At 70.8% G+C, this 55,265-nt stretch carries 56 protein-coding genes and 1 tRNA gene (2 of these 57 only partly in view); 35 read left to right on the top strand and 22 right to left on the bottom strand.

The window, feature by feature from the left end; translation table 11 throughout:
- A protein-coding gene (locus CJZ86_RS01465) for a tandem-95 repeat protein (RefSeq protein WP_158219478.1) crosses the window boundary here: on the top strand, positions 1-3,850 show its end. Its footprint begins 6,191 nt before the window's first position; the window shows 3,850 of its 10,041 coding nt (coding positions 6,192-10,041); the start codon falls outside the window, past its left edge; its stop codon occupies positions 3,848-3,850.
- 60 nt (positions 3,851-3,910) lie between these two features.
- Complete coding sequence (locus CJZ86_RS01460; protein ID WP_094584175.1) at positions 3,911-4,429, top strand: hypothetical protein; 519 nt, start codon at positions 3,911-3,913, stop codon at positions 4,427-4,429.
- A 24-nt stretch (positions 4,430-4,453) separates the two neighbouring features.
- Here the strand turns inward: CJZ86_RS01460 and CJZ86_RS16885 are convergent, their stop codons facing one another.
- From CJZ86_RS16885 to CJZ86_RS01445, 3 genes are all read right to left on the bottom strand, one after another.
- Positions 4,454-5,485: a YcgJ family protein gene (locus CJZ86_RS16885; protein WP_094584174.1), complete on the bottom strand. Its 1,032-nt coding sequence runs from the start codon at positions 5,483-5,485 to the stop codon at positions 4,454-4,456.
- Between the two features lie 173 nt (positions 5,486-5,658).
- Complete coding sequence (locus tag CJZ86_RS01450) at positions 5,659-6,081, bottom strand: cupredoxin domain-containing protein (RefSeq protein ID WP_094584173.1); 423 nt, start codon at positions 6,079-6,081, stop codon at positions 5,659-5,661.
- Positions 6,078-8,180, bottom strand: coding sequence for a copper-translocating P-type ATPase (locus CJZ86_RS01445; RefSeq protein ID WP_094584172.1), 2,103 nt, complete (start codon positions 8,178-8,180; stop codon positions 6,078-6,080). Before CJZ86_RS01445 ends, CJZ86_RS01450 begins: the two co-directional genes overlap by 4 nt.
- Positions 8,181-8,267: 87 nt before the next feature.
- Between CJZ86_RS01445 and CJZ86_RS01440 the strand changes: the two genes are divergently transcribed.
- On the top strand, positions 8,268-10,469 hold the full coding sequence (locus CJZ86_RS01440; RefSeq protein WP_094584171.1) for a beta-glucosidase family protein: 2,202 nt from the start codon (positions 8,268-8,270) through the stop codon (positions 10,467-10,469).
- 8 nt (positions 10,470-10,477) lie between these two features.
- Here the strand turns inward: CJZ86_RS01440 and CJZ86_RS01435 are convergent, their stop codons facing one another.
- The 8 genes from CJZ86_RS01435 to CJZ86_RS16415 all read right to left on the bottom strand — a co-directional run bounded on the left by CJZ86_RS01435 (position 10,478) and on the right by CJZ86_RS16415 (position 17,134).
- Positions 10,478-10,978: a glycosyl-4,4'-diaponeurosporenoate acyltransferase CrtO family protein gene (locus tag CJZ86_RS01435; RefSeq protein WP_094584170.1), complete on the bottom strand. Its 501-nt coding sequence runs from the start codon at positions 10,976-10,978 to the stop codon at positions 10,478-10,480.
- Positions 10,948-12,030 carry a glycosyltransferase family 2 protein gene (locus CJZ86_RS01430; protein WP_094584217.1) on the bottom strand — a complete coding sequence of 361 codons (1,083 nt, stop codon included), beginning with the start codon at positions 12,028-12,030 and terminating at the stop codon, positions 10,948-10,950. The genes CJZ86_RS01435 and CJZ86_RS01430 overlap by 31 nt, the downstream gene beginning before the upstream one ends.
- Positions 12,031-12,057: 27 nt before the next feature.
- Positions 12,058-12,675 carry an esterase/lipase family protein gene (locus CJZ86_RS01425; RefSeq protein WP_094584215.1) on the bottom strand — a complete coding sequence of 206 codons (618 nt, stop codon included), beginning with the start codon at positions 12,673-12,675 and terminating at the stop codon, positions 12,058-12,060.
- Complete coding sequence (locus CJZ86_RS01420) at positions 12,669-13,397, bottom strand: proteasome-type protease (RefSeq protein ID WP_094584216.1); 729 nt, start codon at positions 13,395-13,397, stop codon at positions 12,669-12,671. The genes CJZ86_RS01425 and CJZ86_RS01420 overlap by 7 nt, the downstream gene beginning before the upstream one ends.
- The gene (locus tag CJZ86_RS01415) at positions 13,394-14,242 is read right to left on the bottom strand and encodes a transglutaminase-like domain-containing protein (RefSeq protein WP_198960045.1); all 849 of its coding nucleotides are present in this window, start codon (positions 14,240-14,242) and stop codon (positions 13,394-13,396) included. The genes CJZ86_RS01420 and CJZ86_RS01415 overlap by 4 nt, the downstream gene beginning before the upstream one ends.
- A 3-nt stretch (positions 14,243-14,245) precedes the next feature.
- Positions 14,246-15,049: an N-formylglutamate amidohydrolase gene (locus CJZ86_RS01410; RefSeq protein ID WP_094584169.1), complete on the bottom strand. Its 804-nt coding sequence runs from the start codon at positions 15,047-15,049 to the stop codon at positions 14,246-14,248.
- A gap of 74 nt (positions 15,050-15,123) precedes the next feature.
- Positions 15,124-16,881 carry an alpha-amylase family glycosyl hydrolase gene (locus CJZ86_RS01405; RefSeq protein ID WP_094584168.1) on the bottom strand — a complete coding sequence of 586 codons (1,758 nt, stop codon included), beginning with the start codon at positions 16,879-16,881 and terminating at the stop codon, positions 15,124-15,126.
- A 46-nt stretch (positions 16,882-16,927) separates the two neighbouring features.
- Positions 16,928-17,134, bottom strand: a complete 207-nt coding sequence (locus CJZ86_RS16415) for a hypothetical protein (RefSeq protein WP_143594003.1) — start codon at positions 17,132-17,134, stop codon at positions 16,928-16,930.
- Positions 17,135-17,320: 186 nt separating this feature from the next.
- Here CJZ86_RS16415 and CJZ86_RS01400 point away from each other — a divergent pair, with 186 nt between their 5' ends.
- From CJZ86_RS01400 to CJZ86_RS01380, 5 genes are all read left to right on the top strand, one after another.
- Entirely contained in the window at positions 17,321-17,539 is a 219-nt protein-coding gene (locus CJZ86_RS01400) for a CsbD family protein (protein WP_094584167.1), read from the top strand.
- A 58-nt stretch (positions 17,540-17,597) separates the two neighbouring features.
- A complete protein-coding gene (locus CJZ86_RS01395) occupies positions 17,598-18,026 on the top strand; it encodes a heavy metal-responsive transcriptional regulator (protein ID WP_094584166.1) in 429 nt (142 codons plus the stop codon).
- 114 nt (positions 18,027-18,140) lie between these two features.
- Complete coding sequence (locus tag CJZ86_RS01390) at positions 18,141-18,797, top strand: DUF305 domain-containing protein (protein WP_094584165.1); 657 nt, start codon at positions 18,141-18,143, stop codon at positions 18,795-18,797.
- Positions 18,798-18,815: 18 nt separating this feature from the next.
- Positions 18,816-19,208 (top strand): DUF302 domain-containing protein, encoded by a 393-nt coding sequence (locus tag CJZ86_RS01385; protein ID WP_094584164.1) that lies wholly within the window; start codon positions 18,816-18,818, stop codon positions 19,206-19,208.
- A gap of 85 nt (positions 19,209-19,293) precedes the next feature.
- Entirely contained in the window at positions 19,294-20,043 is a 750-nt protein-coding gene (locus tag CJZ86_RS01380; RefSeq protein WP_094584163.1) for a DUF305 domain-containing protein, read from the top strand.
- Positions 20,044-20,046: 3 nt separating this feature from the next.
- Here CJZ86_RS01380 and CJZ86_RS01375 read toward each other — a convergent pair whose 3' ends face one another.
- Together CJZ86_RS01375 and CJZ86_RS01370 are read right to left on the bottom strand one after the other, a co-directional pair.
- On the bottom strand, positions 20,047-21,324 hold the full coding sequence (locus CJZ86_RS01375) for a di-heme oxidoredictase family protein (protein ID WP_094584162.1): 1,278 nt from the start codon (positions 21,322-21,324) through the stop codon (positions 20,047-20,049).
- Positions 21,324-22,376, bottom strand: a complete 1,053-nt coding sequence (locus CJZ86_RS01370; RefSeq protein ID WP_158219477.1) for an imelysin family protein — start codon at positions 22,374-22,376, stop codon at positions 21,324-21,326. The genes CJZ86_RS01375 and CJZ86_RS01370 overlap by 1 nt, the downstream gene beginning before the upstream one ends.
- A gap of 164 nt (positions 22,377-22,540) precedes the next feature.
- Between CJZ86_RS01370 and CJZ86_RS17475 the strand changes: the two genes are divergently transcribed.
- From CJZ86_RS17475 to CJZ86_RS01350, 5 genes are all read left to right on the top strand, one after another.
- Positions 22,541-22,669, top strand: coding sequence for a hypothetical protein (locus tag CJZ86_RS17475; protein WP_286145680.1), 129 nt, complete (start codon positions 22,541-22,543; stop codon positions 22,667-22,669).
- A 99-nt stretch (positions 22,670-22,768) separates the two neighbouring features.
- The gene (locus CJZ86_RS01365) at positions 22,769-24,358 is read left to right on the top strand and encodes an iron uptake porin (RefSeq protein WP_094584160.1); all 1,590 of its coding nucleotides are present in this window, start codon (positions 22,769-22,771) and stop codon (positions 24,356-24,358) included.
- A 51-nt stretch (positions 24,359-24,409) separates the two neighbouring features.
- Complete coding sequence (locus tag CJZ86_RS01360) at positions 24,410-25,099, top strand: response regulator transcription factor (RefSeq protein WP_094584159.1); 690 nt, start codon at positions 24,410-24,412, stop codon at positions 25,097-25,099.
- Between the two features lie 22 nt (positions 25,100-25,121).
- The gene (relB, locus tag CJZ86_RS01355) at positions 25,122-25,358 is read left to right on the top strand and encodes a type II toxin-antitoxin system RelB family antitoxin (protein ID WP_094584158.1); all 237 of its coding nucleotides are present in this window, start codon (positions 25,122-25,124) and stop codon (positions 25,356-25,358) included.
- Positions 25,333-25,599, top strand: coding sequence for a type II toxin-antitoxin system RelE family toxin (locus CJZ86_RS01350; RefSeq protein WP_094584157.1), 267 nt, complete (start codon positions 25,333-25,335; stop codon positions 25,597-25,599). Before relB ends, CJZ86_RS01350 begins: the two co-directional genes overlap by 26 nt.
- Before the next feature lie 55 nt (positions 25,600-25,654).
- On the opposite strand, the gene CJZ86_RS01345 is transcribed toward CJZ86_RS01350, so the two are convergent.
- Positions 25,655-25,726: transfer RNA gene (locus CJZ86_RS01345), tRNA-Lys, on the bottom strand.
- Positions 25,727-25,811: 85 nt separating this feature from the next.
- Between CJZ86_RS01345 and CJZ86_RS01340 the strand changes: the two genes are divergently transcribed.
- The 7 genes from CJZ86_RS01340 to CJZ86_RS01310 all read left to right on the top strand — a co-directional run bounded on the left by CJZ86_RS01340 (position 25,812) and on the right by CJZ86_RS01310 (position 31,355).
- Positions 25,812-26,327 carry a gamma carbonic anhydrase family protein gene (locus CJZ86_RS01340; protein ID WP_094584156.1) on the top strand — a complete coding sequence of 172 codons (516 nt, stop codon included), beginning with the start codon at positions 25,812-25,814 and terminating at the stop codon, positions 26,325-26,327.
- Positions 26,328-26,357: 30 nt separating this feature from the next.
- Positions 26,358-26,480, top strand: a complete 123-nt coding sequence (locus CJZ86_RS01335; RefSeq protein ID WP_015108528.1) for a photosystem II protein Y — start codon at positions 26,358-26,360, stop codon at positions 26,478-26,480.
- A complete protein-coding gene (trmFO, locus tag CJZ86_RS01330) occupies positions 26,480-27,871 on the top strand; it encodes an FADH(2)-oxidizing methylenetetrahydrofolate--tRNA-(uracil(54)-C(5))-methyltransferase TrmFO (RefSeq protein ID WP_094584155.1) in 1,392 nt (463 codons plus the stop codon). The genes CJZ86_RS01335 and trmFO overlap by 1 nt, the downstream gene beginning before the upstream one ends.
- A 65-nt stretch (positions 27,872-27,936) precedes the next feature.
- A complete protein-coding gene (gene crtH / locus CJZ86_RS01325) occupies positions 27,937-29,514 on the top strand; it encodes a carotenoid isomerase (RefSeq protein ID WP_094584154.1) in 1,578 nt (525 codons plus the stop codon).
- Between the two features lie 8 nt (positions 29,515-29,522).
- Positions 29,523-30,458: a carbon-nitrogen hydrolase family protein gene (locus tag CJZ86_RS01320; RefSeq protein ID WP_094584153.1), complete on the top strand. Its 936-nt coding sequence runs from the start codon at positions 29,523-29,525 to the stop codon at positions 30,456-30,458.
- A 70-nt stretch (positions 30,459-30,528) separates the two neighbouring features.
- Entirely contained in the window at positions 30,529-30,810 is a 282-nt protein-coding gene (locus CJZ86_RS01315) for a hypothetical protein (protein WP_094584152.1), read from the top strand.
- Positions 30,807-31,355 (top strand): hypothetical protein, encoded by a 549-nt coding sequence (locus CJZ86_RS01310; RefSeq protein WP_094584151.1) that lies wholly within the window; start codon positions 30,807-30,809, stop codon positions 31,353-31,355. The genes CJZ86_RS01315 and CJZ86_RS01310 overlap by 4 nt, the downstream gene beginning before the upstream one ends.
- Positions 31,356-31,385: 30 nt before the next feature.
- Here the strand turns inward: CJZ86_RS01310 and CJZ86_RS01305 are convergent, their stop codons facing one another.
- A complete protein-coding gene (locus CJZ86_RS01305) occupies positions 31,386-32,177 on the bottom strand; it encodes a response regulator transcription factor (protein ID WP_094584150.1) in 792 nt (263 codons plus the stop codon).
- A gap of 203 nt (positions 32,178-32,380) precedes the next feature.
- On the opposite strand from CJZ86_RS01305, the gene CJZ86_RS01300 reads away from it, so the two are divergent.
- Positions 32,381-32,647: a DUF6761 family protein gene (locus CJZ86_RS01300; RefSeq protein WP_094584149.1), complete on the top strand. Its 267-nt coding sequence runs from the start codon at positions 32,381-32,383 to the stop codon at positions 32,645-32,647.
- 46 nt (positions 32,648-32,693) lie between these two features.
- On the opposite strand, the gene grxD is transcribed toward CJZ86_RS01300, so the two are convergent.
- The 4 genes from grxD to CJZ86_RS01280 are packed head-to-tail and all read right to left on the bottom strand — an operon-like array spanning position 32,694 to position 34,616.
- The gene (gene grxD / locus CJZ86_RS01295; protein ID WP_094584148.1) at positions 32,694-33,017 is read right to left on the bottom strand and encodes a Grx4 family monothiol glutaredoxin; all 324 of its coding nucleotides are present in this window, start codon (positions 33,015-33,017) and stop codon (positions 32,694-32,696) included.
- 23 nt (positions 33,018-33,040) lie between these two features.
- Entirely contained in the window at positions 33,041-33,274 is a 234-nt protein-coding gene (locus tag CJZ86_RS01290; RefSeq protein WP_094584147.1) for a BolA family protein, read from the bottom strand.
- A gap of 47 nt (positions 33,275-33,321) precedes the next feature.
- Positions 33,322-33,897 (bottom strand): hypothetical protein, encoded by a 576-nt coding sequence (locus CJZ86_RS01285; protein ID WP_094584146.1) that lies wholly within the window; start codon positions 33,895-33,897, stop codon positions 33,322-33,324.
- Between the two features lie 29 nt (positions 33,898-33,926).
- Positions 33,927-34,616: a lysophospholipid acyltransferase family protein gene (locus CJZ86_RS01280; protein ID WP_094584145.1), complete on the bottom strand. Its 690-nt coding sequence runs from the start codon at positions 34,614-34,616 to the stop codon at positions 33,927-33,929.
- 182 nt (positions 34,617-34,798) lie between these two features.
- Between CJZ86_RS01280 and CJZ86_RS01275 the strand changes: the two genes are divergently transcribed.
- Positions 34,799-35,548: a pyridoxine 5'-phosphate synthase gene (locus tag CJZ86_RS01275; protein WP_094584144.1), complete on the top strand. Its 750-nt coding sequence runs from the start codon at positions 34,799-34,801 to the stop codon at positions 35,546-35,548.
- 13 nt (positions 35,549-35,561) lie between these two features.
- Positions 35,562-35,882 carry an MgPME-cyclase complex family protein gene (locus CJZ86_RS01270; protein ID WP_094584143.1) on the top strand — a complete coding sequence of 107 codons (321 nt, stop codon included), beginning with the start codon at positions 35,562-35,564 and terminating at the stop codon, positions 35,880-35,882.
- Between the two features lie 39 nt (positions 35,883-35,921).
- Here the strand turns inward: CJZ86_RS01270 and CJZ86_RS01265 are convergent, their stop codons facing one another.
- Entirely contained in the window at positions 35,922-36,275 is a 354-nt protein-coding gene (locus tag CJZ86_RS01265; protein ID WP_094584142.1) for a hypothetical protein, read from the bottom strand.
- Positions 36,276-36,396: 121 nt separating this feature from the next.
- Here CJZ86_RS01265 and CJZ86_RS01260 point away from each other — a divergent pair, with 121 nt between their 5' ends.
- The 7 genes from CJZ86_RS01260 to CJZ86_RS01230 all read left to right on the top strand — a co-directional run bounded on the left by CJZ86_RS01260 (position 36,397) and on the right by CJZ86_RS01230 (position 49,071).
- Positions 36,397-37,083, top strand: a complete 687-nt coding sequence (locus tag CJZ86_RS01260; protein WP_094584141.1) for a metallophosphoesterase — start codon at positions 36,397-36,399, stop codon at positions 37,081-37,083.
- A gap of 10 nt (positions 37,084-37,093) precedes the next feature.
- On the top strand, positions 37,094-40,369 hold the full coding sequence (locus CJZ86_RS01255) for an exodeoxyribonuclease V subunit gamma (protein WP_094584140.1): 3,276 nt from the start codon (positions 37,094-37,096) through the stop codon (positions 40,367-40,369).
- Positions 40,366-44,190, top strand: a complete 3,825-nt coding sequence (locus tag CJZ86_RS01250) for a UvrD-helicase domain-containing protein (protein ID WP_094584139.1) — start codon at positions 40,366-40,368, stop codon at positions 44,188-44,190. Before CJZ86_RS01255 ends, CJZ86_RS01250 begins: the two co-directional genes overlap by 4 nt.
- On the top strand, positions 44,187-45,854 hold the full coding sequence (locus CJZ86_RS01245; RefSeq protein ID WP_094584138.1) for an ATP-dependent DNA helicase: 1,668 nt from the start codon (positions 44,187-44,189) through the stop codon (positions 45,852-45,854). Before CJZ86_RS01250 ends, CJZ86_RS01245 begins: the two co-directional genes overlap by 4 nt.
- A 438-nt stretch (positions 45,855-46,292) precedes the next feature.
- Positions 46,293-46,655, top strand: coding sequence for a phosphomannose isomerase type II C-terminal cupin domain (locus tag CJZ86_RS01240; RefSeq protein ID WP_094584137.1), 363 nt, complete (start codon positions 46,293-46,295; stop codon positions 46,653-46,655).
- 92 nt (positions 46,656-46,747) lie between these two features.
- Positions 46,748-48,706, top strand: coding sequence for a DEAD/DEAH box helicase (locus CJZ86_RS01235; protein ID WP_094584136.1), 1,959 nt, complete (start codon positions 46,748-46,750; stop codon positions 48,704-48,706).
- A 59-nt stretch (positions 48,707-48,765) separates the two neighbouring features.
- Positions 48,766-49,071, top strand: coding sequence for a hypothetical protein (locus CJZ86_RS01230; RefSeq protein ID WP_094584135.1), 306 nt, complete (start codon positions 48,766-48,768; stop codon positions 49,069-49,071).
- 27 nt (positions 49,072-49,098) lie between these two features.
- Here CJZ86_RS01230 and CJZ86_RS01225 read toward each other — a convergent pair whose 3' ends face one another.
- A complete protein-coding gene (locus CJZ86_RS01225) occupies positions 49,099-49,302 on the bottom strand; it encodes a DUF8633 family putative protein (protein WP_094584134.1) in 204 nt (67 codons plus the stop codon).
- A 285-nt stretch (positions 49,303-49,587) separates the two neighbouring features.
- On the opposite strand from CJZ86_RS01225, the gene rbp reads away from it, so the two are divergent.
- The 3 genes from rbp (at position 49,588) to CJZ86_RS01210 (ending at position 52,755) form a co-directional block, all read left to right on the top strand.
- Positions 49,588-49,935 carry an RNA-binding regulator gene (rbp, locus tag CJZ86_RS01220; protein WP_094584133.1) on the top strand — a complete coding sequence of 116 codons (348 nt, stop codon included), beginning with the start codon at positions 49,588-49,590 and terminating at the stop codon, positions 49,933-49,935.
- Entirely contained in the window at positions 49,932-51,761 is a 1,830-nt protein-coding gene (locus CJZ86_RS01215; RefSeq protein ID WP_094584132.1) for an ABC transporter ATP-binding protein, read from the top strand. The genes rbp and CJZ86_RS01215 overlap by 4 nt, the downstream gene beginning before the upstream one ends.
- A gap of 115 nt (positions 51,762-51,876) precedes the next feature.
- Positions 51,877-52,755, top strand: coding sequence for an LCP family protein (locus tag CJZ86_RS01210; RefSeq protein ID WP_094584131.1), 879 nt, complete (start codon positions 51,877-51,879; stop codon positions 52,753-52,755).
- Here the strand turns inward: CJZ86_RS01210 and CJZ86_RS01205 are convergent.
- A complete protein-coding gene (locus CJZ86_RS01205; protein ID WP_094584130.1) occupies positions 52,724-53,227 on the bottom strand; it encodes an MgtC/SapB family protein in 504 nt (167 codons plus the stop codon). The two genes, CJZ86_RS01210 and CJZ86_RS01205, sit on opposite strands and share 32 nt — an antisense overlap.
- A 104-nt stretch (positions 53,228-53,331) precedes the next feature.
- Here CJZ86_RS01205 and CJZ86_RS01200 point away from each other — a divergent pair, with 104 nt between their 5' ends.
- Complete coding sequence (locus tag CJZ86_RS01200; protein WP_094584129.1) at positions 53,332-54,297, top strand: FUSC family protein; 966 nt, start codon at positions 53,332-53,334, stop codon at positions 54,295-54,297.
- Positions 54,291-55,265, top strand: the 5' portion of a protein-coding gene (locus tag CJZ86_RS01195; protein ID WP_094584128.1) for an FUSC family protein. 108 nt of this gene lie beyond the right edge of the window; 975 of the gene's 1,083 nt are visible here — the first part of the coding sequence; its start codon is at positions 54,291-54,293; its stop codon lies off the right edge, out of view. Before CJZ86_RS01200 ends, CJZ86_RS01195 begins: the two co-directional genes overlap by 7 nt.

The following is a 55,265-nucleotide window of genomic DNA, read 5'->3' as shown; positions in this document are numbered from 1 at the left end:
CACCCCGGCGACCAATGCCACCGGCACGGCCACCGTTTCGGTGCGCGTTCGCGACAGCGGCGGCACCGCCAACGGCGGCATCGACACCAGTGCCATCCAGACGTTCCTGATCTCGGTGACGCCGGCCAACGACGACTTCACCGACGCCAACGAAACCCGCTCCATCGCCGAGGACAGCGGCACCACCACCGGCAGTCTCCTGAGCGGCACCTCCAGTCCCGATGGTCCGGTTTCGATCGCCTCCTTCTCCATCGCCGGCCAGAGCGGTCCCTTCCCCCTCGGCAGTCCCGTCACCATCGCCGGGGTCGGCAGCCTCACCATCGCCGCCAACGGCTCCTATGCCTTCACGCCGGCCGCCAACTACAACGGCCCGGTTCCGCTGATCTCCTACGCCGTCACCGACGGCTCTGGTGCCAACGACACCTCCACCCTCACCATCACCGTCACGCCGGTCAACAACGACTTCAGCGACGCCAACGAAACTCTCTCCATCGCCGAGGACAGCGGCACCACAACGGGCAATCTCCTCGCCGGCACCACCAGTCCCGATGGCCCGGTCGCGATCGCTTCCTTCTCCATCGCCGGCCAGAGCGGTCCCTTCCCCCTCGGCAGTCCCGTCACCATCGCCGGGGTCGGCAGCCTCACCATCGCCGCCAACGGCTCCTATTCGTTCACGCCGGCCGCCAACTACAACGGCACCGTTCCCCTGATCTCCTACGTCGTCACCGACGGCTCAGGGCCCAACGATTCCTCCTCCCTCGCCATCACCGTCACGCCGGTCAACGACGACGTCAGCGACGCCAACGAAACCCTCTCCATCGCCGAGGACAGCGGCACCACCACCGGCAATCTCCTCGCCGGCACCACCAGTCCCGATGGCCCGGTCTCGATCGCGTCCTTTTCCATCTCCGGCCAGAGCGGTCCCTTCACCCTCGGCAGTCCCGTCACCATCGCCGGGGTCGGCAGCCTCACCATCGCCGCCAACGGCTCCTATTCCTTCACGCCGGCCGCCAACTACAACGGCCCGGTTCCCCTGATCTCCTACGTCGTCACCGACGGCTCCGGTCTCAACGACTCCTCCACCCTTTCGATCACCGTCACGCCGGTCAACGACGATTTCAGCGACGCCAACGAAACCCTCTCCATCGCCGAGGACAGCGGCACCACCACCGGCAATCTCCTCGCCGGCACCTCCAGTCCCGATGGCCCGGTTTCGATCGCTTCCTTCTCCATCGCCGGCCAGAGCGGTCCCTTCCCCCTCGGCAGCCCCTTCACCATCGCTGGCGTCGGCAGCCTCACCATCGCCGCCAACGGCTCCTATTCCTTCACGCCGGCCGCCAACTACAACGGCCCGGTTCCCCTGATCTCCTACGTCGTCACCGACGGTTCCGGCCTCAACGATTCCTCCACCCTTTCGATCACGGTCACACCGACGAACGACCCGCCCGTCAACACCGTCCCAGCGGGCCAGAGCATCGATGAAGAGACCTCCCTTCTCTTTACCGGGGCGAATGTCATTTCCGTCAATGATGTCGATGGCAATCTCGCCAGCACGCGATTAACGGTTGCCAACGGCATCCTGACCATTGGCGCCCTCAACGGTGCCACCATCAGCAATGGGGGCAATGGCACCAGCAGCCTCACCCTCAGTGGCAGCCAGGCCCAGATCAATGCCGCTCTCGCCACCCTCTCTTATCTGCCCAACCCCAACTTCAACGGCGCCGATACCCTCACCGTTCTCTCCACCGACAGTGGCGCCACACCCCTCTCGGACGCCGACACCGTCGCCATCACCGTGACGCCGGTCAACGACGACTTCAGCGACGCCAACGAAACCATCTCCATCGCCGAGGACAGTGGCACCACCACCGGCAATCTCCTCGCCGGCACCACCAGTCCCGATGGCCCGGTTTCGATCGCTTCCTTCTCCGTCGCCGGACTGAGCGGTCCCTTCACCCTCGGCAGCCCCGTCACCATCGCCGGGGTCGGCAGCCTCAGCATCGCCGCCAACGGCTCCTATTCCTTCACGACGGCCGCCAACTACAACGGCCCGGTTCCGCTGGTCACCTACGCCGTCACCGACGGTTCCGGTGCCAACGACGCCTCCACCCTTTCGATCACCGTCACGCCGGTCAACGACGACTTCAGCGACGCCAACGAAACCATCTCCATCGCCGAGGACAGCGGCACCACAACGGGCAATCTCCTCGCCGGCACCACCAGTCTCGATGGCCCGGTTTCGATCGCGTCCTTCTCCATCGTCGGCCAGAGCGGTCCCTTCCCCCTCGGCAGCCCCATCACCATCGCCGGGGCCGGCAGCCTCACCATCGCCACCGACGGCTCCTATTCCTTCACGCCTGCCGCCAACTACAACGGCCCTTTCCCCCTGATCTCCTACGCCGTCACCGACGGCTCCGGTGCCAACGACGCCTCCACCCTCGCCATCACCGTCACGCCGATCAACGATCCGCCGGTGGCCACCGACGACGTCTTCGGCGGACCGATCCGACCCGCAGCCGGCACCACCGCGTCGGTCAACGTCACCGACAACGACAGCGACCTCGATTCCCCCCTGGATCCCGCTTCGATCACGATCGTGGGAAGTGCAGGGCCCGGCCAGTCGCTCCTGGTGGCCGGGGAAGGCACCTGGAGCGTCAACACCGCCACCCAGGAGATCAGCTTCACCCCAGCGAGCGGCTTCGTCGGCGATCCCACCCCGATCCAGTACACGATCAGGGACCTGCAGGGAGCCATCAGCAATCCGGCCACGGTGACCATCGACTACGACAACCTGGCCATCTCGCCCAACCCTCCGGTTCCGGCACCACGGCACGTCGACTTCTACCTGCTGCTCGACAGCTCCACCTCAATGAAGGGCAGCGACCCCAGCGGCGTCTCCCGGATCGAGGCCCAGAACCGGCTGGCCTTCGAAACCCTCAAATCGGCCCTGGCCGCTGCCGGCTACGGCTACACCCTCAAGGGCAGCAACACCTTCCAGCCCTTCCTCGATGACACCAATCTGACGAGCAGCCAGACCCTGGCCACCGACATCCTCAACTACGAACTGGTGGACGACCCCACCGATGGCAGCAGCACCAACGCCAGGTCGATCACGATCCACACCATCGATTTCGGCTATCTGGTCAGCCACAGCGAGGTCACCTTCACCGGCAGCAATCCCAACTTCGGCGAACTGCTGGCCCGGGATGTGCTCCTCACCCAGACCCCCGACATCACCTACGGGGCCACCACCAGCCCCGACTGGATCGCCCGCGGTCTGCCGGCGCCCAACTCCCTGGATGCTTACACCGCCCCCGGCACCAACGGCAACCGCTACAGCGGCACCGAGATGCTCGGGGCCCTGGTGGCCCTCGACCGGCTGCTCGTGAAGGAACTGCCCAACGTCGCCCTCGACACGATCGTGTCGGTGGCGATGATCACCGACGGCCGCCCCGAACGGCGCCCCTGGTGGGACAACCGGCCCGACTTCGGCCAGGGCTGGACCGGCACCAACGTTCCCCTGCCCACCAGCTCGTGGCTCGACGGCGATCCGATCCTCAGCTCGGGCCTGCGCTACACCAGCAGCGGCACCCCGATCCGGGTGCCGACGGCCGCCGGCGTCGACATCTGGGGCCAGGCCCAGACCTCCCTCAACAACACCCTCGACACCGTGGCCGCCAGGGCCGGCGCCAGCAACGTGAACGTGCTGGCGATCGGCATGGGCGACGGGGGGATCTCCAACTGGAACGCCATCTATACCGACCTGTTCACCAACCAGACCTTCGATGCCAGCCGCAGCTGGAACTACCAGTTCTCCACCTCCGGCCAGCTGCCGCAGCTGTCGGGGTGAGCCGCCATTGCGCCCATCCCCCCGGTGACGGCAGGCTGGAAGCCATTCGTCCCGATGGCCATGACCCGCGAGCACGATCCCTTCCGCATTCCTCGCGCCGGCTGGGAGGCCGCCCCCCTGGCGGGGCTGGCCTCGGTGGATCTCAACCGCAACGGCGGCGCCTTCAGCGGCGGTGAATTCGTCTCGGAATCCACCGTCGGCGGCGTGCTGCTCTACGCGACCTACCAGGCCCTGCTCAGCGCCCTGCGCACCGAGGCCCTGCGCAAGCGGGGCGAGATCGACCGACTGACCCAGGTGCGGCTGGTGCTGGCCACGAGCCTGGAATCCGCCAAAACCGGTGTGGCGGTGGGGGCCGTGCTCTCGGTGGTGCTGCTGGTGTTCCCCTGGCTGGCGGCGCCGATGGCCCTGGTGGGGGTGGTCGGGACGGCCAAGGCCTCCCTCGACCTGTTCCATGCCTTCTGGGATGGCCTCGACGCCGAGCAGAAGCTGCAGGTCACCATCGCCGCCCACGAGGCGGGTGTGAACCTGCGCCGCTTCTTCAGCAACGCCGGCGAGGGTCTGGGGCCGGTGGCGGGCTGAGCGAGGCCCCCTTAGCGCCCCCCCTCAACGCCCACCCCCGAACAGCTGCTGCAGCAGCCCGCCCAGGGCCTGGCCCAGGGCTTCGCTGTCGCTGCCCTGCACCATCTGGCCATTGGCATCCACGGGCTGGAGGGCCTGGTTGAGCTGGGTCGTGGTCGCCGTCGTCGTGCTGCGGAAGCCCAGGTTGAAGACGCTGGCCCAGCCCAGCTGGATGTCGGAGCGGTACTGGTCGGCGTTGACCCTCGACTGCACGGCGGCCGCCGAGCCGTTGGGCATCTGGATGCTCCAGGGCCCGTTGCCCTGGGCGGTGAAGCGGAGCGTGCGCAGCGGGTTCGAGGCCGGCAGCCTGTCGAAGGTGAAGGCCAGGGTCTTGGAGCCGTTGGTGTTGTTCTGGACGATCTCGTAACGGCAGGTGCCGTTGTAGATGGAGATCCCGGCGTTGGTCCAGGTGCAGGTGCCGCTCTGGCGGGTGCGGGTGAACGGCGCCTGGAAGCTGTTGGAGGGGGGCTGGCCCGTGGCCGTGCCGCCGCCAGGCCCCCAGGTGGAACCGGCACCGCCGATCACCGTGCCCTGGCCGCCCGGGATGCCGGAGCCGGCACCGGCGCCGAACACCCAGGGGTTCAGCCGTGGGTCGAAGCTGGTGCGCTGGCGGTTCGTCCAGCAGCCGCGCAGGTTGAAGTTGCAGTAGCGGCCGTCGGCGAAGGTGACGTCGACCAGGGGATTGTTGACCAGATTGTTCTCAAGGGTGCGGCGCGCCCGGCGTCCGAATTCCCGCTCCGTCTCGACCAGGGCGGCCCCGCTGGCGTTGAAGCAGACGCTGACGGAGCTGTCGCAGATCACCCCCTGCACCGGAAAGGACAGGGTTCGGTTGCCGGGCTGGCCGTAACCGGCGCCGCCGGATCCACCGCCGCCGCCCCATGGCGTGGTCTGCACCGGCGTCTGCTGGCTCGGGGCGCCCCAGGGATTGCCCTGGGCCCGTGCCTCCGGTGCCGCCACGGCCAGGGCAACCAACAGCAGCGAGGCCTGGCTGAAGAATCCGGTGACAAATCTGTTCATCAATCCTGGAACACGTTCACGAGCACAGGAATCAACGATACCAGGATTGGTCTTTCGAACACTTTTTATCTGGCGTTCTGCAGCAACCAAGCAGAAGAATTGTCAAGGTTGGTGATCACAACGCTGGATGGTGATCACAAGCCAGCTCGAAAGCCTCTCCCAGCCTCTCGCCATCACTCCGCCTCCAGGCTGCCGCGCACCATGGCCATGCCGCAGTGGAACGGGTAGGAGCCCGGCCGCTCGGGAAGCAGTTCAATGCTGGTGGTGGCCCCCAGGGGCAGGTCGAGGCTGCGCTGGAAGTCCGGGAAAATCACCTGGGCCACGCAGCCGCTGGGATCGGTGCGGTGAAACAGCAACCGCACCGGCCGGCCCGCCTTCACCCGGACGCGGGCCGGGGCGTAACCGCCCTGCACCGTGATGGTGATCTCCTGCATCCCCTGCTCCCCTTCGCCGGCTGCGACGCCGGCGCCATGGGGGCCGAGGAACCACCAGAGCTCCGCCGCGATCAGGGCCAGCCCGGCCGCCGCCACCAGCACCTGCAGGGCCAGCGGCTGGGGGATCGTGCGCCACAGCGGCGCGACCTCGTGGGGCGTCATGTCCCGGCCCCCGACGGACGCAGGCGGGGCCGGAAGCGACGCAGCCGCAGGGCATTGCTCACCACCGACACCGAACTGAAGGCCATGGCGGCTCCCGCCAGCATCGGGTTCAGCAGCCAGCCCGTGAGCGGGAACAGCAACCCGGCGGCGATCGGGATCCCCGCCACGTTGTAGGCGAAGGCGAAGAACAGGTTCTGGCGGATGGTGGCCATGGTGCGGCGGCTGAGCTCGATCGCCGCCGGCACGCCACCCAGATGGCCCGAGAGCACGGTGATGTCACTGGCGGCGATGGCCACATCGGTGCCCGTGCCCATGGCGATGCCCACATCGGCCCGGGCCAGGGCCGGGGCGTCGTTGATGCCGTCCCCCACCATCGCCACCGGGCCCTGCCCCTGCTCCTGCAGTTGCTGCACCACCGCCGCCTTGTCGCCGGGGCGCACCTCGGCGATCACCCGCACGATGCCCACATCGGCCGCCACCACCTCGCTGGTGCGGCGGGCATCGCCGCTGAGCAGCACCACCTCCAGCCCCAGCCGCCGCAGGGCGGCGACGGCGGCATGGGCCTCGGGCTTGATCGGATCGGCGATGCCGAAGCAGGCCTCGATCCGCCCCTCCACGGCCACGGCGGCCACGCTGCGGGCGGCCCGCTCCAGCCGCGCCACCACCGGATCCAGGGTGGTGGTGTCCAGGCCCGAACTCCGCAGCCAGCGGGGGCTGCCCACCCGCACCTCCTGGCCGGCCACGCTGGCCAGCACACCGGACCCGGTCATGGCCTCGAAGCTCTGGAGCGGGGGAAGGTCACCGTCGCCGCAGCGGCTGGAGGCGTAGGCCACGATCGCCTCCGCCAGGGGATGCTCCGAGCGCGACTCCACGGCTGCCACCAAGGCCAGGAGCGTGCCGACCGGCATCCGGCCGCCATGGAGGCGCTCGAAATCGGTCACCTCCGGCTGGCCCATGGTGAGGGTGCCGGTCTTGTCGAGCACGATGGTGCGCAACCCACCGGCCGTTTCCAGCGCCTCGGCGCTGCGGAAGATCAGGCCGTTCTCGGCCCCCTTGCCGGAGGCCACCATGATCGCCGTGGGGGTGGCCAGACCGAGGGCGCAGGGGCAGGCGATCACCAGCACGCTGACGAGAAACAGCGTTGCCAGCACCAGGTTGCCGCTGACCAGGAACCACAGCACGAAGGTGGCGATGGCGATGGCGATGACCACCGGCACGAACCAGCCCACCACCTGATCTGCCAGGCGCTGCACCCGGGTGCGGGAGCTCTGGGCCTGGCGCACCAGCGCGACGATGCGGGCCAGCGTCGTGTCGTCGCCGACGCGGGTGACGCGGAAGGTGAAGCTGCCGCTGCGGTTCATCGCCGCGCCGATCACCCCGTCCCCGGGTCCCTTGGCCACCGGTGTCGGCTCGCCGGTGAGCATCGATTCCTCCACCCAGGAGCTGCCCTCCACCACCACGCCGTCGAGGGGCAGCTTCTCCCCGGGCCGCACCTGGACCAGGTCGCCCACCGCCACCGTGGCCACGGGGACATCCGTGGCGATCCCCTCCCGCAGCACCCGAGCCGTGGGGGGCTGGAGCTGGAGCAGCCGCCGGATCGCCTCGGAGGTCTGGCCGCGGGCCCTGGCCTCAAGCAGCCGGCCCAGCAGCACCAGGGTGAGGATCACCGCGGCGGTTTCGTAGTAGACGTCGGCCGGCAGACCTTCGGCGGTGAGCACCTCCGGGGCCACCGTGGCCACCAGGGAGGCCAGCCAGGCGATACCGGTGCCGGCGGCCACCAGGGTGTTCATATCGGCGCTGTGGCGGCGCAGGGACGACCAGGCACCGCTGAAGAACTCCCGCCCGCACCAGAACAGCACCGGGGAACTCAGCAGCAGCTGGGTCCAGGGGCTGGTGAACCAGGCCGGCAGCCAATCCAGGTGCATCCCCAACATGTGGGGCAGCGTGGCCACCATCACCAGCAGGGTGAGCACGGCCGCCACCGACACACGGCGGCGCAGCACGGTGAGCTCCCGCGCCAGCTCCCTCTCCATCCCCGTCGGGGCGCTGGCCGCCGGTTCGGCGGCGCAGCAGGGCGAGCCCAGGGTGGTGATGCTCATCGCGGGCGGACCGTGACCGGGAGCTTGGGCTTCACCGTATGGGCTCCCCTGGGCTGGAGAGTCAAGCCCCGCCCCTAGGCTGAATTCGTGCTCACCCGCCACGACTGGAGTCGCCTGGAGACGCAGGCCCGGACCCAGCTGCAGGGGCTCTGCCTGGCTGAGAAGCTCGCCATGGTCGATGGGGACACGCCGTTCTGGGGTGGCCTGGCGGCCATCGCCCTCCACGACGCCTCCCACCGCCGCCCCTGGCCGGCCGGGGTGGTGGAGCGCCTGGGCATCGGCGGGCTGCACTTCGTCGATGGCCCCCGCGGGGTGGTGCTGGAGGGCGGTGCCACCACCTTCCCGGCCCCCATCGGCCGCGGGGCCAGCTGGGACGTCGATCTGGAGGAGAGGATCGGCGAGGCCATGGGGGCGGAGGCGCGCAGTTTCGGGGCCAACCTGTTCGGCGGAATCTGCGTGAATCTGCTGCGCCATCCGGGCTGGGGCCGGGCCCAGGAGACCTACGGAGAGGACCCGGTGCACGTGGGCGCCATGGGGGCCGCGGCGACCCGCGGCGTGCAGCGCCATGCCATCGCCTGCCTCAAGCATTTCGCCCTCAACTCGATCGACAGCGCCCGCTTCCGCGTCGATGTGACGGCCAGTGAACGGGTGCTGCAGGAGCTCTACCTGCCCCAGTTCCGCGACGGCGTGGAGGCCGGCGCCCTGGCGGTGATGAGCGCCTACAACAGCGTCAACGGGGCCTGGTGCGGCCAGCATCCCCACCTGCTGCGGGAGATCCTCAAGGACCGCTGGGGCTTCCGCGGCTTCGTGCTCACCGACTTCATCTTCGGCCTCCGCGACGGCGTGGCGGCCATCCAGGCCGGCCAGGACCTGGAGATGCCCTTCCGGATGATCTTCGCGGCCACGCTGCCAGAGGCGGTGGCGGCGGGCCGGGTGCCGGAGGCGTTGATTGATGCTGCGGTGCTGCGGATGCTCCTGGCCCAGGCCACGGTGCCCGCCGGCGCCTATCCGGTGACGCTGCGGGGCTGCCGCGCCCACCGGCAGCTGGCGCGGGACGCCGCCGCCGGCTCGATCGTGCTGCTCCGGAACGTCGGCGACGTGCTGCCCCTGAACGGCATCGGCTCGCTGGCGGTGATCGGCCCGCTGGCGGACACCGCCAACCTGGGGGACCGGGGGTCCTCCGACACCCGGCCGGCACCGGGGTCGGTGGTGACGCCCCTGGCCGGACTGCGGGCGGCAGCGCCGGACCTGCGCCTGCACCACGACGACGGCAGCGATCCGGCCGGGGCGGCGGCCCTGGCGGCCCGCTGTGAGGCGGCCCTGGTGGTGGTGGGCCTGGACTGGCGCCACGAGGGGGAACACATCCACCCGGGCGATCTGGCGCCGATCCTGTGCCAGGCGCCGCCCCCCGACTGGCTGCTGCGCCTCTGCGGCCGCCGCCGGCTGCTACCGCTATGGACGGCGGTGGCGGCGATGGTCGCCGGGGTGACGCGCTTCGGTTCGGCCCGGGCCGGCGGCTCCTTCGCCTCCGGCGATCGCACGGTGCTGCAGCTGCCGCCATCGCAGGAGGCCCTGATCCTGGCGGTCGCCGCCGCCAACCCGCGCACGGTGGTGGTGCTGATGGGCGGCGGGGCGATCCTGTGCGAAGCGTGGCGGCAGCGGGTGCCCGGCCTGCTGCTGCTCTGGTACCCCGGCGAGCAGGGGGGCGCGGCCCTCGCCGACGTGCTGCTGGGACGGATCTCCCCGTCGGGGCGGATGCCCTTTTCGGTGCCCACCGAGGCCAGCCACCTGCCGCCGTTCGATCCCCGGGCCCGGCAGATCACCTACGACCTCTGGCACGGTTACCGGCGGCTGGCCCGCAGCGGGCGGCCGGCGGCCTTCCCCTTCGGCTTCGGGCTCTCCTACAGCCGCTTCCGCCACACCGACCCGGCGGTGGCGTGGCTCCCCACCCCGTCAGGGGCCGAGGCGGCGGTGGAGCTGGCCGTCACGGTGACGAACACCGGCACCGTGGAGGCCGCCGAGGTGGTGCAGGTCTATGTCGAGCCGCCCGGGAAGGCCGTGGAGCGGCCGCAGCGCACCCTGGTGGGCTTCGCTCGGGTGAGCCTGGGGCCCGGCCGGAGCCAGCGGCTGCGGATCCGGATTCCGCTGCGCCGCCTCGCCTGGTTCGACGAGACCCGCGACGGCTTCGTCCTGGAGGGCGGCCGCCACCGGCTGCTGGTGGCCCGCCATGCCGAGGACGGCGGGATCGGCGTGGACCTCGACCTGGAGAGCGGAGTGGTGGGGCCCTGAGGGAACCCTCAGCCCTCGCCGGAGCGGAGATTCAGGGCCTGGAGGGCGCGCTCCACCCGCAGGTGGGTGTAGCGCTGCAGCCAGAGGCAGGGAACGTTGAACAGGGTCGCGAACACCAGGTTGATCAGCACCCCGGCCGGCGGCAGCCACAGGGCCGTGACGATCCAGAACGGCCAGAGCGCCAGATGCACCAGCTCGGCCCGACGGGTTTCCGCCAGCAGGCGCTGCAGGGTGGGGCGATCCCTGCCCACCAGGCTGTTCTTGGCCACCCCCCCGGGGAAGGCGGTGCCGGCATCGGGCAGCAGGGATTTCCAGCGGCGGATGGCGAGCCGTTGCTCGAAGCCGCTGCGGCTCTCCGGCCAGGGGCGCCGTCCCGTCAGCCAGCTGTCGTGATCCAGCGCCTGCGGGGGCAGCCGGTGGGCCAGCCAACCGACCAGCAGCGACCACAGCAGCCAGCCCAGGGCGCAGGCCAGGGCCGCTAGCGCGTCGGAAACCGCCTGCCCTTCCATTCGATCGTGCCCCGCTCGAGATTCAGGATCGCCAGAACGAACACCCCCAGAAAGAAGAGCACGGGAATCGGAAAGATCAGGCAGATCCAGCCGAAGTCGCCGATCCGGCGGGTGACCACCAGCAGCTGTACGGCGAAAGCGACGTAGAGCAGCAGGTTGGGCAGCACGGCCGTGTCCCCCACCATCGGCCAGCCCAGCAGGGAGGCGGGCAGGCACCAGGCCGCCCAGAACAGGCCGGAGATCCACAGGATCACGCCGAGCATCCAGAGCCAGCGAACCTCCCCGGCGGCGGTGGCGAAGTTCTTGGCGAAGCCCACCACCATGTCCTGGAAGCCCCCGGGATACATGCGGTAGTCGAGCAGCCCCTGGCCGATGTAGGCGCTCACCGGCAGACCCGCCTGCTCATAAAGGTGGCCCAGGAACCAGTCCTCCACCACCTTGCCGGCGACCGCCGCATGGCCGCCGATGCGGTCGTAATCGCTGCGGCTGGTGGCCATGGCCGGCCCGAAGGCCACCCCGCAGCCCCGGCCCATCGGCACCGCCATCAGCCCCACGAGGTTGAACAGCACCGAGAGCAGCTCGTAGGGCTTCTCGGTGCGGTGGAAGGGCTGCACCGAAACGAGGCCGCCCAGCTCCTGCTGGGTCGCCACGAGGCGCTGCAGGAACTCGGGATGGGGTTCGGTGTCGGCGTCGAGGAACAGCAGGGTTTCCCCCCGGCTGGCGCGGACGCCGTGGTGGAGGGCCCAGGTCTTGCCGCACCACCCCTCGGCCAGCGGCGGCGGCCGCATCACCGTGACGCCGGCGGCGGCGGCGATGGCGCCGGTGCGGTCATCGGAGTGGTCGTCGATCACGATCACCTCCTGGGGTGTGAGGCTCTGGAGGCGCAGGGCGGCGAGCAGTTTCGGCAGGGTGTGCTCCTCGTTGCGGGCTGGGATCAGCACCGACACCGTCGGCTGGCCCTGGACCCTGGAGGCGGGAAGCCGGGGCATGCGCAGGCACAGGGCCCAGCCGAGCAGCCAGCGCACCAGCAGCGAGATGGCCAACAGATCCACGGTCGGCACCCCTCTTGTCTCTCCAAGCTAGGGACGTAGCAGCTCGTGAATAAGCGGTTCCAGGGCGGCCGGGTGGGTCATCAGCTGGTGGTGGTATCTCACCGGCAGGCAGCGGCCCGGGCCGAGCGGCAGCACGGCACGCCAGGCCGGCATCACCATCAGATCCGGATGGCAGTAGAAGCTGCAGCACTCCACGGGCTCCAGGGTGGCCAGCTGGGTGTTGAGCCGCACCAGCAGGGGGCTGCCCGTCTTCAGGTCGGCGATGCCGGCCAGCGGCCAGCTGGGCCAGGGACCGGCGGTGAGGGTGCCCTGCTGGGGGCTACCCACGCTGATCAGCCGCCGCGTGCGCCGGTGGCCGCCCCGCAGCTGGATCCAGGTCCGGGCGATCACCCCGCCCATTGAAAAGCCCAGCAGATCGATGGGCTGCTCCGCCCCGAAGGCTGATTCGATATGGAGGCCGAGCAGGTCGGCCTGCTCCTCGATCGGCGTGAGCCCGAAGCGGTGGGGCAGATGGGGAATCAGCAGCGGGCCGCGACGCCCCGCCAGCAGGCGCTGCAGGGGATCGAACAGACGGGGGGTGTCCCACATCCCGTGGATCAGCACCAGCGGAGGGGGATCGGCCGCGGGGCCCGGGCCGCCTACCAGACCAGTTCCGGCAGCTCCCGGAACACCTTGCGCACCCCCACGCTCCACTCGGCGCTGAGGTCCTTGAAGTAGGCGTCCCCCTCACTGAAGCGGCGGCGGTGGAGGATCTCGAAGCGGTCCTTCTCGTAGACGAGCAGGTCGATGGGCATCCCCACCGACAGGTTGCTGCGCATGGTCGAGTCGAAGGAGACCAGCACGCACTTGGAGGCCTCCGCCAGCGTCGTGTCGGTATGGATGACACGGTCGATGATCGGCTTGCCGTACTTCGCCTCCCCCGTCTGCAGGAAGGGCGTGTCCTCGCCGGCCTCGATGAAGTTGCCCTCCGCGTACATGCGGAACAGCCGCGGCGCCTCACCCCTGATCTGGCCGCCCACCAGGAAAGAGGCATTGAAGCTGGAGCCGGAGGCCTTCAGATAGGGGCCGTCGCGCTGCTCGATCGCCCGCACCGCATCCGATACCAGGACCATCACATCGAACATCGTCCGGGCCGTCCAGACCGAGGGCTCGCCGTCGCCGGCCTCGGCCTGCTGGCGCAGCAGACCGATCACCGCCTGGGTCCCGGCCAGGCTGCCGGAACTGAGCAGGACGAGCACGCGGTCGCCGCGCCGCTCGAAGACGGTCATCTTGCAGAAACTGGCGAAATCATCCAGCCCCGCATTGGTGCGGGAATCGGAGGCGAACACCATGCCGCTCTCCAGCAGCACCGCCACGCAGTAGGTCATGCCGTCCACACCTGGAACGACACCAGCTCCGACGGGCCGAAGCTGGTGGTGAGGGCGACGTCGGCCGCATCACGGCCCCGGGCCATCAGGATCCGGCCGATGCGGGGGGTGTTGTTGCGCGGGTCGAAGACGTGCCAGCCGTCGCCGAGGTAGGCCTCGAACCAGGCATGGAAGTCCATGGCCGTGTGGGGCGGCGGCACCTCGATATCGCTCAGGTAACCGGTGCAGTATCGCGCCGGGATGTTCATGCAACGGCACAGGGCGATCGCCAGGTGGGCGAAGTCACGGCACACCCCCTCACGGCTCTCGAAGGTCTGGAGGGCCGATTTCGTCGGGCTGGAGCGGTTGTAGTCGAAGCGCACGTGCTGGTGGACGAAGTCGCAGATCGCCTGCACCCGCCCCCAGCCGCCGGGGGTCGCCTCGAACCGGGACCAGGCGAGGGGCGCGAGCAGGTCGGACTCGCAGAAGCGGCTGGCCAGCAGAAACAGCAGGGTGTCTTCGGGCAGGTCCTCCACCGGCTGCTGCTCCAGAGCGGGCAGCACCGGGTCGGGACGACCGGAATCGGCCACAACCCCATGGCCATGCAGCCGCAGCGGGCCGGCCGGTGCCACCAGGCGCTGGCAGAGGTTGCCGAAGGAGTCCACATACGGATGCAGCGTCACCGGGGGCTCCACCTGAAGCAGATCCGGCTCCCGAAGATCGGCGGCCCGGCTCTCGTGCACGCCCAGGGTCACGATCAGGGGCGTCGGGGCTGGGAAGCGCAGCACCACGTCGAAGCCCACCGCGATCTCGATCGGCGGGGTCGGCGGGGTCGGCGGCGGCGGGGCGGTAGGCGGTCTGTCCATGGGTCACCCTACGGAGGCCGGACCGTCCGGAAGCGGCGGTAACCCCTCCGCCAGGGCGGCCTCCAGCACCCCGGCCAGTCGCTGCGCCCAGGCCCGCCGGCCTGCCTCGGTGGCCAGCAGGTCCTGGCGCACCTCCAGCTCCACATGGGGAATCCGGCGTCCCTCCCCATGCACCACCAGGGTGTGGTCGCTGGCGTCGCTGACGGCATAGGGCTGGTTGTCCCCCACCCGCAGGCCCCGCTCGCGCTGGAGCCCCTGGCGCACCCGGCTTGCCAGGCGGGCATCACGGCCATGCAGCACCCCCACGTGCCAGGGACGCACCTCGTCGTCCAGCACCGGCGTGAAGCTGTGCAGGGTGACCAGGACGCTCGCTCGCGCCTGGGCCTGCCGCGCCTCCAGCTCGGCGGCGATGCGGCGGTGGTAGGGATGGAAGAGCTCCTCCAGCCGTCGCTGACGCCCGGCCACGCCGATGGTCACGTTGGCGGCGATGGCGCTCTGCTCGCAGTGGCTGACGATCGAATCCGGCGCCCGGGGCGGCCGGTTGGCGTCGATCACCAGCCGGGAATAGTTGTGCAGGATCAGAAAGGCGTCGAGCCGCGCCGCCAGCAGCAGGCCCAGCCCGTCCACGCCCAGATCCCAGGCCCCGTGGCTGGCGCGCTGCCGGTCGCTCAGGCCCAGATCTCCCAGGCACCGGGGAATGGCGCGGCCGCCGTGGTCGGCCGTGAGCAGCACCGCCGACCGCCCGGCGGGGTTGACGATCCGGAAGACCGGAGGATCTTCGGACCCCAGGAGGCGTTCGGACTGCAACGTGACGGCCTCGGGCCAGGGATCCTTGCCCCCACCAGCCTGGCGTGGCCGGCACGGGAGCGGGGAGCCCCCGATCACTGGGAATAGATCAGGGCGCTGTAGGGGCCGATGCTGCAGGTGCTGTGGCAGGGGAGTCCGTCCCAGTCGCCGGGAACAGCTTCCACATCACCGCTGGGATGGCCGGCGAAGCTGTCGCTGTAGCCCTGCCAGTCACTGTTGAAGCGCAGCTTCCACGCCCCTGCGGCAGGCAGACCCACGCGGCAGTCGTCCAGGGGCTGGTGGGAGAAGTTGGCGATCACCACCACGTCATCACCGGGACCGCCCCGGTTCCAGCGGTGAAAGGCCAGCACCCGGCGCTCGCCATTGAGGTGAAAGACGTGCGTGAACTGGCCGCAGAGGCCCTGGGTCACCCCCTCGCAGCTTCGTCGCAGCCGGATCAGATCCCGATACAGACGGACGATGCCGTGAAACTCCTGCCGCTGATCCCAGTCGACGGGAACCGAATCGCGGAACCAGCCGCCCTCGAGAAACTCCTGCCCCTGGAAGAGCATCGGAATGCCCGGTGACGTGAACACCAGGGCCGCGGCCAGGGTGGAGCGCTTCTGGGCATACCAGCCGGTGGGATCCCCCGGGTTGACATCCTGGGGAAGGCGGGCCTGTCCATTGGCCACGTCATCATGGGATTCGCTGTAGATGACGCGCTCGAAAGCATCGTCGTTGTAGCGGTGGAGGATCGCGTCCCGGATGCTCTCCAGGCCGCGGTCTTCATCCATGGCCGTGATGACGGCCCGGCGGATCGGCTGGACGAAATGGGGATCCCACTGGGATCCGAAGCCTGCGCCACCGGCCCCGACATCCTTGGTGATCCAGGCATTGCTGCGCATGTCTTCCGCGATGGTGATCCGGCCGGGAAAATCCCGGGCCACCGTGTCGTTGATGGCCTGCAGGAGGCTCCAGCCATCCGGAATCTCCTCCGATCCAGCATCGCCGATGCAGTGGATGAAGCCGGTGCTGTCGAAGCGAAGGCCATCGAGGTGGTAATCCTCGAACCACATGCGCACGTTGTCGAGGATGTACTGACGAACCTCGCCGCGTCCGTAGTCGGGCCGGGTGTCCCCCCAGGGTGTGTGCGCGCGATGGTCATTGTAGAAATAAATGCCACCCTTGCCGTTCTGCGACCAACCATCGAATTGCCAGAGATCGAGATCACTCGGACCGAAGTGATTGAACACCACATCCAGGATCACCGCGATACCGGCTTGATGGGCATTCTGGATGAAGCGCTTGAACCCCAGGGAGCCGCCGTAGCCGGAGTCAACGGCAAAGATCTGGGAAGGGTTGTAGCCCCATGAGCGGTTACCGGCGAACTGCCCGACTGGCATGATCTCGAGGGCATTGATTCCCAGTCGCTTCAGATGCTCCAGCCGCGCCGTGACGGACGTGAACTGACCCGGCTGGCTGAGCGCAGCATCATTGAACGTGCCGACATGCAGTTCATAGAGGACCAGTTCATTCCATGGCGGGCTGCTGAACGCCCCCTCCTCCCAGTCAAAGGCGGGATCATGAACGATCGAATCTCCTGCCGAGTGGGTGACTTCACGGGCATAGGGATCAATGCGCCTGATCGCACCCCATTCGGTGGACAGGAGGTAGCTGTAGTGGTCGCCGATCCTGGCGCTGTCAACGAAGGCATACCAGTACCCCCGCGGCTCTGATTGCATCGGATGGGCGCTGGCGTCCCAGTCGTTAAAGGTGCCCACGAGGGAGACCCCACTGGCGTGTGGTGCCCAGACCCGGAACGCCACGCCATCCGAACAGGGACGAGCTCCCATACCCTGTTGCACCAACGGTTGTGCCATGGTTCAGGTCCCGCTGAGATCACTCTTTCACAGGACGACCGCGTCTGTAGTGCACCATCAGGCTGCTGATCTGCAGCACCTGAGAAAGACGGAATGCAAGCGTCATGGCAGGAGGAATGGCGAGCAGATTTAGCTGAGGCATTGAAGCCTTAAGGATGCAGATGATTGCTGCAGACTGCATCAGGAGCATCATCGTTCGTGACCAGCCGGTCTTCTCTGCCAGCACTCATCTGCTGGTTTCTTCCGGCGTTCCGGCAGGCGATGGTGGGCAGCATTCGACACGCGGAACCCGCAGGAATCCCTAGGTTGGAGAGGCAGCTTCCAGGGGTACGAGGAGGACAGACATCGACACCATCCCTCGGGATTGTCCCTGACGATCTGCACAGCATCGAGACCCATCACCAAAGGAACCATGACCAACAAGAACGACGCCGCCGCCAAGGATGCCGAAGGCAGACTTGAATCAGCACTGGGTGATCTGACCGGCGACACCGGCCACCAGATCAAGGGCAAGGCCAAACAGGTCCAGGCCTCGGCCATGAATGTCGCCGAGGATCTCAAGGAGGGCGCCAAGGCGGTGGCCAGGAAAGTCAGTGATGCCGCCGCCAAACTGGCCGACGACAAGGGCTGAGCGGTCCCGGGCGGGGCGGCCCCGCCTAGACTCTCCCTCAGGATGGAGAGTTGGAACCATGCAGGCCATCGGCATGAAGGCCGGCATGAAGGCCGGCATGAAGATCGGCCTGCTGGCCCGCCGCAGCGGCATGACCGTCAAGACCCTGCGGTACTACGAGGATCTGGGACTGCTGCCGGCGATCGGCCGCAGCGAGGGCGGCTACCGCCTGTTCGCCGAGGAGAGCCTGCGGCGGCTGGAGTTCATTCGCCGCCTCAAGACCCTGGGGCTCAGCCTGGAGGAGATCCAGGGCTGTCTGGCGGTTCACGACGCCGGTGAACTGCCCTGCGGCGACATCCAGAGGCAGCTGGAACGCCAGATCGAACGGATCGATGGCCAGATCCAGGAGCTGCGCCAGCTCAGGACGGAACTGCTGGGATTGCTGGCCGGCTGGCAGAGCCATCCGCCCAAGGACAGCGACGTGATCTGCCCGAACCTTCGCGTCTGAGAGCCGGGGGCGGCGCCGTCCGCCCGCTGGCCAGTAATGCCCTGGGTCGGAGTCGCTTCAGCGCCCCGTTCCCTGCCCATGCTGAAGGCAGGACCCAGACATGGAAACGCGCCGATGGACCCTACCCGCACCCCATCCCGCCGCACCCAGCCGGCGGCCCGCCGCGCCGCCGCCGCTGGACTCGGTGCGTTGATCCTGGCCCTGGGGGCTCCGGCGTTCTCCGCCCCCCCGGCCACGCTCGCTCCTCCGTCAGGCGGACCCTGGCAGGGGGCCCGACCGTCGATGGATCAGCGCTTCATCGTGATGATGATCCCCCACCATGACGGCGCCATCGCCATGGCGGACCTGGCCCTGAGCCGGGCGAAGCGGCCGGAGATCAGGGCTCTGGCCGTCAATATCAAGGCCAGCCAGACCCAGGAGAACGCCCAGATGCGGACCTGGTACCGCGCCTGGTTCGGCGGCTCCGTGCCGGCATGGGGCGGAGCGATGGGCCATGGCGGGGGCATGGGCCATGGCGGAGGCATGGGAATGATGGGCATGGGGGGCACGGGCACCGATATCGCCTGGCTGAAGAACGCCCCTGACTTCGATCGCGCCTTCATCCAACAGATGATTCCCCACCACCGCATGGGCGTGATGATGGCCTCGATGGCCCAGACCGGCAGCCAGCATCCCCAGTTGCAGGCCCTGCAGCAGGCGATGGTGAAGGTCCAGAGCGAGGAGATCGAGCAGATGGCCGGCTGGTACCGGAGCTGGTACGGGACGCCCTGAACCCGCGAGGCCCCATCCATGGATCCGTTCTTCATCCTCGACTCCACGAAATCCTTCGAGGAGGCCTGCGCCTCCCTGCAGCAGGCGGTGCCGGACCACGGCTTCGGTGTGCTCGCCGTGCATGACCTGGGCCAGACGCTGCGCAGCAAAGGCCTGGCCTTCCCTGAGGAATGCCGCATCTTCGAGGTCTGCAATCCCCTGCAGGCCGCTGCGGTGCTCACCACCACGATGGCGCTCAACATGGCCCTGCCCTGCCGGATTTCGGTGTACACCGAAGCCGGCCTGACCCGCATCGGCATGCTCCGCCCAGGGGTGATGCTGGCGGGCCTCTCGGCCGATCCTTCCCTGGCAGCGGTCGCCGCTGAGGTGGAAGCCTCCACCCGGGCGATCATCGCGGCGGCCGCGGCATGACGCCGGCCCGGAAGAAGGGGCGTGCCGGCACCTTGACTCTCCTGCCGGGGGGAGACCATACGGTTGGGACTCCCCCTGCGTTCCCATGCCCCACCGCCGCCTTCCCGCCGCCGCACTCGGGATCCTCGGCGCCCTGGCGCTGACCCATCCCGCCCTGGCGCAGGAGCCGGGCGGCAGCACCCCGGGCGCCATGGACCACGACCATCACCAGCATCAGCACCATCACGCCGCGCCGACCAGCGCCCCTCCGGCCGGAGCCGCCTCGGCCCACGCCGGCCATGCCCACGACGTGGGCCCCGCCGGTGCCACCTACGACCTGCGCTTCATCGACGGGATGGTGCAGCACCACACCGGTGCCCTGCGGATGAGCGAGTTCGTCTTCGGCATCGGGTCGCCCGGGGTGGGAGCCCTGGGCAAGACGATCTGGCGTGATCAGGCCAGCGAGATCCGGGCCATGGGGCTGTGGCGCAAGGCCTGGTATCCCCAGGCTCCCGTGTATCCGGTGGCCCTGGCCAAAGGCGGCGATCCCAACAGCCTCAGTGGCCTCACCCGCATGAGCCAGGCCCAGATCGACGGGATGCGGATGATGGGCGAGCCACCCACCCCGGACAACCGCGTCGTCTGGTTCCTGGAGGGGATGCTCCATCACCACGGCGGGGCGCTGATCATGGCCCACGACGCCCTGGCCAAGAGCACCAATCCCACCATCCGGCGCTTCGCCAGGGGCGTGATCGTGGCCCAACGCGCCGAGATCATCCAGCTGCGGCGGATGCTGGCGACCGAAGGACTGCGCAAGCCGGAGTACGGCCGCTACGACGCTCTGTTCGCCCTCTGAGGCTCAGAGCTGCTGCAGCCAGCCCAGCAGCCAGCGGCGCTGCTGCGGGGCCAGGGCCCTGAAGCGCTCCCGGGCGGCGGCGGCCTCCCCCCCGTGCCAGAGGATCGCCTCCTCGAGGCTGCGGGCCCGGCCGTCGTGGAGGAACCCCACCGACCCATTCACCCGCTGGGCCAGGCCCAGGCCCCAGAGGGGAGCCGTGCGCCATTCCCGCCCCGGCGCCCCCTTCTCGGCCACCCCGTCGTCGAGGCCGACGCCCATGTCATGGAGCAGCAGATCGGTGTAGGGCCAGAAGGTCTGGCCGTTGATCACCCCGGCCACCGCTGCCGCTGAACGGCCGGTGGCCAGCTGCGGCACGTGGCAGCGGGCGCACTGCAGGCTGTCGAACAGCTCCCGGCCCCGCCGCACCACCGGGCTTGTGGCCGGCAGGGCGGTGCGCGGCGCCCCCAGGGTCTGGCTGTAGAAGGTGATCAGATCCAGCTCGCGCCGGCCGATGTCCCCCGGGCTGGTCAGCCCCATGTCATTCAGGAGGGCCGCTGCGGTCTGCTCCTGAAGCGACGGGGAGATCGCCTTCCAGCCGAAGCGTCCCAGCCGTTGCTTCCCCCCTGGTTCCTCCAGCCAGTGGGGTCGGCCCGAGATCCCGTCACCGTCGCGGTCGTCAGGATCGGCGTGCTCCAGGATCGCCGCCTCCGGCACCGCCTCCAGCAGGCCCAGGCCGATAAGGGGCGGCGCCACCCGCAGGGAGCGGGCCACCGACCGCTCGGAAAGATCAACGGAAGGGTCCGCCTGCAGCTGGACCAGCGGCCGGCGCAGGCGATTCCGTTCCTGCCAGGCCACCGTCACGGCCGCATCCGGCCGGGCCCCGAGCACGGCACGGTCCCGCACCTGGCGGCCGAGCTCCGGCACCGGCTGCCCGTCCCGCAGCGCCACCCGCACAAGGGATTCCCCCATCAGCGGGCGGCCGCGGCCGTTGCGCACATGGCAGGCGACGCAGGAGGCGGCATTGAAGCGGGGCCCCAGACCCGCCCCGGGGGGCCCCTCCAGGGGCACATGGGTGCGATCGAAGAGCACATCAGCCGCCTGGTGGCGCTCCCGTTCGGCGGGGGTGAGGCCGGCGGCCGGCTGCTCGAAGGAGGCCGAGGTGCGGTTGGCCACCGTCATCGCTCCGGCGGCCTGCCGGGGATCGGCGGCCCCCCACACCTGCCGCAGGCCGAACCCGAGCACCACGGCCAGGGCGAGCGCGGCCAGCAGAACCCGTCGCAGAGCCCGGGCGGAACGGGCCATCAGGAGAGCAGGGGCACCGAGCGCTCCACCAGCGCCGCGGTGCTGTGCAGCTGGCCGATCAGGTCCTCCATCGCCCGGCGGGAGGCCGGATCATCCAGGTGGTCGTTGACCGGGTCCGGCAGGGCCCGGGCCAGATCCACGGCCCGGGCGGTCTGGGTGTCGATCCGCTGGGCCAGGTCGGCGTCCCGCCGGCGGATCAAGTCCAGCAGGCCGGTGCTCATCAGCACGCGGCGGGCCCCTTCCACGTTGGCCAGCAGATCCGAGCGGGTGTTGCCGCTGTCTGCACTTTCCAGCGTATGGGGATCCCGGGTTTTCAGCGGCTGGCCGAGCTTCTCGTCGCCCTCCTCCTGGAGCAGCCCGATCACCCCCTGCAGCATCTCCTGCACCGCCGTGCCCGCGTCGGCGGGGGCACTGATCCGGGCACCGAAGCCCCCGGGCCCCGACCAGCTGGCCCGCAGCCCCTCGGCCTGGCGGTGCAGATCCCCGGCCGCCAGGCGCAGGTAGGCCAGATCGTTGGGGCCGAGCTGGGCGGCACTGGGCGGTGTGCCGCTGCGGCCTCCCCAAAGCACCCATTCGATGCCGTGGAAGCCCTTGGCGGTGTCGCTGAGGGCGGCGAAGCTGGCGGCCGTGAACGGGCCGCCGGCCAGGGCCGTGGCCAGGTCCCGGCGGTTCACCGGCCAGTCGTCCATCGCCCCGTCGAAGCCCTGGGTTTCCGCCGGACCGAAGGCCCAGCTCTCACTGGTCTCCCAGGTGCGGCGCGCCGAGCGCCAGGCCTGGCGGGCCACCTCGAGATGGGGCTCCGACGGCTGGTCCGAGAGGCGCCCGATCGCCTCCTGAAGGGCCGCCGTCTGCGTCACCAGCGCGTCGGCATTGGGCTGCACCACCGTCGCGACGAACGACTCGACCACCGCCTGCGGGGTCGGCGCCTCGGCGCGGCTCTGGATCGCGCATCCGCTCACAGCCAGGCCCAGCCACAGGGGCAGGCCCAGGGCCAGGACTCGGCGGCGGCGGGTCGCACGGGTCGATGGGGTCAGGTGGCTCGCTCGGGTCACGATCAGGCCGCAGGCGTGTTCCGGCACTGTCCACCGGCCGGCCCTGACGCGACCGGCGACGGGGCACCCGCGGGCGTCACCGATGGCACCGTCGGCTGTCCTTTTCGAGGCGGACCCCCCTGGCGGGGCCCTGCACACTCGGCAGCACCCGGCCCCGTTCGTCCATGGCACGCCCCCGCACCAGGCTCGCCCTGTTTCTGGCGGCCACCGGGCTGGTCGCCGGAATGGCGGCGGGCTGCGGCACGGGCCCGGACGGCGACGCAACCGGTCCCGCGCGCCAGGCGTTGCGCTGATAACAATTATCGTTCTCGGCGTTGACCCAGAGAATTGCCCCAGCGGCTGCCCCCTCCGGCGCCTCCGTTCCGCTCCTTCGTCCACGAAGTCTCCCATCCATGACCGTTCCCCTGCGTCGCCTGCTTCCCCTCGCCACCGCCGGCCTGCTGGCCCCCCTCGGGGCCAACGCCGGCGAGCTGAACCTGGAGGGCGTCAACCGCTACGCCAGGTCCGCGGCGGGGCAGAGCCAGGAGCAGGTCACCAGCATCAACCAGTTCTCCGACGTCAAGCCCACCGACTGGGCCTTCCAGGCCCTCTCGAACCTGATCGAGCGCTACGGCTGCGTCGCCGGCTACCCGAACGGCACCTACAAAGGCGGCCAGGCCATGACCCGCTATGAAGCGGCGGCCCTGCTGAACGCCTGCCTCGACCGGATCACCGAGGTGACCGACGAGCTGAAGCGCCTGATGGCCGAGTTCGAGAAGGAACTCGCCGTGCTGCGCGGCCGGGTGGATGGCCTGGAGGCCAAGGTGGGTGAGCTCGAGGCCACCCAGTTCTCCACCACCACCAAGCTGAGCGGCCAGGCCACCTTCGTGATCGGTGCCAATGCCTTTTCGGGCAGCGACACCGCCAACGTCGATGCCGCCCGGGCCGCCGTGGGGGCCACCACCTTCAGCTACGACATCCAGCTGAGCTTCGACACCAGCTTCACGGGCAAGGACCTGCTGCGCACGATCCTGCGGGCCGGCAACTTCGCCGATTCCGCCTTCGGCGGCGCCGGCCCCACCGGTGGGCTCTCCACCCTGGAGACGGCGTTCCAGGAGGACTGCGGCATCGGCGTCGACTGCGGCGACGTGGTGGCGATCGACAAGATCTTCTACCAGTTCCCGATCGGCAGCCAGTTCACCGCCACCTTCGGCGGCCGGGTGGGCCAGGAGGACATGCTCGCCCTCTGGCCGAGCGCCTACCCCTCCGACACGATCCTCAACCTGTTCACCCTCAACGGCGCCCCGGCGGCCTACAACAAGAACCTCGGTCCGGGGGCCGGCCTCTGGTGGCAGCAGGGCGGCTTCAGCATCAGCGCCAACTACGTGGCCGCCAACGGTGATGTGGGGGATCCCAACATCGGCGGCATCGGCACCGTGGCCTCGGCCGGCACCGGCACGGTGCAGATCGGCTACGCCAAGGAGCAGTGGGGCCTGGCGGCGATCTACTCCCGCATCCAGTCGGGGGTGGGGGTGCCGGGCACCACCCCCTTCACCGGCCTCGCCTTTGAGGCCAACCCCAACAGCCGCACCGATGCCTTCGGCGTCAGCGGCTACTGGCAGCCGGCCAACTCCGGCTGGATTCCCTCCATCAGCGCCGGCTGGGGCATCAACGGCACCAGCTACGACACCGCCCAGGCTCCCGGCGCCCTGCGCACCAGCCAGTCGTGGATGGTGGGCCTGCAGTGGGACGACGCCTTCGTCAAAGGCAACGCCCTCGGCATGGCGGTGGGCCAGCCCATCTTCGCCACGGCTCTGGCCGATGGTCAGACGCCCCAGGACGGCAATTTCGCCTGGGAGTGGTGGTACAAGTGGCAGGTCACCGACAACATCAGCGTGACGCCGGCCCTCTTCTATCTGAGCCGGCCCCTGGGGCAGGACACCACCCCCGGCACAACGTTCCGGCAGCTGGGCGGACTGGTGAAGACCACCTTCCGCTTCTGATTCCGGCCCGCGGGAACGGATGATGAGGGTGACCTGGATGGCCTGGCCACCATGGATCTCACGCCGTTCCTGGGCAGCCTGGAGGGCAACACCTTCGATGCGGTGCTGCTTTCAGTGGCTTCCGGCGGAAAGGTGGCGATCGCCATGAAGGGCCGCTTCCTGCTGCGGGCCCTGTGCGAGAGCATCAGCGACCGCAGCCTGATCGGCTGCGCCATCACCCACGAGCAGGGCTGCCTCGACTATCTGCAGCGGCAGCCCTACGACCTGCTGCTCTGCACCGACCACCTGGAGAGCGGCAACGGCTTCGATCTCACCCGCCGGGCCAAAGAGCTCTATCCCGACCTCAAGGTGGTGATGCTGGCCCTCGGTGATGTGATTCCGGCGGAGTACGAGCACGCCCCCTGGCTGGAGGCCGTGGTGGCCGAGGCCGACATCGTCGATGACCAGCGGCCCCTGCAGGCCGCCGTGATCGCCGTGATGGGACACCACTCCTACCGCAGCCCCTCCCTGCGCTCCGGCAAGCTGCCCTACCTCAGCTGTCCGCGGCTGACGCCGCGGGAGTACGAGGTGCTCGACCTGCTGGCCAGCGGCCTCAGCGACCGGGAGATCGCCCAGAAGCTGGTGGTGAGCGACGCCACCGCCCGCACCTACACCAAGCGCCTGCTCCAGACCCTGGGCGTCAACAACCGCCTGCAGGCCGTGCTCAAGGGGGTGCGCTGCGGGATGGTGCAGCTAGGTTGAATTCACGCATTCACATGACTCCATGGCCACCTCCGTTCGTCTGGACCCTGCAACAGAGGCCCGGCTGGATCGGCTGGCCTCCGAAACGGGGCGAACCAAGGCCTTCTATCTGCGGGAGCTGATCGAGCAGGGCCTGGACGACCTGGAGGATGCCTACCTCGGAGCCGCAGCCGTGGAACGGATGCGCCTGGGACAGGAAAGGACCTACAGCCTCGACGAGGTGGTGAAAGAACTTGGCCTGGACACTTCGGATCTCTGAAACGGCCAGGCGCCAGCTCAAGAAGCTGGATCGCTCGACCGCGCAGAACCTTTTGCGGTCCATGAACCGGCTCCTGCAGGAGACCGAGGATCCGCGTCAGAGAGGCAAGGCCCTGACGGCAAACTTGTCCGTTCTATGGCGCTACCGGGTCGGCGACCACCGGGTGATCTGCCTGATCGAAGATGCGCAGCTTGTCGTGCTGGTGGTCGGAGTCAGCCACCGGAGCGAGGCCTACCGATAACCCAGCCCGCTGCTGCAAAGCGGCGTTTGGCTGGGGTCTCCTGCGGTGGTTGGGATGGGTCGCCTGAGATTCGAACTCAGGACCAGTCGGTTAAAAGCCGAATGCTCTACCGCTGAGCTAGCGACCCGTCGCTGGGGAAGCTATCACCCGGCGGTGACCCTCTCCAAGCCCACCGGTCGCCGCACCCTGACCCCCCTTCGAGGCCACGCGCCATGACCAGCCCTGACCCCTGGCCCAGCCGCTGGGACGCCCCCCGCATCGACGCCGCCGCCTGGGTGGCCCCGTCGGCGGTGGTGATCGGCGATGTGGAGCTGGCGGCGGGGGCCAGCCTCTGGCCCACCGCCGTGGCCCGGGGGGATGTCTGCGCGATCGTTGTGGGGGAGGGCAGCAACGTGCAGGACGGCGCCGTGCTGCACGGGGATCCGGGCCAGCCGGTGACCATCGGCGCCGATGTGACCATCGGCCACCGGGCCGTGGTCCATGGCGCCACGCTGGAGGACGGCTGCCTGATCGGCATCGGCGCCATCGTGCTCAACGGCGTCACGGTGGGGGCCGGGGCCCTGGTGGCGGCCGGCGCGGTGGTCACCCGGGATGTGCCCGCCGGCGCCCTGGTGATGGGGGCTCCGGCGGTGGTGAAACGCCAGCTGGATCCCGCCGCGATCGAGGCCCAGCGCCAGCATGCGCATCGTTATCGCCAGCTGGCGGAGGTTCACGCTGGACTCCGTTAGGATCCCGCCAACGTTTTCCCCTCCCCCGCCATGGACCTCCGGCTGCTGCTCGTCGCTGCTCCGATCCTCCTGGCCGTGGGTTGGGCCGCCTTCAACATCGGCCGCGCCGCCGTGGGTCAGCTGCAACTGATGCTCAAGCGCGCCCGCGCCTGATGGTTGTCGTCATCGGTGCCGGCCTGGCCGGCACCGAAGCCGCCTGGCAGATCGCCGAGGCCGGGATTCCGGTGCGGCTGGTGGAGATGCGGCCCGTGCGCCCCTCCCCGGCCCACCACAGCGGCGATTTTGCCGAACTGGTCTGCAGCAACAGCTTCGGCTCCCTCTCCCCCGACCGGGCCGCCGGCCTGCTGCAGGAGGAGCTCAGGCGACTGGGATCGCTGGTGATCCGCACCGCCGATGTCCATGCGGTGCCCGCCGGCGGCGCCCTGGCCGTCGACCGGGGCCGCTACAGCGCCGCCCTCACGGCCGCCGTCGAGGCCCATCCCCTGGTGACGGTGGAGCGCCGCGAGCAGCTGGCGTTGCCGGACCAGGAGGAGATCTCCGTGCTGGCCACAGGCCCCCTCACCGGCGCCGAGCTGGCCGACGACCTGCTGCGCTTCACCGGCCGGGAGTCCTGCCACTTCTTCGATGCCGCCAGCCCGATCGTGGAAGGCGAAGGCATCGATCTGTCGGTGGCCTTCCGGGCCAGCCGCTACGACAAGGGCGACGCCGACTACATCAACTGCCCCATGGACCGGGAGCAGTACCTCGCCTTCCGCACGGCCCTGCTGGAGGCCGAGAAGGCGGAGCTGAAGGATTTCGAGCAGGAGAGCGCCACCTTCTTCGAGGGCTGCCTGCCGATCGAGGAGCTGGCCCGCCGCGGCGAAGACACCATGCGCTACGGCCCCCTCAAGCCGATCGGTCTCTGGGATCCGCGCTGGGGCGACCTCCACGACCGCGACGTGCGCCGCGCCAAGCGGGCCCACGCGGTGGTGCAGCTGCGCCAGGAGGACAAGGACGGCCAGCTCTGGAACCTCGTCGGCTTCCAGACCAATCTCAAGTGGGGCGAGCAGCAGCGGGTGCTGCGCATGATCCCCGGCCTGGAGAACGCCAGCTTCGTGCGCTTCGGGGTGATGCACCGCAACACCTTCCTGGAGTCTCCCGAGCTGCTGCAGCCCACCCTGCAGTTCCGCCAGCGGCCGACGCTGCTGGCCGCCGGCCAGATCACCGGCACCGAGGGCTACGCCGCCGCGGTGGCGGGCGGCTGGCTGGCCGGCACCAACGCCGTCCGCCTGGTGCGGGGCCTGCCGCCCCTGAGCCTGCCGCCCACCACCATGGCCGGCGCCCTGCTGGGCTTCATCTCGGATGAGGAGCGCAGCCACGGTGCCCGCAAGGGGGGCTTCCAGCCCATGCCCCCCAGCTTCGGCCTGATGCCGGAGCTGCCGGAGCGCATCCGTGACAAACGCCGCCGCTATGGCGCCTACCGCGATCGGGCCCTGGCGGATCTGGCCGCCTGGGACTCGCAGCGCCAGGCCGCAACTTCGGCGGTGGCAATGGCTGCGGGCTGAGCCGGTCCGCCCCCCGGAGCCTGGCCGCTTCCTAGGGTCGGGCCGCTCCCGTTCGCCTGGTTCCGGTGACCGTCACCGTCCCTTCCTCCGCCGCCGCCCCCCTCACCGCGGCCGATGGCCGCCCCTGGGACGTGGTCGTGATCGGCTCAGGGATCGGCGGGCTGGTCACCGCCAGCCAGCTGGCGGCCAAGGGGGCCTCGGTGCTGGTGCTGGAGCGCTACCTGATCCCCGGCGGCAGCGGCGGCAGTTTCCAGCGCGAGGGCTACACCTTCGACGTCGGCGCCTCGATGATCTTCGGCTTCGGCACCCAGGGCCACACCAACCTGCTCACCCGCGCCCTGGCCGACGTGGGCGAGCACTGCGAGACGATCCCCGACCCCGCCCAGCTGGCCTACCACCTGCCCGGCGGCCTGTCGGTGGCGGTCGACCGCGACTACGAGCGCTTCATCGCTGATCTCACCGCCCTGTTTCCCCATGAGGCCAAGGGGATCCGCGCCTTCTACGACACCTGCTGGCAGGTGTTCCGCTGCCTCGATGCGATGCCGCTGCTGTCGCTGGAGGACCCCGCCTACCTGGCCAAGGTGTTCTTCCGCGCGCCCCTGGCCTGCCTGGGGCTGGCCCGCTGGCTGCCGGTGAACGTGGGCGCCGTGGCCCGCGCCCACATCAGCGATCCGGCCCTGCTCAAGTTCATCGACATGGAGTGCTTCTGCTGGTCGGTGATGCCCGCCGATCGCACGCCGATGATCAACGCCGGCATGGTGTTCTCCGATCGCCACGCCGGCGGCATCAACTACCCCAGAGGCGGCGTCGGGGTGATCGCCGAGAAGCTGGTGACGGGCCTGCGCCGGCATGGCGGCGCCATCCACTACCGCTCGCGGGTGGTGAAGGTGCTGCTGGAGGGCGAGGGACCCCAGGCCCGCGCCGTGGGGGTGAAGCTGGCCGGCGGCGAGGAGATCCGCGCCCGGCGGGTCGTGAGCAACGCCACCCGCTGGGACACCTTCGGCTCCCTGGTGGATGAGGCCCACACCCCGGCGGCCGAGCAGACCTGGCGGCGGCGATACAGGCCCTCCTCCTCCTTCCTCTCCCTGCACCTGGGGGTGCGGGCGGAGGCGATCCCCCCCGGCAGCCATGTCCACCACCTGCTGCTGGAGCGCTGGGAGGACATGGAGGCCGAGCAGGGGGTGATCTTCGTCTCGATCCCCACCCTGCTGGATCCCTCCCTGGCCCCGGCCGGCCACCACATCGTGCACACCTTCACCCCCTCGGAGATGGCCCCCTGGCAGGGGCTGGCCCCAGGGGCCTACCGGGCCGCCAAGGAGGCCGCCGCCACCCGGCTGATCCGCCGCCTGGAAGCGATCCTGCCGGGGCTGGAGGGGGCGATCACCCACCGGGAGATCGGCACGCCCCGCAGCCACCGCCGCTTCCTGGGCCGCCACGGCGGCAGCTACGGGCCGGTGCCGGCCCTGCGGCTGCCCGGCCTGCTGCCGATGCCCTTCAACCGCACCGCGATCCCCGATCTTTACTGCGTGGGGGATTCCTGCTTCCCCGGCCAGGGCCTCAATGCGGTGGCCTTCAGCGGCTTCGCCTGCGCCCACCGCATCGGCGCCGACCTGGGCCTCAATCCCTGGAACCTGCCGGCGTGAAGCACCCCATGGTTCCCGATCACCGGCTGCACTGCGTCGTGCGGCCGCAGCCGCCGTCCGCCGGCGAGGGCCTGCGGCTGGGGATCTGGCAGGGGAGCGGCAGCGCCGGCACCCCCGAGGCCGTCGAAGAGAACCTGGAGCGCCTCGAGCAGGTCTGCGGGCTGGCGGCGGGCCACGGGGTGCAGCTGCTGGCGTTCCCCGAGCTTTATCTGAGCGGCTACATCGTCACGCCCGCCATCGCGCGGCGGCTGGCGGAGCCGGTGGACGGCCCCAGCCTGGGGCGGGTGGCCGCAGCGGCGCGCCGCCATGGGCTGGCGGTGGCCTGTCCCTACCCCGAACGGGCCAGCGTGGCCGGTGAGGAGCGCTTCTACGACGCCATCGCCCTGTTCGACCGGGACGGCAGCCTGCTGCGCAACTACCGCAAGACCCATCTCTGGGGACCGGACGAGAAGCGCTGCTGGAGTGCCGGCTACCGCCATCCGGAGGAGGGGGCGGCCTTCACGGTGCAGCCGGTGAACGGGGTGGGGGTGGGCCTGCTCAACTGCTACGAGGCCGAGTTCCCCGAGCTCACCAGGCGCCTGGCGCTGGAGGGGGCCCGGCTGGTGCTGATCCCCACGGCCGCCGATGTCTGGGCCGAGCTCAGCACCGGCGAGCGCACCGACCGGCCCTATCCGGACGTGTCCCGCACCCTGATCCCGGCCCATGCCTTCCAGAACGGCTGCTTCGTGGCCTACGCCAACCGCTGCGGCGAGGAGACGGTGAACGGCCGGGTGATGGCGGCCTACCTGGGCAACAGCGTCATCTGCGGCCCCCATGGCGACGTGCTGGCGGCGGCCCGGCCCGAGGCCACCCTGCTGATCGCCGACTGCCGGCCCGGCGAGTACGGGCCCACCCACCCCGCTGCCACCCGCTACCACGAGGACCTGCGGCCCGAACTCTACTGACAGCGGCCGGCCGGCCGGCCACGCCGGAGCAGGGGCGCCGGTAAACTATGTAAACATTTGTTGCGTGTCCATGGCTGCTCCGACTCCCAGCTCTTCCGACCTGGCGCGCTACCTGGAGGCCCGTGGCGAGATGGGCAAGCCCTGGGTCTGGCACCTGCTGCGGCTCAGCAAGCTCAAGGAGGCCAAGGACACCATGGAGCCGAACGAGTACGTCGAACGGCTCGGGGAGGCCCACGCCGACCTGATGCGGCTGGGCGAGTTCTGGAAGGGGCGGGAGGCGGAGGTGTTCGGGGGCCGCTACCAGCCCGCCCAGGTCATCGAGCCCCTGCCCGGATCCCCCGAAGACCGATGAGCCCCACCCCGACGGCACAGCGCTATCCGATGGCGCCGCTGATCCGGTTCACCCTGCTGGCCCCCTACCTGGCCCTGGTCCTGCCCCTGCCGGTGCTGGCGCCCGAAGCCCTGCAACGGCCCCTGCTGCTGGCCGCCATCGCCGGCCTGCTGCTGGTGGTCGCCATCACCAGTGAGCGGGTGGAGCTCGACGAACGGGAGCTGCGGGTGGGCCATCCCCCCTGGTGCTCCTGGCTGCTGCGCCGCGGCTGGCAGCTGCCCTGGGATCGCATCACCGCCCTCACCCCGGTGACCACCAGCCAGGGGGGCAGGGTCTACTACGTGCGCAGTGCGGGGGAGCAGGGGGATCGCAGCGGCGCCGCCTGGCTGCTGCCCCAGCGGGTGGCCCGCTTCGACGACTTCCTGGAGCGCTTCAGCGCCGCCACCGGCATCGCCACCAAGGGAATCGGCCGGATCAGCCCGCCCTGGACGTACCGGCTGCTGGCCCTGCTCTGCGGCCTCCTGCTGGCGGGGGAAGCCACGGCCCTGATCCTGCGGTCCGCCTGAGCAGATCCTACCTAGCTGTCGGATAAGGGCCTAGTTGAGGCGGGAGGAGCTGCCGGGGGAGGTGACCAGCAGACCCGAGCCGGCGGCGCCAGCAGCTTCCTCGCTGAGCTCGGGCAGGGTGTCGAGGCTGAAGCGGTAACCCTGCTGGCGCATCGTTTCGATCGCGCCGCCCTCGCCGAGGCCGGCCTGTTCGAGCTTGCGGCGCAGGGTGAGCACCTGGGTGTCGACCGAGCGGGGGCCGCCGCTGAAGGGGGGCCAGGCCATTCGCAGCAGTTCCTGGCGGCTGCGCACCACCCCCGGGGGCATCAGCAGGGCGCAGAGCAGGGCGAATTCCCGCGGGCTGAGCTCCACCGGCTGGTCGCGCAGGGTGACCTGGCGCAGCAGCAGGTGCACCTCCAGGGGGCCCACACAGACCCGTTCCTGGAGGCCGCTGCCGCTGCGACGCAGCAGGGTGCGGCAGCGGGCCGCCAGCTCTTCAAGCCCGAAGGGCTTGCGCAGCACGTCATCGGCGCCGGCATCGAGCAGGGCCACCACGGGCTCCGAGCCGGAGCGGGCCGTGAGCACCATCACCTGGCAGTGCAGCTGGGCGGCGAGGCGCAGGGCCGAGGTCTCCTCGAGCAGTTCGGCGCTCACCAGCAGATCGGGGGATTGCTCCTGGCAGATCTCCAGGGCTTCGCGGGCGGTGGCGACGGCCGCGGCCAGGTGCCCATCCTGACGCAGACGCTGGGCGAGAACGGTGCGGAGGGTCGCGTGGGGGTCCACTACGAGAACTCTCCGAGGGGTTCCTCCTGGATCAGTCAGCTTGTCCTGGGCCACGGGCATCTCCTCGGCATCACGATGAAATCAGAAGCGGAAGTGCCGACAGCCGATTGAGTGTGTCAACGCTAACTGGAAATGTGCGGAGACGCCGGTGACGGGCGATGCCTTGTCAACTGTCCGCTCCCGGATGACGGTCCCGGCACGGCAGGATGGTGCCATCTGCCGGCTTTCGCCGCCACAATGACGCCAGGGGCCCGACCCCAGCCATGACAGCACTCCAACACCCCGACGCGATCCGCCACTTCCAGTCCCTGTGTGATGCCTGCCAGGCCCTGTCCGATCGTCACCACGGACCCTCCGAGCTGCGTCTGTACGCGGACGGCTACCTCCATGCCCTGCGCCGCACGGCCGTGCTGGACCACCAGTCCCAGCGCCGGCTGGAGGAGCTGATCGACCGCTGGATCCAGGACCCGTCCAGCTTCCTGGGGCCCGACGGCCAACCCCGCCTGATGATGGAGCGCAGCCGCTACTGACCAGCCGCGGCGGACCTGGCACCTGCGTCGTGGTGCGGTCGGGGCCTCAGGAGGCCAGGGCCACTTCCAGCTTCTCGCGCAGCTCGCCGCTGTTGTACATCTCGATCAGGATGTCCGAGCCGCCCAGGAACTCCCCTTTCACATACACCTGGGGGATGGTGGGCCAGTCGGAGAACTCCTTGATCCCCTGGCGGATCTCCATGTCGGAGAGCACGTCGAACGTCTCGAAAGGCACACCCAGCGACTGCAGGATCTGGACGACGTTGTTAGAGAATCCACACTGAGGCATCAATTTGTTGCCCTTCATGAAGACCACCACCGGGCTGGCGCTGATCAGGGCGTCGATGCGTTGACGGGTGCTGGCATCCATGGTCGGAATCGCGAAAGGGAACGTCAGGAGGGAAGGGAGGTCTGCAGCGCCAGGGCATGGATCGCCTCGCTGGCCAGCTCGCTGCGCAGGGCGCCGTAGACGAGCTGGTGCTGGCGCACCCGGTTGAGGCCGGCGAAGGCACCGGACACCACCCTCACCTGCAGGTGATCGCCACCCCCGGTGAGATCCTCCACCTCAACGGCGGCATCGGGGAGGGCGCGCAGGATCGCGTCCTTGACCTGGTCCGGTTGCACCATGGCGGCGGGGGTCGGGGAGATGACGGAAGGCTGGAATCTAAGGACGATCACCCACCGGCGGTCGATCCCGGCGCGGTGTAGGGGGTGATCACGAAACCCAGCTCCACCAGCTGCTGGTAGGCCTTGCGCCCGCCCTCGTTGGTGGGGGTCATGATCTTCACCACCTCCACCAGCAGGGGGATCGCCACCTCCGGCTCGTTCTGGCGGCGGAACAGGGCCGCCAGCCGCAGGTTGGACTCGGCCAGCAGCGTCAGCGCCTCCCGCCCCTTGTCGTCCATCTCGCGGGGGATGCGGGCGTCGAGACCGCGGAAGGAACCGCTCAGGTCGCGGTAGAAGCCGAGCAGGCGGCGGCTGGCGTCACGCGCCAGGTCGTAGAGGCGCCGGCCCTCGGCCAGGTTGCCGCCGGCCACGGCCGCATCACCCCTGGCCAGGAGGGTCTTCACCGAGGAAAGGTTGAGATCGGTGCCGGCGGGCTGGACCGTCTGGGGGGTGGCCTGGGCCCGGGCCGGCGGCTGAAGGAGCGGCTGGGCGAGGGCCAGCAGGGCCAGGCAACTGCCGCAGACCCCGGCCAGGCCCGATGGCCGGGCGGATCGAAGGGAAGAAACGGCGGAAGGCCTGATCACGTCGACGCCTGACGGGTAACGGCCGAACTTTACGGGGAGCCGATCGGGCGACCCACCTCGGCGCGGGCCGCTTGCTCGGCCGACTCCATGGCGGCGGCGAGCTCGGCGCTGAAGTCCAGGGCCGCCTGGCGACCCTGACCCTCCGCCCGCAGGGGGCGGCCGAAACAGAGGGCGGCCCGGTCGCCGGGCCTGGGATCGGCGTGGCCGTAGGCGATGCCCACCGGCACCACCGGCACCTCCACCCCCTGGCTGGCGGCCAGCAGGGCGAGGCGGGCCAGCCCCTGGTGCAGGCGGATCGGGCCGTCCTCGCGCCGGATGCGGCCCTCGGGAAACACCACCAGCTGCTGTCCGCAGGCCAGCAGCTCCACGGAGAACCGCAGGCTGGCCAGGGTGGGGCGCCCCTGGTTGACGGGAAAACAGCCGAGACGGTGCAGGAACCAACCCTGCAGACCCTTCATCTCATCGGCCGTGACCATGAAGCGGCAGTCCCGGCCCGTGACCCGGCGGCCGGCCCCCCAGGGGAGCATCAGCGCGTCCCAGCGGGCCCGGTGGGTGGGGGCCAGCAGCACGGCTCCGTCGCGGGGCAGATTCTCGCGATCGAGCACCTTCAGCTCGCTGAAATAGCCCTGGAGAGCCAGATCGATGGTGACCACCATCGCCACCGGGGACAGCCAGGGGCTGATGCCGTTGCAGAGGGAACGCTCCCGCCGGCTGATCACCGGGGAAAGGCCTGCTCCGGAGGGCGTCTGCGCCGCCAACACTCTCGATCCGGCAGAACGTCGATGTCGACGCTAGGGGCTGGATCCCCCCCTTGAAGGCCGGCGGCGGGCAGTTGGGCCTGCGGCCGCTCCCCCGGCGACCGATACGGTGCGGTCAGGATCGCTTCAGCCACCTGCCGCCCATGGCCAGCCTCGGGGTCAACATCGACCACATCGCCAACGTGCGACAGGCCCGCCGCACCGTCGAGCCCGATCCGGTGCGCTGCGCCCTTCTGGCCGAGCTGGGCGGCGCCGACGGCATCACCGTGCACCTGCGGGAGGATCGGCGCCACATCCAGGACCGGGACGTGGAGCTTCTGCGGGCCACCGTCCGCACCCGGCTGAACCTGGAGATGGCTGCCACCGCCGAGATGGAGGCGATCGCCCTGCGGGTCCGGCCCGACATGGTGACCCTGGTGCCGGAACGCCGGGAGGAGGTGACCACCGAAGGGGGCCTGGACGTGGCCGGACAGGTGGAGAGCCTCGCGCCCCTGACGGGGCGCCTGATGGAGGCGGGCATCGGCGTCAGCCTGTTCGTCGATCCCGACGACGCCCAGCTGGAGGCCTGCCGCCACTGCGGCGCCCGCTGGGTGGAACTGCACACCGGCGCCTATGCCGAGGCCGCCTGGGGGGAGCAGCCGTTCCAGCTGGCCAGGATCACCGAAGCCACCGCCATCGCCCGGGGGCTCGGCCTGCGGGTCAATGCCGGCCATGGCCTCACGTATCACAACGTCGAACCGATCGCCGCGATCGAGGGGATGGAGGAACTGAACATCGGCCACACGATCGTGGCCCGCGCCCTGGTGGTCGGCCTCCAGGAGGCGGTGCGCCAGATGCGGGCGCTGGTGCAGAATCCCCGCCGCGACCCGCTGTTCGGCGACCGCCAGCCCTGAGGCCCCTCCCGCCATGACCCGCTACCACTTCGTCGCCGCCAGCCGTGCCTTCCTGCTTGAGGAGGAACCCCTGGAAGAGGTGCTGCGCGAGCGCCGGCGCAACTACGCCGAGAAGGACAAGGCCATCGACTTCTGGCTCCTGGAGCGCCCCGCCTTCCTGGAGGCTCCCGAGCTGGCCGCCGGCCTGGCCGCCGTGCCGAGGCCGGCGGCGGCGGTGGTGTCCACCGACGAGAAGTTCATCACCTTCATGAAGCTGCGGCTGGAATTCGTGGCCGTGGGCAGCTTCGATGCCCCCAGCGCCACGATTCCCGACCCGCTGGCCACCCTGAGCTGACCCTGGGGCGGCGGCGGGGGCGGGCGCCGGAGCGGCAGTTCAGAACAGGCCCAGGAAACGGCGCCGGGGCGCGTCGGGACCATCCTCCTGGTCCGATTCCGCGGGACGGGGTTTGCCCTGGCCGCCGTCCTGCTGGTAGCGCGGCTTGCTGTCGCCGATGGTGAGGGGGGCCTCCTTGTTCTTCCACCAGATCCAGTCCCGGATCGGCGGCGTGTTCTGCAGTTCCCAGCGGGTCAGACCCAGCCCCAGCCGCGAAGAGGCATCGAGAAGCACGTCCAGCATCTGCTCGCCGTCACTGCAACGGGCCAGGGCCTCGTTGGTGCGCTTCGCCCCGTCGAGGGCCTTCACCAGGGCGTTGACGCGCTGGGTGACCGGCAGATTCTTCAGGTCCATCGCCCGTTGCCTCCAGGGTGCACCGAGGGCGCACCGTATCAGCGCTGGAGGCCCGCCGGCGCCGGCGGGGGTGACAGAAGCCCACTCCAGAGGCAACACTTGGGGGGAAGCATCCTTCTTGATGACGTTCCCGGACCGGCGTCCACCCCATCACCGTCCGCCCCAGCACTGGGTCATCGGAGATGTGCATGGATGCGCGGACGCTCTGCAACGCCTTCTGGTCCAGTTGCCGGCCGGCGACCGTCTGGTGTTCTGCGGCGATGTGATCAACCGCGGCTCCCGCATCGAGGAGTCCATGGAACTGGTCTGGGACCTGGTGCGTCGCCAGCGGGCGGTGTGGCTCAAGGGCAACCATGAGCGGGACCTGGTGCGTCAGCTCGACACGGGCCTGGCGCCCGGCCGTCCCGACCTGAACGGCAACGACACCTACCGCCAGCTGGGGGCGGCCCGCTGCCGCCTCTGGCGCGACCGCCTCGACCAGCTGCCCCTCGCCTACTGGGGTCAGGGCTGGGTGGCCACCCATGCCGGTTTCGATCCCCGCACCTGGCAACCCGACCTCAACGTGAGACTGGCCTTCTGGCAGGCCTACGACAACCGCTTCGGTGAGGTGATCGTCGGCCACACCCCCGGGCCCGGCCTGCGGAGAGTCGGCTCGATCGTCCTGCTCGACACCGGTGCCTGTTACGGCGGCGACCTCACCGCCTACTGCCCCGAAACGCGAGAGACACGTCAGGTCAGCAACCTGGCAGCGGCGGGCAACACGGTGGCCGCCCCGTCCCCCGGCCCGGCGCTGAGCCGCGCCCTCTGAGCCCACCCCTTTGCTGACGGTCTTTCGCAGCAACCGGGCCGAGTTCCTGGCTCGCGTGCTGGCCACCCAGCTCCGCCTGTACCCGCCCGATCCGTTCGAGCAGGTCCAGGTGGTGGTCAACACCTGGCCCACCAGCCGCTGGCTCGGCGAGCAGCTGGCCGAGCACCTCGGCGGCATCGCCGCCAACCTGCGTTTTCCCTTCCCGGGCAGCCACCTGCGCCAGCTGGTCGACCAGCTGCTGGCCCCCGCCGGGGAGGTTCCCGCGGCCGGAGGCGTCGATCCCTGGCGTGCCGACCGCCTTGTCTGGCCCCTGCTGGGCCTGCTGCCGGCGGTCGCCGCCGCGCCGGAAGGGGAGCCGCTGCGCCGCTGGCTTGCGGACAGAGGGGCGGGTGCCCAGCTGGAACTGGGCCACTGGCAGCTGGGGCGGGCGATCGCCGATGCCTTCGATGACTACGCCCTCTACCGGCCCGAGCTGCTGCGGGCCTGGGAGGGCGGCCAGGCTGTGGATGGCCACGGCCGGCCGCTGCCCGACAGCCAGTGCTGGCAGCCCCTGCTCTACCGCGCCCTGCGGGCGGAGCTGGGCGCCGAACCGTTCGGACGCCGGGTGCAGGAACTGATCGCCGGGCTGCGCCGCGGCGGCCCCTGCCCCGAAGCGGGCGGCCCGCCCCTGCGACTCTTCGGCCTGAGCAGCATGGCGCCGATCCAGGTGCAACTCCTGCAGGCCTTCAGCCGGCACCGGAATGTGGACCTCTACCTGCTGACGCCGTGCCGCGATCTCTGGCAGCGCTGCGGCGAGCGCCGCCGGGAGCTCAGTGACGCCCTGGCCCTGCGCCAGCCGCTCGACGCCGCCTGGCTGCTGGAGGCCCCTGGCCTGGAGGCCCGCTTCGGCCGCCTGGGGGGAGAGTTCCAACAGCTGCTCGAGGGCACCGGTGAGGCCCAGCTGGGGGAAGAGCAGGAACGGGACCTCTTTTTCTGGCCCGCCAGCGGCCATGCACCGGCCCCCCTGCTGGCCCAGCTGCAGGAGCAGCTGGCCGATCCGGACAGGATCCCTTCGCTGGCCATGGACCCGGAGGATCACTCCCTGGAATTCCACGCCTGTCCCGGTCGCCTGCGCCAGGTGCAGATCGTGCGCGACCGACTGCTGCAGCTCCTGGCGGCCGACCCCGGCCTCGAACCGCGGGACATCCTGGTGATGACGCCCGACATCGACGGATTCGCCCCCCTGGTGGCCTCGGTGTTCGGCGATGGCCACGCCACGGGCGTGGAACTCCCCTGGCGCCTCACCGACCGCAGCCAGCAGGACGGGGCGGGGATGGGCAGCACCCTGCTGCTGCTCCTGGAGCTGGCCGGCACCCGGCTGACCGCCACCGGCCTGGAGACCCTGCTGGGCTGCCGGCCCCTGCTGGAGCGGTTCAGCCTCGAGCTGGCCGAGGCGACCCGCCTGGTGGAGGCGCTGCAGGAGGCGGGCTTCCGCTGGGGCCTGGACGGCCAGGAGAAGGACCCGCCCTGCCACAGCCTGGCCTGGACGATCGACCGGCTGCTGCTCGGCCTAGTGCTGCCCGCCGATGCGGGCCTGGCGCCCGGGGAGACCGCCCCGTGGGAGGCGGGGGTGCCCCTGGAGCTGGCCGGCCGCTGGCTGCACCTGCTGGGGCGGCTGCGCCACTGGCTGGCGGAGCTGCGCCGGGGCGGCACCGTGGGTGTCTGGGCAGAGCGGCTGCGACGGCTGATCGATGACCTCTTCGGGGACACCGACGACGATGCCGGCGAGCGGCCCGAGCTGATGGGGGCCATCGACGCCTGGCAGACGGCCGCCGGTCCCTGCGCCCTGTCCCTGGAGGCGCCGGTGGCGGCGGCCGCGCTGCGGGAGCTGCTCGGGGCCGAGAGCGGCCGTTTCGGCCACCGCAGCGGCGCCCTCACCATCAGCGCCCTTGAACCGATGCGGGCCATTCCCTACCGGGTGATCGTGCTGATGGGGCTGGATGCGGGCCTGTTTCCCCGGCCCGGCGACCGGCCCGCTTTCCACCTGATGGAGGGCCAGCGCCAGCTCGGCGATCCCCACCCCGCCGACCAGGACCGCTACGTGCTGATGGAGGCCCTGCTCTCCGCCCGGGACCATCTGCTGCTGAGCTGGAGCTGCCGCGACGACCGCACCGGCGCCGCCCTGCCCCCCTCCGGACCGGTGGGCCAATGGCTGCAGTGGCTGGCCGGCCAGCTGGATGCGGAGGCCATGGGGCAGCTGCTGGTGGAGCACGCCGCCAACCCCCTCGACCGGCGCAACTTCCTGCCCGCCCGCGGGCGGGAGCCCCCCAGCTGCGACCGGCGGCTGCTGGAGGCGGTGCGCCGCCTGGCCGGCGATCGGCCGACACCGCCACCGGCGCTGCTGGCCGGAGCGACCCCTCGGGAGGCTCCCCCCGCAGGCGAGAGCGAGGCCTACGCCGACCTGCGGGACTGGCTGGTGGCACCCCAGACGCACTGGCTGCGGTCCCTGGGCCTGCGGCCCGGGGAGTGGGAGAAGCGGGTGGACGACCTCGAGGCCCTGGCCCTGGGGGAGAGGGAGCGCTCGTCCCTGCTGCGGGCGACCCTCAGCGAGGCGGACACCGGCGGGGAGGCCCCCCTTGAGGCGGCCGACTGGCTCGACCGGCACCGTGGCCAGGGCCTGTTGCCGCCAGGGGCAGCGGGCGCCATGGAGGCGGAGCTGCTGCAGCGCCGCTGGACGGGCCTGGCGAACGCCCTGGAGGCCCTCGGCCCGCCCCGGCGCTCCAGCCACCACTGGGGCCCCTGGCAGGCCGCGGTCCCCTGGCGGGGCGAGGCCGTCGTGCTGGCGCACACGGCCCAGGCCCGGGTCAGCCACCGGCTGGAGCTCTGGCTCCAGCTCCTGCTGGCCAGCGCCGCCGGTCCCGCCCCGAGCCGGGGGGTGCTGATCGCCCGGGACGGCGATGGCTACGTGCCGGTGATGGAGCTCACGGCACCGGAACCGGAGGCGGCACGGGATGAACTGGAGCGTCTGGCCGGCCTGCAGCGCCAGTGGCGCAGCAGGGGATGGCCGGTGCCGCCGGAGACGGGCTGGAGCCACGTGACAGGCGAGCGCAGGAAACCCGGCCAGGGACCGGCCCGGGCCGCCGGCACCTGGGAGGGGTCCGGCTTCCACGCCGGCGAGCGGGATCGGGCCGAGATGGAGGCCTGCTTCGGCGCCGGCCTGCCGGCGGACGATCTGCTGACCCCGGAAGTCCTGACCCTGGCGAGCGACCTCTTCTCCCCCCTGCTGGCGGCGGAGGTGGAGCGATGACCGTCGCAGGCGACGGCCCCTGCGGGCCCGAGCGCTTCGAGGCCAACGACGTCAGCCTCGATGACGGCGTCGTGCTGCTGGAGGCCAGCGCCGGCACCGGCAAGACCTTCGCCCTGGCCCATCTGGTGCTGCGGCTCCTGGCCGAGAAGCGGCTCGGCCTGCGCGAGCTGCTGGTGGTGACGTACACCAACGCCGCGGCGGCGGAGCTGCGCGATCGCATCGGCCGCCGGCTTCAGCAGGCCCTCACAGGCCTCCAGGCCCTCACCGGCCTCCAGCCCCCAGACGGCTGGGCGGCGCCCGATCCGGTGCTGGCCGAATGGCTGGAGCGCCAGCCGGAGGAGACCGGCGCCCGCGCCACCGTGCAGGGCCTGCTGCTGCTGGCCCTCGAGGAGCTCGACGCCGCCGACATCACCACCATCCACGGCTTCTGCCAGCGCACCCTGCGGCGCCACGCCATGGAGGCCGCCCGCCCCCCTGAGCTGACGCTGGAGACCGACGCCGCCGACCTGGTGCGCCAGATCGCCCACGACTACTGGCAGCAGCAGGTGCTGACCCTTCCCCTGCATCTGGTCGAGGGGCTGGCGGAGGGCATCGGCCTGGGGGATCTGGAGCGGCTGCTGCTGCAGCTCGATGGCGACCCTGGCCTGGCCCTCGATCCCCTGCCGGCGGGCCTGGGCCTGGAGCGGCCGCTGGCGGAGCAGCTGGCGGCGCTGTGGGAGGAGCCCTGGGCACGGTTCCGGCAGGCCTGGTCGGACGGGGGCCGCGACCTGGAGCAGGCCTTCCGCGCCGCCGCTGCGGAATGGCGGGCCACCGGTGCCAGCGCCACCACGCCCTATGCCGTCAGGCCCAGAAGCGATCGCAGCGAGCTGGTCGACGCCTGGCTCGTCCAGCAGCCCGAAGGCGGCAGCTACGCCGCCCTGATGGCCCAGAAGGAACTGGGGTCCTATTTCCACCCCGAGCCCTTCTGCCGGGCGGCGCGGAAGGCGGAAGGGGCGGAGCGGGAGATCCGGCTGCCCGGCCATGGGCTCCTGGAGGCGGTGGCCGCCCTGCGGGAAGGCCCGGCGGAGGCGGTGCTGCTGCATGGCTGCCACTGGGGGCGGGCGGAGCTGGCCCGACGCCGGGCCCGCAGCGGCAGCATCGGCTTCGCCCAGCTGCTGGAGGGACTCGACCCCGGCCCGGACGCCACCGCCCCCACCCCCCTGCTGCGGGCGGTGGGACAGCGTTACAGGGCCGCTCTGATCGATGAGTTCCAGGACACGGACCCGGTCCAGTGGCGGATCCTGCGGCTGGCCTTCCCCGGCGACGTCCACCTGCTGGTGATGGTGGGGGATCCGAAGCAGGCCATCTACCGCTTCCGCGGCGGTGACCTGGACACCTACCGGCTGGCCCGCCGCAGCGCGGCGCGGGTGCTGGCGCTGCAGGAGAACCGCCGCTCGACTCCGGCGCTGATCGGGGGCCTCAACGGCCTGATGGCACCGGCGGGCCTGCCCCGCTCCGGCCTGCCGGTGCCGGCGGTGCTGGCCCGTTCACGGCGGAGCGGACCCGACGGCATGGCGCCGGTACGCCTGCTCTGGCTGGGGGGCGATCGGGGGGCGGGCGATTCCCTGCCGAGCCGGGGTGGCCTGGAGGACCGCCTGCCCGCCCTGGTGGCCGACGCCGTCCTGCAGCTGCTGGAGCAGGCCCCCGCCCTGGCGGTGGGCGACGGGCGGCCACCCGGCCCCCTGCGGGCCGGCGACATCGCCCTGCTGGTCCACAACCACCGCCAGGCGGAGGAACTGCGCAGCGCCCTGGAGCGGCGCCAGATCGCCAGCCGACTGGTGAGCAAGGCCGACGTGTTCGCCAGCCCGGCCGCCACCGCCCTGCAGCGGCTGCTCGATGCCCTGGCCGATCCCGCCGATCCCGGCCGTCTGCGGCTGCTGGCCGCCTCCCCCCTGCTCGGCTGGTCGGCGCGGCGGATCGCCGAAGCCGCTCCGGCCGAGTGGAGCGAACTGGCCGGCCGGCTCCAGGCCCTGGCCCGGGACCTGCCCCATCAGGGACCGCTCGGGGTGCTGTCGCGGCTGGTGGACGGCGAGGGGCTGGCCCGGCTGAGCGTCAGCGGCCGGCTGCTGGCCGACCTGCAGCAGGTGGCCGAACTGCTCCAGGAGCGACTGCACGTCGAACGGCTCTCCCTGGCGGCCGCCGCCGACTGGCTGCGGCGCCTGCGTCTCGACCAGACCCGGGCCAGCGGCACCATCCCGGAGTCGCACCAGGCCCACAGCGACAAGGCCGACGAGGCGGTGACGGTGATCACGGTGCACCGCAGCAAGGGACTGGAGTTCCCCGTGGTGATCTGTCCCTACCTGTGGCAGGCGGCCGGCACACCCCCCGCCGGCGGCCACCGGGTGGGCCTCCGCTGGCATCCGCCCGGCGGCGCCGGCGCCCACCTCGACCTCCACCTCCGTCCTGCCTGGGGACGGGGATGGCCGGCGCTCCGCCAGCACCGGGATGCGGAACGGGCCGAGCGGGAGCGGCTGGCCTACGTGGCCGTCACCCGGGCCCAGCACCTGCTGCTGCTCGCCTGGGGGCCGGCGAAGGGCCAGCAGGCCAACCCCCTGTACCCCTGGCTCTTCCCAGGCGACCCCCTGCCCGACCCCGAGGACGATGCCCCCATCAGCGGGCGCAGCGACGGGGACTGGCTCCTGCGGCTGGAGGAGGAGATCGGGCGTCGGGCCCTGGGGCTCGAGCTGCACCAGGTCGCCGCGGAGCCGGGCGCCCCGCGGACGCTGGCGCCGGCACCGGCGGCGGTCGATGCCCTGCGCTGCGGGCCGGTGCCCCGGCGCACGCTGGACACGAGCTGGAGCCGCAGCAGCTACACCGGCTGGACCCGCTCCGCCCACGGCGCCGGCGTCTCGGAGGCGACCCTCGACCAGGGCCGCGACACCAGCGATCCCAGCCCCGAAGGCGAGGCTCCGGAAGGAGCCGACGCGGCCCTGTGGCCAGAGCAGGGTCCCCTGGCCGGCTTCGCCCGCGGCCCGGGGGCCGGGGACTGTCTGCACCGGATGCTGGAGCAGCTGGACTACCGGGTTCCCACCGACACGCCCGCCAGCCAGGAGCTGGTGGAGCGGGAGCTGCGCCGGGCCGGGCTGGAGGCGGAAGACCTGGAGCCGCTGCTGCGGGGCCTGGAGCAGGTGCGCCTCACCCCCTTCGGCGGCGGGCTGGGCTCCCTCCGGGTGGCCGATCTCGGGCCGGAACGCCGGCTCAACGAACTCAGCTTCGACCTGACCCTCGGCTTCGTCAGGGCGGCGCAGCTGGCGGCGGCGTTCGCGGACCATCCCGGCGGCGCCTTCGGTGCCGCCTACGCCGCCACCGTGGGCAGCCTGCCGGTGGCCAGCCGCGGCTTCCTCACCGGCTCGATCGACCTGATCTTCACCGCCACGGATGCCGATGGCCAGGAGCGCTGGTGGGTGGCCGACTGGAAGAGCAACTGGCTGGGCCGGCGGGACGGCGAGGGCAGACCCCTGGCCTGCGGCCCCCGCCACTACGGCCGGGAGGCGATGGCCGCCCTGATGGCCCAGAGCCACTACCCCCTCCAGGCCCACCTCTACCTGGTGGCCCTGCACCGCTACCTGGCCTGGCGCCTGCCCGGCTACGACCCCGAGCGCCATCTGGGGGGGTACGCCTACGTCTTCCTGCGCGGGGCACCCGGAGCAGCGGGGGCACAGGCCCCAGGCGGAGCGGTGCCGGGCATGTTCGTGGAGCGCCCGCCCCTGGGCAGGCTCCTGGCCCTCAACGGGGCCCTCGGCGGCCATGCCGCCGCCGACAGCGTCGAGGGGGCGCCATGAGAGACCCCCTCTTCCCCACCCCCCAGCCCTGGGTGGCAGCCCTGGCCCTCGGCCTGGCCGAAGCCCTGCCCCGCCTGCACGGCACCCCCGCCGATCCCCTGGTCGGCGAGCTGATCGCCGCCCTCACCGCGGCCCTGGCCCGGGGTGAGCTGGAGCTGGACCTGCGGGGTCCGAGACCGGCGGAGGTCAGCGAAGGACCCTGGCCGGAGGGGCACCGCCGGGCCCTGGCGGCCAGTCCGCTCTGCAGCGATCCGGACGGTCCCCTGGCCCTGGATGAGGATCGGCTGCAGTGGCGCCGCTGGCAGCGGCAGCGGCGGGCGGTGATCGAGGCCCTGATCGCCCGCGCCGGGGCCGTCGAACCGGGCGGCGTCGGCGAGGCCCCCAGCGATGCGGAGCCCGGCGATGCGGAGCCCGGCGACCCCCGCAGCCTCGATAGCCGGCAGCGGCAGGCGGTGGCGGCGGTGCTTCGCCACGGGCTGGTGCTGCTGGAGGGGGGACCCGGCACCGGCAAGACCAGCACGGTGGCGGCGATGATCGCGGCCCACCGGGCCAGCCAGCCCGACGCCCGCGTCCATCTGGCGGCGCCCACCGGCAAGGCGGCGGGCCGGCTGCGGACCGCCACCGGCGGCACCCTTCCCTGCACCACCCTGCACCGGCTGCTGGAAAGCCGCGGCGACCGTTTCGGCCGCCACCGCGGCCGGCCCCTCGACCTCGACCTGCTGGTGGTGGATGAGGTCTCGATGGTGGATCTGGGTCTGATGGGGGCCCTGCTGGAGGCCCTGCCCAGCACCTGTCGGCTGGTGCTGGTGGGCGACCCGGCCCAGCTGCCGCCGATCGCCCCCGGGGCCGTGCTGGAGGACCTGCAGCGGCCTGAACACCGCCTCCGGCTGGGGGACGCCGCCATCACCCTGACCACCACCTACCGCAACGCCGGGGCCATCGCCGCCGTGGCCGCCGCCCTGCGCCAGGGGCTGGGGGCCGCCGCCGGCCCGCAGGATCCGGATCCGATCGCCGCCATCCGCCCGCTGCTGCAGGGCCTGGAAAGCACCGACAACCTCCAGTGGCGCCCCTGCTCCCCCCTGACCCTGCCGGCGGAGCTGCTGGAGCGGCTGCGCCGCCACCAGGCCGAGCTGGCCCGGCTGGCGGGCCGCTGCCGGCCGGGCTCCGAGCAGGGATGCCGGGCGCTGCTGGCCGAGCGGGACCGCCTGCTGGTGATGGCCCCCCAGCGCCAGGGCCGCTGGGGTCTGGAGGCGATCCATCGGACCCTGCTGGGGGGCCGGCGGGACGGCGATCTTCAGGATCTCCCCCCGGGCACCCCCGTTCTCTGCCGCCGCAACCTGCCGGAACTGGACCTGGCCAACGGCGATGTGGGCGTGCTCGTGGGTGGCCCCGGGCCCTCGGCACGCCTGCTGTTCGGGGACGGGGAGGGGGAGGGGGAGCCGCTCTGGATCCACCCCGGTCAGCTGGGCGGCGCCGCCGAGCCGGCCCTGGCCCTGACGGTGCACAAGGCCCAGGGCAGCGAAGCCGAGGAGGTGATCGTGCTGCTGCCCAGCGGCGGCGACCGCGACGGGCGGCTGCTCTACACCGCCCTGACCCGGGCGCGTCAGGGGGCCCTGCTGCTCAGCGCCGGGGAGGACGGGCCCGCGGCGGGGGAGGAGCCGTAAGGCTTCTTCATTCATCGCCACAGCCGGCAATGTGTCTACGAAAAGTGAACCGCACGGAGGCAGCTCCGACCCCTGTTCCATACTTCGTCCATCGGCGCGGTTCCCCCGGGCCGAACTCACCGGAGCCCCTGCTCCAATAGTCTCCACCGCTGGGATCTCTCCCTTTTCGGGAGCCCCTTGATTCCTCGAGTCCCCCCTTGAGGAATGCCCTCCTGCATCGTCACGAAGGTGCGAACCGGCCCCACCGGATCAAACCTTTCAGGTGCCCCGAGGTCGACAGGGACAACCCCATGGATTCCCTGGCCCCAGGTGGTTCCGGTCAGTCTTTTTTCTCACCTCCCTCGCCCCCTCCCGCCGCCATCGTTCCGGACCCGCTGACCGTGCCGTTCTCCGCGCCACTGAAGGTGCCTCTGTCTGCGATCCCTGCCGAGTGACGCGATGACGGAACGGACCCAGCGGCCCTGGGGATGGTTCGAGACCCTCGCCACCGGCCCCGGCTACCTCGTCAAGCGTCTGCGGATCACGGCGGGGCAACGCATCAGCCTGCAGCGCCACCGCCAGCGCAGCGAACACTGGGTGGTGGTGACGGGCGAAGGGGTGATGGAAGTCGACGGCGGCTCGATCACCGCCTGCCCCGGCGCCACCCTGTTCGTCCCCCGGGGCGGCCTGCACCGGGCGTCGGCCGGAGCCACCGACCTGGAGATCATCGAGGTGCAGCTGGGCGAGGAGCTGCGGGAGGAGGACATCGAGCGTTTCGACGACGATTACGGCAGGGTGGTAAAGTCTCATTTCAACCTTTGAGCAAGGGCAAGGCAGCCCGGGTGCAAGGCACCCATCTCCAACGGTCCGCTGCCGGCCTGCGTTGAAAAGGATTCACCAGGCTCCCGCATCCCGTGACCCAGATCATTGACGGCAGCACCCTCGTCGGTGCTGTCGATTCCCAGGCGGCCCTCGCGCAGCCCTGCGAGGCCGAAACGGTCTCGTCCCCCATCTCCCTGGGGATTGCCACCGACATCGATTTCCCCGAAGCGCCGGAATCCGCCCTTCCCCTGGTCGTCATCCCTGCCGATGACGCCGCTACCGAAACGGCCGCCGCTGAAACTTCAGCGACCGAAGCGGCCCCCGCTGAAACGGCAGCAACCGAAACGGAAGCTCCTGTCAGCGCCTTCGCCGCCTTCGGCCTGCGCCGCGAGCTGCTGGATGGCCTGGCGGCCATCGGCTTCGAGGAGCCCTCGCCGATCCAGAAGGCCGCCATCCCCGAACTGATGCTCGGCCGCGACCTGGTGGGCCAGGCCCAGACCGGCACCGGCAAGACGGCCGCCTTCGGCCTGCCCCTGCTGGAGCGCCTCGATCCCGGCCAGCGCACCCCCCAGGTGCTCGTGCTCACCCCCACCCGCGAACTGGCGATGCAGGTGGCGGAGGCCTTCAACAGCTACGCGGCCTGCATGAAGGGCGTCAAGGTGCTGCCCGTCTACGGCGGCGCCGACTTCCGCGACCAGATCCAGCAACTGCGCCGGGGCGTCCAGATCGTCGTGGGCACCCCGGGGCGGGTGATGGACCACATGCGCCAGGGCACCCTCGACCTCTCCGGGCTGCGCAGCCTGGTGCTGGACGAGGCCGATGAAATGCTGCGCATGGGCTTCATCGACGACGTCAAGTGGGTGCTCGAGCAGCTTCCCGCCGAGCGTCAGGTGGTGCTGTTCTCCGCCACCATGCCCCCGGAGATCCGGAGGATCTCCCAGAACCATCTGAAGAACCCGGCGGAGGTCACCATCCGCCAGAAGGCCGCCGACGGTCGCCGCATCCGCCAGCGGCACCTGGTGGTCAACGGCCCCCAGAAGCTCGAGGCCCTCGAACGGGTGCTGGAAGCCGAGGGCAGCGAAGGGGTGATCATCTTCGCCCGCACCAAGGCCATCACCCTCACCGTGGCCGAGTCCCTCGAGCAGCACGGCTACGACGTGGCGGTGCTCAACGGCGACGTTCCCCAGACCCAGCGGGAGCGCACGATCGAGCGTCTGCGGGATGGCCGGGTCAATGTGCTCGTGGCCACGGACGTGGCCGCCCGGGGCCTCGACGTCGACCGTATCGGCCTGGTCATCAACTACGACATCCCCTTCGACGGGGAGGCCTACGTGCACCGCATCGGCCGCACCGGCCGCGCCGGGCGCAGCGGTGAGGCGATCCTGTTCCTCACGCCCAGGGAGCGGCGCTTCCTCGGCGGTCTGGAGCGGGCCGTGAACCAGCCCATCGAACCGATGGAGGTGCCGGGCAACGCCAGCATCAACCAGCACCGCCTCGACCGGCTGCGCCAGAAACTCACCACCGTCCTTCAGCAGCCCGCCTGCAATCCCGAGGAAAGGGCCCTGCTGGGCGAGATCCTGCAGCGGGTGGCCCAGGAACAGGCCTGCACCCCCGAGCAGCTGGCCCTGGCCGCCCTGGAGCTCGGACTGGGTGGCAAACCCCTGCTGCTGCAGGGCGAGGAGCGCTGGGGCCAGGGCCGTGCCGGCGCCCCCACCCGGGACCGCGACCGTGACCGGGGTGAGCGGGATCGGGGCGGGGAACGCCGCCCCTTCAACGACCGTCACCAGGAACGCGGCGAGGACGGTCCCGAGGACAACATGGAACGGTTCCGCATCGAGGTGGGCTGGCGGGATCGGGTCAAGCCCGGCAACATTGTCGGCGCCATCGCCAACGAGTCCGGCCTGGCCGGACGATCGATCGGGAAGATCCGCATCTTCGACGCCCACAGCACCGTCGACCTGCCCAAGGGCATGCCCGACGACGTCTTCGCCGACCTGCGTCGCCTGCGGGTGATGAACAAGGAACTTCAGATCTCCCGGCTGGGCTCCTGACATCCCCTCAGCGGCGCTCCTCACGCCAGTCCCCCATGCCTACCCAGCAGCGGCCCCCTTTGGCTTCCCTCCGCTCCCGGCGCCTGCCGGGCCTGGCCGGGCTGATCCTCGGCGTGGTAGCTCTGGCGGCCTTCGGGCCGCTGGAGCGCCGGGCTGAGGCGGCCTCCGGCCCCATCCTCGAGGTGGTGCGCTCCATCTGCCTCTCCGCCTTCGAGACGGAGCTGGCCCAGTCCGGGAAAAAGGCCCCGGACGGGATGGCCAGCTTCGCCTGCGACTGCGTGGCCGATCGCATCTCCAGCGGCAGCAGCATCGCCTCGGCCCGCAGCAGCTGCCGGGACGCCACCTCGAAGCGCTATCCGATCTGAAGCCCGATCAGGCGCCTGGGCAGGCCATCAGGCGCAGAGCCGGGTGACCTGCTCACAGCCCGTCACCTGGAGCTCGCTCACCGCGAGCTGCTCCACGGCGGCGATCAGGGTCATCTGCACCTCGTGACTTTCGCTCGCCACCAGGACCTGCAGCAGGTCGAACAGATCCTGGGAACCGAGCTCTCCATCCTCACGCCAGGTGAGGCTCCAGGGCACAGGGGCGGCTTTCATGGGATCAACTGGATCAGGGTTTGCTGACAATGGAGCGTCGCCGGCGGGGGTGGGGAGATTTTTTTGTTTTCCTTCGCATCTGCTTCAAACTTCGCCATGGAGGCCCGGGTCACGGTTGTAGGCTTCCCAGAATTCCATGCCGCTCTGGCTCCCTTCGGCACGCATCGACGGCTCGGGCCCAACGGAACCGGACCCGACCCTGGGTCCGGTTCCAGCTCCATGCCGACCGCCTGCTTTCCCTGGGATTCCCGACACCGGAGGAATCCGTTCCAGCTTTTTCATTGAATGACCATCTACGTCGGCAACCTCTCGTTCCAGGCCGAACGCGAGGACCTTCTCGATCTCTTCGGCCAGTACGGCGAGGTCCGTCAGTGCAGCCTGCCCCTCGACCGTGAGACCGGCCGCAAGCGCGGTTTCGCCTTCATCGAACTCGCCGACGATGCGTCCGAGCAGAAGGCCATCGACGACCTCCAGGACGTCGAATGGATGGGTCGCATGATTCGTGTCAACAAGGCCACCCCCCGTGAGGGTGGCGGCGGCGGTGGCGGCGGTCGCTCCGGCGGCGGCGGCTACGGCGGTGGCGGTGGCGCCGGTTACGGCGGCGGTGGCCGCGGCGGCGGCAATCGCTGGTGAGTCCGGCGGCGGCCAGGGCCGTTGATGGCCCCACGGGGCCAGCCCCGACAGCGGCAGGGCTGAAACGCCTGCTGCGCAGCCTGCGGCCCCACCGCAGGCTCGTCGGCCTGGCGGCCGCCTGCTCGGTTCTCAACAAGCTCTTCGACCTCGCGCCCCCCGTCCTCATCGGTCTGGCGGTCGATGTGGTGGTCCAGCAGCGCACCTCCTGGCTGGCCGGGCTCGGCTTCACCACCGTGCCGGGCCAGCTGGGGGTGCTGGCGGTGCTCTCGTTCCTGATCTGGAGCGCCGAGTCCCTGTTCGAATACCTCTACGCCCTGCTCTGGCGGCGCCTCGCCCAGACGGTGCAGCATGAGCTGCGCATCGAGGCCTACGACCACCTCCAGCATCTGGAGATGGGCTTCTTCGAAGCCGGCAGCAGCGGGCGTCTGCTCACGGTCCTCAACGACGACATCAATCAGCTGGAGCGCTTCCTCGACCAGGGCGCCAATGACATCCTGCAGCTGATCACCACCGTTCTGGCGGTGGGCGGGGCCATGGTGGTCCTCTCCCCCACGGTGGCCGGCGTCTCCTTCCTGCCGATCCCGGTGATCCTCTGGGGCTCGCTCCGCTTCCAGCGGCGCCTGGCCCCCCGTTACCGGGAGGTGCGCGAGCGGGCCGGGGACCTGGCCAGCACCCTCAGCAACAACCTCGGCGGCATGCTCACCATCAAGAGCTACGCCGCAGAGGCGTGGGAGAAGCAGCGGCTGATCGCCCAGAGCCAGGCCTACAGAGCCAGCAACGGCCGCGCCATCCGGCTGTCGGCCGCCTTCATCCCCCTGATCCGGTTCGCGATCCTCTTCGCCTTCATCGCCATCCTCGTGATCGGCGGACTGCAGGCCTGGAGCGGCGCCATCGCCATCGGCACCTACTCGTTCCTGGTCTTCATCACCCAGCGGCTGCTGTGGCCGCTCACCACCCTGGGCCGCACCCTCGACGACTACCAGCGCGCCATGGCCTCCACCCACCGGGTGATGGACCTGCTGGACACCCCCGTCGCCATCCCCAGCGGCAACCTGCCGCTCCCCATCGCCGACGTCCGCGGCCAGATCCGCTTCGAGCGGGTCGACTTCGCCTACAGCGGCCGGGAGCGGCTTCTCGAAGCCTTCGATCTGGAGGTTCCCGCCGGCGCCACCGTGGGGATCGTGGGGGCCACGGGCTCCGGCAAGAGCACGATCGTCAAGCTGCTGCTGCGGCTTTACCCCATCCAGGGCGGGCGGATCCTGCTCGACGGCCTGGCGATCGAGCAGCTGTCCCTGCAGGACCTGCGCCGGGCCATCGGCCTGGTGAGTCAGGAGGTGTTCCTGTTCCACGGCACCGTGGCCGAGAACATCGCCTACGGCACCTTCGCCGCCACCCGCGCGGCCATCGAACGGGCAGCCGGCCTGGCCGAGGCGGCAGGCTTCATTGAGGCCCTGCCCCAGGGGTACGACACCCTGGTGGGGGAACGGGGCCTGCGCCTGTCCGGGGGCCAGCGCCAGCGCATCGCCCTGGCCCGGGCGATCCTCAAGGATCCCCCGGTGCTGGTGCTGGATGAGGCCACCGCCGCCGTCGACAATGAAACCGAGGCGGCGATCCAGCGCTCCCTCGATCGGATCACGGCCTCCCGCACCACCCTGGTGATCGCCCACAGGCTGAGCACGGTGCGCCACGCCGACCGCATCGTGGTGATGGAACAGGGGCGCATCGTCGAGAGCGGCGGGCACGACGAGCTGCTGGCCAGAAACGGCGCCTACGCGGCCCTCTGGCGGGTGCAGACGGGGCTGAGGCCGGAGGAGGCCCTGCGCTGAGCCCACTGGGCTTAGCGTGGATTCAATGAAGATTTCTCAACCCAGCACCGAGGCCAAGGCCAGGACGGCAGCCAAGCCAAGGGCGTCCCGCCGGCGCACCCCCGTGGTTCTGGCCATGGTCTGCGGCCTGGGGGCGGGCCTGCTGCTGGCCGGACCCCTGGCCCAGCTGATCTCGGCCCGGGCCACCGCCGGGGGCAACCCGGCGCTGACCAATCCCTTCGCCGCCTGGAGCGGCGGCATGGACGGTCAGGACGTCCTGATTCTGGGCACCGACGTGGGCGGCGGCAACACCGATGTGATCGCCACCCTGCGCATCGACGGCAAGCGCACCAGCATCACCCAGATCCCCCGCGACACCTACATCGAGGCCGAGAGTTTCGGCCCGGTCAAGATCAACGCCCTCTACAGCCTGGGCGGCATCGAGGCGGTGAAGCGGGAGATCTCCCAGCGCCTCGGCCGCCCCATCCAGCACCACCTGGTCGTCAACCTCTCCTCGATCCGCCAGATGGCCGATGTGCTCGGGGGCATCGAGGTGGACGTTCCCAAGCGGATGCTCTACGTCGACCGCAGCCAGGGGCTGTCCATCGATCTGCAACCCGGGGTGCAGACCCTGCGCGGCAAGGATCTGGAGGGTTTCCTTCGCTTCCGCCACGACGAGACCGGCGACCTGGGGCGCATGGACCGCCAGCAGCTGGCCCTGAAGTCCCTGTTCCGCAAACTCACCCGGCCCGAGTACCTCGTGCGGCTGCCGGCCCTGATGATGGCCGCCCGCAAGGACCTCAAGACCGACCTCGGACCCATGGAGCTCGGGGGCCTGATCACGGCCATGGGCAGCACCCAGCTCGACACCGAGCGGCTGGACGGCCGCCCCTTCTACAAGGACGGCATCAGCTACTGGGACGCCGTCTGGCCGGCTCCGGAGAACGACCCCCTGGAGGCCGGCAACGAGGGCCAGGCCAACGCTACGAACGGCCGCCACCGTTTCCTTTTCTGACCTCTTCCGCCGGAGGCGGAGCTTCGTCGCTGCCCCCGTCGGGCGGGTGGCCGTCACGGTCGGAGAGGGTGATCAGGGCCAGGCCGAGGGCCATCAGCACCGGCACCGGGCTGGAGACGGCCACCGTGACCCCCAGGGCCGCCGTGAACCAGATCGAGGCGGCACTGCTCAGGCCCCGCACCTCCGGAACGCCGTGCTTCGAGCGCACCGGAGGCACCAGGATCTCGCCGGCCCCCAGAAAGCCGATGCCCGCCGCCACCCCCTGGATCACGCGGCTGCGGGCCTGGGCATCGGGCCCGGCCGCCAGGACCATCAGGCAGGCACTCATCCCCACCAGCACATGAACCCGCAGTCGGTTGGGGTGGGCGCGGCTGCCGTGGTGGGCCCGGTTGAGACCCACCGCCAATCCACAGAGCACCGCCATCCCCAGCCGCAGCAGGGCCTCCAGATCCGGGCTCAGCGAGAGGACCATGGCTGTCCGAGGCACGGTGGGGGGTGTTCAACCATGGCGCATCGGCCAACGGCCATGGACCATGGGCCTCCATAGGCTCCTGCCAGCCCAGCGCCACGAGGTCCGTGCGGTCCGCCCTGCTTCGCAACAGCCTGAGGCTCGGGGTGGCCGCCTTCCTCACCGCCGCCCTGTCGCTCTGGTTCGAGCGGATCGCCTACGTCTGGTACCCGATGCTGGCCGTGGTCACCGTCATGGAGGACGGGGACGACCTCAGCCTCCAGGCCGCCAGGGTGCGGGTTTTCGGCACCATCACCGGCGGGCTGGTCACCTTCCTGGTCCACACCGTGCTGTCCGGCTGGCCGGGGGTGCTGGTGTCGCTGCTGCTGATGCTGCCCCTGCTGCGCTGGCTGGGCTGGCAGTCGGCCGCCGGGACCGCGACGCTGGTCAGCCTGATGTTCCTGATGATCCCCAGCCATGTGGCCCTGAACTGGGACTACGTGTTCAACCGCACCCTGGACACGGCCGTCGGCTGCGTGATCGCCATCGTCGTGGGCCTGCTCTTCTGGCCCCGGCGGGGATGCGACCGGCTGATGCGTCTGGAGGCCGGGCTGCGCCAGGGCTATGCCGCCCAGCTGGAGCAGCAGCGGAGCTGGCTCGAGGGCCGTGGCGAGCGGCCCCAGCCCCTGCCCCCGGCCAGGCTCAGCCACGACCTGGTGGCGATGGAGCAGCTGCTCGCCCAGGAGCGACGGGGCCCCCACGGCCTGCGCCTGCAGCGGCAGCACTGGTCGCAGCGGCTGCAGCTGTGGGGCGCGGTCCAGCACCACTGGGTGCAGTGGGAGCGCCTGCTGGGGGGCCTCCCCGACCGGCTGGGCCAGGACGCGGAGCCCGGCGATCCCCTGCAGGCCGGCATGGCACGCATGACCGCCCTGCTTCGGGGGGAGACCCTTCCGGTCCTGGCCCCGGACCCCGGGCCCTGGCAGACCCTGGCCCGGCGCCGCTCCCTGCCGCTGCTGCCGCTGCTGGCCCTGGCCGAGGAGCAGCATCCGCTGCTGGCCAGCCTGCGCACCCTGAGCCTGGTGGCCCGATGCTGATCCGCCGCTCCGAGCTGCGTCTGGCCCTGACAGCCGGGCTGATGAACGGGCTGGGGTCCCTGGCCCCCTTGGCCTACGGCTTCTACGCGCCGATGGCCGTGCTGGTGGTCTGCACCGGCACCTACGGGGGTTCCATCGGCCTGGGCCGCCAGCGGCTGCTGGGGTCGCTGGTGGGGGGGGTGGTGCTGGTGGTCTCCTTCACCGGCCTCAGTCACCTGCCCCTGCCCCTGGGGCTGAGCCTGTCCCTGGTGGCGATGCGGCTGCTGGGGGGGGCGCTGGGCCTGGAGGTGGGGTACAAGGTGGGCAGCAACATCATCGTGATGGGCTGGCTGGTCCACGACGGTGAACTGGGGATGTGGGTCCCGGTGCGGCTGTTCTGGACCGCGGCCGGCATCCTGGTGGCCCTGCTGTGCCTGCGGCTTTTCTGGCCCGACCTGGCGGTGGAGGGCAACCGGCAGCGGCTGCGGCGCTTCCTGGCCGAGCTCGGCGGGGCCCTGATCGCCCAGGCCGACCGCCTCGAGGCCCCGGCCGTCCCGGCGCCGCCAGGGGCCCTGGTGGCCGCCCGGCAGCTTGAGCTGGAGACGGCCCAGGGGCTGCGGCGCCAGCTGGTGGCGCTGCGCCAGGCCATGCCGGCGGTGGCCGATGAGCTCGGCAACAACCCCACCAGCCATGCCACGTTCCGGCTGTTCCAGCTCCTCAACGGGGCCGGCTCCCAGCTGGTCGGCGTGGTCGACGGACTGCGGCTGCTCGAGCACACCCCTGCGGATCGGGGCCCCCTGGAGGGACTCCACGGCGCCCAGGCCGAACTGCTGCGCTCCGTGGCCGGGCGCTTGGAGCAGTGGCGCCACTGCCTCGAGGTGCCCCACCGCCATCGGCCAGCGCCACCCGCCAAGGCCATGACACCTCCGGCCCGCTGGCGGGACCTGGAGCGCTCGCTCCACGATCCGGACCTGGACCGTTTCGATCTG

The sequence above is a fragment of the Synechococcus sp. BO 8801 genome, from assembly GCF_002252675.1.
Lineage (GTDB): Bacteria > Cyanobacteriota > Cyanobacteriia > PCC-6307 > Cyanobiaceae > Cyanobium.
Note: the sequence above shows the minus strand (reverse complement) of the source record. Positions and strands in the feature narration are given on the sequence as shown.

What these genes read in the sequence shown, in the direction of transcription:
- CJZ86_RS01460 (WP_094584175.1), top strand. Translation starts at nt 3,911, where the DNA reads ATGACCCGCGAGCACGATCCCTTCCGCATTCCTCGCGCCGGCTGGGAG.
- CJZ86_RS16885 (WP_094584174.1), bottom strand. Translation starts at nt 5,485, where the DNA reads ATGAACAGATTTGTCACCGGATTCTTCAGCCAGGCCTCGCTGCTGTTG.
- CJZ86_RS01450 (WP_094584173.1), bottom strand. Translation starts at nt 6,081, where the DNA reads ATGACGCCCCACGAGGTCGCGCCGCTGTGGCGCACGATCCCCCAGCCG.
- CJZ86_RS01445 (WP_094584172.1), bottom strand. Translation starts at nt 8,180, where the DNA reads ATGAGCATCACCACCCTGGGCTCGCCCTGCTGCGCCGCCGAACCGGCG.
- CJZ86_RS01435 (WP_094584170.1), bottom strand. Translation starts at nt 10,978, where the DNA reads ATGGAAGGGCAGGCGGTTTCCGACGCGCTAGCGGCCCTGGCCTGCGCC.
- CJZ86_RS01420 (WP_094584216.1), bottom strand. Translation starts at nt 13,397, where the DNA reads ATGACCTACTGCGTGGCGGTGCTGCTGGAGAGCGGCATGGTGTTCGCC.
- CJZ86_RS01415 (WP_198960045.1), bottom strand. Translation starts at nt 14,242, where the DNA reads ATGGACAGACCGCCTACCGCCCCGCCGCCGCCGACCCCGCCGACCCCG.
- CJZ86_RS01405 (WP_094584168.1), bottom strand. Translation starts at nt 16,881, where the DNA reads ATGGGAGCTCGTCCCTGTTCGGATGGCGTGGCGTTCCGGGTCTGGGCA.
- CJZ86_RS01400 (WP_094584167.1), top strand. Translation starts at nt 17,321, where the DNA reads ATGACCAACAAGAACGACGCCGCCGCCAAGGATGCCGAAGGCAGACTT.
- CJZ86_RS01395 (WP_094584166.1), top strand. Translation starts at nt 17,598, where the DNA reads ATGCAGGCCATCGGCATGAAGGCCGGCATGAAGGCCGGCATGAAGATC.
- CJZ86_RS01390 (WP_094584165.1), top strand. Translation starts at nt 18,141, where the DNA reads ATGGACCCTACCCGCACCCCATCCCGCCGCACCCAGCCGGCGGCCCGC.
- CJZ86_RS01385 (WP_094584164.1), top strand. Translation starts at nt 18,816, where the DNA reads ATGGATCCGTTCTTCATCCTCGACTCCACGAAATCCTTCGAGGAGGCC.
- CJZ86_RS01380 (WP_094584163.1), top strand. Translation starts at nt 19,294, where the DNA reads ATGCCCCACCGCCGCCTTCCCGCCGCCGCACTCGGGATCCTCGGCGCC.
- CJZ86_RS01375 (WP_094584162.1), bottom strand. Translation starts at nt 21,324, where the DNA reads ATGGCCCGTTCCGCCCGGGCTCTGCGACGGGTTCTGCTGGCCGCGCTC.
- CJZ86_RS17475 (WP_286145680.1), top strand. Translation starts at nt 22,541, where the DNA reads ATGGCACGCCCCCGCACCAGGCTCGCCCTGTTTCTGGCGGCCACCGGG.
- CJZ86_RS01365 (WP_094584160.1), top strand. Translation starts at nt 22,769, where the DNA reads ATGACCGTTCCCCTGCGTCGCCTGCTTCCCCTCGCCACCGCCGGCCTG.
- CJZ86_RS01360 (WP_094584159.1), top strand. Translation starts at nt 24,410, where the DNA reads ATGGATCTCACGCCGTTCCTGGGCAGCCTGGAGGGCAACACCTTCGAT.
- relB (WP_094584158.1), top strand. Translation starts at nt 25,122, where the DNA reads ATGGCCACCTCCGTTCGTCTGGACCCTGCAACAGAGGCCCGGCTGGAT.
- CJZ86_RS01340 (WP_094584156.1), top strand. Translation starts at nt 25,812, where the DNA reads ATGACCAGCCCTGACCCCTGGCCCAGCCGCTGGGACGCCCCCCGCATC.
- CJZ86_RS01335 (WP_015108528.1), top strand. Translation starts at nt 26,358, where the DNA reads ATGGACCTCCGGCTGCTGCTCGTCGCTGCTCCGATCCTCCTGGCCGTG.
- trmFO (WP_094584155.1), top strand. Translation starts at nt 26,480, where the DNA reads ATGGTTGTCGTCATCGGTGCCGGCCTGGCCGGCACCGAAGCCGCCTGG.
- CJZ86_RS01320 (WP_094584153.1), top strand. Translation starts at nt 29,523, where the DNA reads ATGGTTCCCGATCACCGGCTGCACTGCGTCGTGCGGCCGCAGCCGCCG.
- CJZ86_RS01315 (WP_094584152.1), top strand. Translation starts at nt 30,529, where the DNA reads ATGGCTGCTCCGACTCCCAGCTCTTCCGACCTGGCGCGCTACCTGGAG.
- CJZ86_RS01310 (WP_094584151.1), top strand. Translation starts at nt 30,807, where the DNA reads ATGAGCCCCACCCCGACGGCACAGCGCTATCCGATGGCGCCGCTGATC.
- CJZ86_RS01305 (WP_094584150.1), bottom strand. Translation starts at nt 32,177, where the DNA reads ATGCCCGTGGCCCAGGACAAGCTGACTGATCCAGGAGGAACCCCTCGG.
- CJZ86_RS01300 (WP_094584149.1), top strand. Translation starts at nt 32,381, where the DNA reads ATGACAGCACTCCAACACCCCGACGCGATCCGCCACTTCCAGTCCCTG.
- grxD (WP_094584148.1), bottom strand. Translation starts at nt 33,017, where the DNA reads ATGGATGCCAGCACCCGTCAACGCATCGACGCCCTGATCAGCGCCAGC.
- CJZ86_RS01290 (WP_094584147.1), bottom strand. Translation starts at nt 33,274, where the DNA reads ATGGTGCAACCGGACCAGGTCAAGGACGCGATCCTGCGCGCCCTCCCC.
- CJZ86_RS01275 (WP_094584144.1), top strand. Translation starts at nt 34,799, where the DNA reads ATGGCCAGCCTCGGGGTCAACATCGACCACATCGCCAACGTGCGACAG.
- CJZ86_RS01270 (WP_094584143.1), top strand. Translation starts at nt 35,562, where the DNA reads ATGACCCGCTACCACTTCGTCGCCGCCAGCCGTGCCTTCCTGCTTGAG.
- CJZ86_RS01265 (WP_094584142.1), bottom strand. Translation starts at nt 36,275, where the DNA reads ATGGACCTGAAGAATCTGCCGGTCACCCAGCGCGTCAACGCCCTGGTG.
- CJZ86_RS01260 (WP_094584141.1), top strand. Translation starts at nt 36,397, where the DNA reads ATGACGTTCCCGGACCGGCGTCCACCCCATCACCGTCCGCCCCAGCAC.
- CJZ86_RS01250 (WP_094584139.1), top strand. Translation starts at nt 40,366, where the DNA reads ATGACCGTCGCAGGCGACGGCCCCTGCGGGCCCGAGCGCTTCGAGGCC.
- CJZ86_RS01245 (WP_094584138.1), top strand. Translation starts at nt 44,187, where the DNA reads ATGAGAGACCCCCTCTTCCCCACCCCCCAGCCCTGGGTGGCAGCCCTG.
- CJZ86_RS01240 (WP_094584137.1), top strand. Translation starts at nt 46,293, where the DNA reads ATGACGGAACGGACCCAGCGGCCCTGGGGATGGTTCGAGACCCTCGCC.
- CJZ86_RS01225 (WP_094584134.1), bottom strand. Translation starts at nt 49,302, where the DNA reads ATGAAAGCCGCCCCTGTGCCCTGGAGCCTCACCTGGCGTGAGGATGGA.
- rbp (WP_094584133.1), top strand. Translation starts at nt 49,588, where the DNA reads ATGACCATCTACGTCGGCAACCTCTCGTTCCAGGCCGAACGCGAGGAC.
- CJZ86_RS01210 (WP_094584131.1), top strand. Translation starts at nt 51,877, where the DNA reads ATGGTCTGCGGCCTGGGGGCGGGCCTGCTGCTGGCCGGACCCCTGGCC.
- CJZ86_RS01205 (WP_094584130.1), bottom strand. Translation starts at nt 53,227, where the DNA reads ATGGTCCTCTCGCTGAGCCCGGATCTGGAGGCCCTGCTGCGGCTGGGG.